Consider the following 57,671-nt stretch of genomic DNA (forward strand, 5'->3'; position numbering starts at 1 on the left):
TTTATTCTTCGTCAAACGCTTCGAACTCGATACCCATCTCTGTCATCAGCTTTTTCACTTCAGCAGGAATATCGTCTGGGCGGTCTTTACGAAGGTCTTCATCCGTTGGTAGTGGTTGGCCTGTGTACGCATGTAGAAAGGCTTCGCACAGTAGCTCACTGTTTGTTGCATGGCGTAGGTTATTAATCTGGCGGCGAGTACGCTCGTCAGTAAGAACCTTTAACACTTTTAGAGGGATAGAAACTGTAATTTTCTTTACTTGTTCGCTTTTCTTTCCATGCTCAGCATATGGGCTTATGTATTCACCATTCCAGTCGGCCATTGCGTACCTTCATCACTTTAGTTGTTAGAATAAATTAATAGTGGTGATTTTAGCGGGATTTACTGCCATAAGCAAAGACATATAGACGTCTAGAAGTGTTGACGTCTCACGTTTATGAAAGTAAAGTGAATAACATATATCTAACACAGCCGCAAAATGCCGACAAGCCGCTGTGATTCTCAGACGCAAAACTTGTAAGGAAGCACCTATGAGCAGCCGGAAGCCAGCAACAATCGCAGTACGTACTGGTATCGAGTCAGACACGCAACACCATGCCGTTGTCCCACCCATTTATCTTTCGACTAACTATGGGTTTCCCGCTTTTGGTGAAGTGCCAAAGTACGATTACACCCGTTCTGGTAACCCAAACCGCGGTTTATTAGAGACGGCACTGTTTGAGCTTGAATCAGGCAAAGGCGCGGTTGTGACTAACTGTGGTACTTCGGCGCTTAACTTATGGGTTTCGGCTTTCTTAGGCGGCGATGATCTTATTATTGCACCGCACGATTGCTACGGCGGTACTTACCGTCTGTTTAACACTCGCTCGCTAAAAGGTGACTTCAAAGTTCTGTTCGTTGATCAATCGGATCAAGCAGCGCTGGATGCGGCGCTCGCGCTTAAGCCAAAGTTGATCTTAATTGAAACCCCATCGAATCCACTGGTTCGCGTGGTTGATATTGCAGAAACTTGCCGTAAAGCGAAAGAGGTTGGTGCTCTGGTTGCTGTCGACAACACGTTTTTGACACCTGTGTTCCAAAAGCCTTTAGAGCTGGGTGCTGATTTTGTTATCCACTCAACCACTAAGTACATCAATGGACACTCAGATGTTATTGGTGGCGTTGTGGTCACTAAGACAGAAGAACACGCTGAAGAGTTAGCATGGTGGGGCAACTGTATTGGTGCGACCGGCACACCATTTGATAGCTACATGACTTTACGTGGTATTCGTACGCTAGGTGCGCGTATGCGAGTTCACGAAGAAAGCTCACGTGAAATTCTAGCGTCTCTGCAGCAACAAGATCTTGTTGGCACTATTTACCACCCAAGCCTTCCTGAACATCCGGGTCATGATATCGCGAAGAAACAGCAATCGGGCTTTGGTTCCATGCTCAGTTTTGAGTTTGCGGGCTCATTCGAGGCGCTTAAATACTTTGTTGATAAGTTAGAGCTGTTTTCTTTGGCAGAATCATTGGGCGGTGTTGAAAGCCTGATTTGTCACCCTGCGTCGATGACTCACCGCGCGATGGGTGAAGAAGCCTTAGCAGAAGCGGGTGTTTCTCAGCAACTACTGCGTCTATCTGTTGGCCTTGAAGATGCAGAAGACCTAATCGATGACCTCAAGCAAGCGTTTGAAAGAACACAGCGCTTTATCGCTGAAGGGGAGGGTTAATAATGGCAACCTTTCGCCAGCTACATAAATTTGGTGGCAGCAGTTTAGCGAATCCTGAATGTTACCAACGCGTGGTCAACATTCTTAGAGAATACTCATCAGCATCTGATTTGGTGGTGGTATCGGCAGCAGGCAAAACAACCAACCGTTTGATTGAATTTGTTGAAGCGCTCGACAAAGATGGTCGTATTGCCCATGAATGCCTACAAGCACTTCGTCAGTTCCAACTCGATCTGATTGAAGCACTGCTTGAGGGTGAATCAGCCGCACAACTTACTTCAACCATTCAACAAGAATTTACCGCTTTGGGTGAGCTAACGGCTCCCTTGAGCGAAGCACAAAAAGCAAAAGTGCTTGGACACGGTGAGGTTTGGTCTTCACGTATACTCGCGGCTTTGTTGTGCCAGCATGATTTACAAGCCGTTGCTCAAGATGCGCGTGCTTTTTTACGTGCAGAAGTGGGCGCTCAGCCTGAAGTCGACCGCGCACGTTCTTACCCTCTGATCAAAGAAGCCTTGGCGCAGCATGCACATTGCCGCGTGGTGATTACGGGCTTTATGGCTCAGAACTGCGAGGGTGAAACGGTATTGCTTGGCCGTAACGGTTCGGATTACTCAGCAACCGTGATTGGTGCTTTGGCTGAAGTTGAACGCGTGACGATTTGGAGTGATGTGGCAGGCGTTTACAGCGCTGACCCTCGTCTGGTTTCAGATGCGTGTCTATTGCCTCTACTTCGCCTTGATGAAGCCAGCGAATTGGCTCGTCTTGCCGCTCCAGTGCTTCACAGCCGAACGCTACAGCCTGTGGCTCAAAGTGCTATGGATCTCAGCTTACGCTGCAGCTATCAGCCGGAGGCGGGCTCTACACAGATCGAGCGTGTACTGGCATCGGGTCGTGGCGCAAAAATCATTACCTCTTTGGATGAAGTGCTTATCGTGCAACTGACCTTTGGTCACGGCCATGATTTCGACCGTCTAGAGAGTGAAGTGCTTGAAGGGCTTAAGCGTGCTCAACTTGAGCCGCTTGCTTATGAGCTTGAACCGGATCAACACTGTTTGCGTCTTGCCTACACAGAAGAGATCGCTGGTGGTGCATTAGAATATCTCCAAGACCATGCGATTGAAGCTGAGATTAAGCTAAAAGAAGGTTTCTCTCTGATTGCTGCAGTGGGTGCGGGTGTGACTAAGAACCCTAATCATTGCTACGGTTTCTACCAGCAGCTTAAGAGCTCGCCGGTTGAGTTCATCTCAGAAGCGAACTCAGGCTTAAGCTTGGTGGCTGTGATTCGTAAGAGTGAAACATCAAGTCTAGTGAAAGGCATTCATTCTCAACTGTTCCAAGCGCAGAAGCGTGTTGCGATTGCCTTGTGTGGTAAGGGCAATATTGGTTCAAGCTGGTTAAGCCTGTTTGCTGAGCAAAAAGCGGAACTTGAAAAGCGCCGTGGAATGAACTTTGAATTGGTTGCCGTGGTTGATAGCCAAACCTATTGGTTCGACGATCAAGGCATTGATGCGACTTCGGTAGGTAAGCGCTTTGACGACGAAGCTATTGCTAACAATGGTAACGACTGGTTAGAGCGTTTGGGCTCTATTCAAGGTTATGACGAAGCAGTGGTTCTGGATGTGACTGCGAGCCCAGTGCTTGCAGCAAAGTATCTGCAAATCGCACAACAAGGTATTCACCTAATCTCGGCGAACAAGGTGGCAGGTTCTGCATCGAGCGAGTATTACCATCAAGTACAAGATGCTTTCGCTAAGATCAGCCGTCATTGGTTGTACAACGCGACAGTGGGTGCTGGATTGCCGATTAACCACACGGTACGTGACCTACGTGAAAGTGGCGATGACATCATTGCGTTGTCTGGCATTTTCTCGGGCACGTTGTCTTGGTTGTTCCAACAGTTTGATGGCACCGTGCCGTTCAGCGAGTTGGTTGACTTAGCATGGCAACAAGGCCTTACGGAACCTGACCCTCGTGCTGACCTAGATGGCTCAGACGTGATGCGTAAGCTGGTGATTCTGGCGCGTGAATCTGGTTTGGATATCGAACCTGAAAACGTAAAAGTGGAATCGCTCGTACCTGCAGAGCTGCAAGATCTATCTGTGGATGACTTCTTCGACAAAGCTTCTGTACTGAGCGAAGAGCTGGCTGAGCGTTTAGAGAAAGCGCACTCTCAACAGAAAGTTCTGCGTTACGTAGCGCGTTTGGAGAAGAACGGTAAGGCAACCGTAGGCGTTGAAGCACTGTCTAAAGAACATGCTCTGGCGAACTTGTTGCCTTGCGACAACATCTTTGCGATTGAGAGCAAATGGTACAAAGATAATCCATTGGTTATTCGTGGCCCAGGTGCCGGTCGTGAAGTAACGGCAGGTGCAATTCAATCTGATTTAAACAGAATGTCTAGCCTGTTCTGATACTCAGATCGGTTGGTTTAGTGTCTAAATGGCATACTATTCACTAAGATAAATAAGGCTGAAAGCACGATGTGTTTTTCAGCCTTTTTTCTACATTATTTCTGCTTTGCGACCCATCTAACGACTTGAGTTTTACTCACGATCTACTTGAGAAAAATTCATAATGGATCTGTTGACATTAAATCGTATTCAATACATTCTACAGACATATAGACGTCTAAACGTCGTTTAAGGATTTGAGTTTTTAGTGGTTGCTTTTGCCACAGGGAGAGTAAGATGGGATACACACACGCTAGTCATATCGACGCTTTAAATCAGAATATCGCTGAGCTTTCTGACAACATCAATGTGTCATTTGAGTTTTTTCCACCGAGCAGTGAGAAGATGGAAGAGACCCTGTGGAACTCTGTTCACCGCCTTAAAACACTTCAACCAAAATTTGTATCGGTAACTTACGGTGCAAACTCGGGTGAACGTGACCGTACCCACTCAATCATTAAAGAAATTAAAAACCAAACCGGCCTAGTGGCTGCACCGCACCTAACGTGTATTGATGCAAGCCGTGAAGAGCTGATTCAAATTGCCGACGATTACTGGGCAAATGGTATCGAGAGTATTGTTGCGCTACGTGGTGATATTCCAGCAGGCGGCGGCGCGCCAGAGATGTACGCATGTGATTTGGTTGAGCTACTTAAATCTCGCCACGATTTTGATATCTCAGTAGCGGCATTCCCTGAGGTTCACCCTGAAGCAAAAAGCGCTCAATCTGATCTTATTAACCTAAAGCGTAAAGTGGATGCGGGTGCCAACCGTGCCATCACTCAGTTCTTCTTTGATGTAGAGAGCTACCTACGCTTTCGTGACCGCTGTGTAGCGGCTGGCGTTGATGTTGAGATTGTACCGGGCATTCTGCCGGTTTCTAACTTCAAGCAAGCATCTCGCTTTGCTGCGATGAACAACGTAAAAGTACCGGGCTGGATGGCGAAGCAGTTTGAAGGTTTGGATGATGATCCAACGACTCGTCAGCTTGTTGGTGCTAGCCAAGCAATTGATATGGTTCGTACACTGAGCCGTGAAGGTGTGAAAGATTTCCACTTCTACACGCTAAACCGTGCAGAAATGACTTATGCACTTTGCCATACGCTAGGTGTTCGTCCGCAAGTCGCTGCGCTGTAAGAAAAGTCTAAGAAGTAAAGCCTAAGCACTTGTAAAAAGCCTCTGGCAGTAACATTTCAAATCCTATAGATACAAAAAAGGCTTGGACTCATAGAGTTCAAGCCTTTTGCTTTTCTAGCTTAACTTAAGCTAGAGCGCCAAGTTCAAGCAGTACTTCTTCAGCCCATACAATCCATGCTTCACGGATAAGTAGGTTACGACGAAGTGTTAGACGCTCAAGGCGTGCTTGCTTGTCTAGTGTCGATGGCGTTGCGTAGTAAGCTGCTTCGATTTCACGGTAGTGAGAAACCAGTTTGCGAGACTCTTCTACTAGCTCAGCAAGTTGTACACGGTAAGCGTCAGAAGGTTGTACAGCACAAGCCATTAGCTTAGCTGAGAACTCGTCACGAACGGTTGGGTGTGCAGTTGGTTGTTCAAACCATTCACCTAGCGCGCCACGGCCAGCATCAGTGATAGAGTAAACTTTACGATCAGGTTTGCCTTCTTGAGGCTCAAGCACGCAAGTTACCTGGTCGTTCTGAGCCATTTTATTTAGCTCGCGGTAAACTTGTTGATGGCTAGCTTTCCAGAAGTAACCAATGCTTGCGGAGAATTCTTTTGTGATATCGTAACCAGTAGCATCGCGTGTACTTAAAACGGTTAGAATTACGTGTGGTAATGACATGTCTGAAATCCAAATGGTAAACAGTAAACAAATACTTAAACAACAAGTGTGCTTCTAATGGCACGTTATATTGGTTATGTCTAAGTAGCACCAACTCATCGGTTGGTTATGTCACCTTACAAAGCCGTTTATCACCTAGGTGTTGACCAGTTTATTGGTCAAGATGCTGCAGATTATTTTTTGGAGTGTTTCCGCAGCGGAGCAGTAGTATATCTAAATAATAAGCATAAAGTAGAATACATGGACAAAATAACCCAAAAAACTGACAAAAAACTCACTATTGCTTATTTTGTGAAATAAAAAGGTCGCACTAGGCGACCTTTTGTCTGTTGAATGGTAGGAATCACTAATTAACCAGTGTTTCGCATGCCTGCTGCAATGCCTGCAATCGTCACCATTAGCGCTTCTTCAAGCTCTGCTGGTGGTGTTTCACACTTACGAGTACGGTAAAGCAGTTCAGCTTGAAGCATGTTTAGTGGCTCAACGTAGATGTTACGTAGGCGGATTGACTCAAGTCCCCAAGGGTCGCTCTGCATTAGGTTCTCGTTGTTCTCAACATTTAGCACGGCTTTGATGTCTTTTTGCAGCTGTTCACGCAGTAACTCACCTAATGGTAATAGCTCTTCGTCAACAAGGCGTTGGTCGTAGTACTTAGCGATTTCCATGTTGCACTTCGAGTACACCATTTCCAACATACCGAGACGGGTAGAGAAGAACGGCCACTCGCGACACATCTCTTCGAGCAGGGCTTGATGGCCTTGATCTACAGAGTACTGAATCGCTTCACCAGCGCCTAACCATGCAGGCAGTACCAAACGGTTTTGGCTCCAAGAGAAGATCCATGGAATCGCACGTAGGCTTTCTACGCCGCCGTTCGGGTTACGTTTCGCAGGGCGAGAGCCAAGAGGCAGTTTACCTAGCTCCAGTTCAGGTGTCGCTTGACGGAAGTAAGGTACGAATTTCTCTTCGCCACGAACCACGTTGCGGTAAGCCTCACAAGATACTTGAGATAGCACTTCCATTAGGTCGCGCCACTCTTGTTTTGGCTCAGGTGGCGGCAGAAGGTTCGCCTCTAGAATCGCGCTTGCGTAAAGGTTGAAGCTGTTTACAGCAACGTCTGGTAAGCCAAGTTTAAAGCGGATCATTTCGCCTTGCTCTGTTACACGTAAACCGCCTTTCAAGCTCTTAGGTGGCTGAGAAAGAAGAGCAGCGTGCGCCGGAGCACCACCACGACCAACCGTACCGCCACGACCGTGGAATAGAGTCAGTTCAATGCCTTCTTCATCACAAACCTTAACCAGTTTGTCCATTGCATCATATTGAGCCCAACCTGCAGACATTACGCCCGCATCTTTCGCTGAGTCAGAGTATCCGATCATCACCATTTGGTGGTTCTGGATAAAGCCACGGTACAAGTCGATGCTCATTAGCTGTTTCATTACTGCTTCTGAGTTGTTCAAGTCGTCTAGCGTTTCGAACAGCGGACATACGTCCATGCGGTATGGGCAGCCACATTCTTGCAGTAGTAAGTGAACAGCCAGTACATCTGATGCAGTACGAGCCATAGAAATTACGTAAGCACCGAAGGCTTCACGAGGTTGAGCAGCAATAACCTTGCAGGTGTCTAAAACCTCTTTAACCTGTTCAGATGGCTCCCAATCGCGAGGAAGAAGCGGACGCTTAGAGCTTAATTCATTGGTTAAGAAAGCAATCTTGTCTTGCTCGTTCCATTGGTCGTAGTCGCCAATGCCTAGGTAGCGAGTCAGTTCAGACAGTACATCTGAGTGACGAGTACTTTCTTGACGAACATCGAGACGAACTAGGTGTACACCGAACGCTTTTAGGCGGCGCAGAGTATCAAGCAGAGAACCGTCTGCGATTACGCCCATGCCACATTCGTGCAGCGATTGGTAACATGCGTAAAGCGGTGTCCAAAGTTGCTCGATGTTCTGTAGTGTTTCTTTCTTCGGAACCTCTGTGTCATGCAATTTTGCATCCAGCACTTCTAGCGTGTTGTTCAGTAGAGTGCGTAGGTTCTTCAGGATTGCACGGTAAGCTTCGTGTTCATCACCTGCTAGCTCACGAACGGCATCATTACACTTAGTCATCGACAGTTCGGTAATCAGCTCGTTTACGTCGCCTAAGTAAAGATCGGCAGCTTTCCAACGAGATAGGCGCAGAACTTCCTTAGTGATGGTGTGCGTTACGAATGGGTTGCCATCGCGGTCACCGCCCATCCAAGATGAGAAGTGTACTGGGCGTGCATCGATCGGCAGGCCTTCATCAAGATAACCTTTTAGTCGGCCATCCATTTCACGTAGGAAGTCAGGAACGGCTTCCCATAGAGAGTTTTCTACAACCGCAAAGCCCCACTTAGCTTCATCAAGTGGCGTTGGGCGTTGTTGACGAATCACATCTGAGTGCCAACCTTGAGCGATCAGTTGCTCTAGGCGGCGTTCGGTTTTCACGCGCTCTTTGTGTGATAGGTCGCTTAATTCTAATTTAGACAGACACTCGTTGATCTTAACTAGCTTGTTGATCATGGTGCGACGAGTGATTTCTGTTGGGTGTGCAGTCAGAACGAGTTCAATGTTCAGGTCGCGAACGGCTTGAGCCGCGTCTAGCTTGCTGATGTCATTCTGGTTTAATTTGGAAAATAGAGATTGCAGCACGTCTGGTTCACAAACATGCTCCTCACAGTGGCGAGAGATGGTGTGGTACTGCTCTGCCATGTTGGTGAGGTTGAGAAATTGGTTAAATGCACGAGCAACAGGAGTGAGTTGTTCGTTCGGCAGGTTTTTGATTTCTTCAACTAGGCTGTCACGGTCAGCTTTGTTGCCTGCGCGGGCGGATTTGGAAAGTTTACGGATAGTCTCCACTTTCTCTAAGATAACGTCACCATGTGCATCTTGGATTGTGTTACCTAGCAAGCGTCCCAGCATGCTTACGTTACTCTTGAGAGCGGCGTATTTCTCGTTCATTGTCATCCTGCCTCGTAAAAAAATTACATCCATTGTTCCTTGTTAAGTACACAATCTAGCGAAAAGTGCTGTATCTAGTCAAATAAAGCATTCTAAGTTTGCAATTATTAGTTTTCGAAATGCGGGAGAAGTAAATTTTCCAAGACTTCGGAATAAAGTGAAATTTAATTACAAGATCAGGCTTTGGCTGGGATAACAGAATAAAAGCCACCTTTTAGGGCAGCTTTTATAAAAAAGTATCGCAAGGGTAGCAATAGCTAGAAACAATATTTACGAATAGATTTACTCAGAACATCAATCGTTGGATCGATAAAATCGAAGCTTAGGAACTCATCTGGTTGGTGAGCTTGGTCGATAGAGCCCGGCCCCAGCACTAAGGTTGGGCAAAGTTCTTGAAGGAAAGGTGCTTCTGTACAGTAGTTCACGGTTTGTGATTCAGTTTCGCAAACTGATTCCATGCCACCAATAAATGGATGGTCGTGTTGGCACTCATAACCTGGGATAGGTTCGTGCAGTGGCGTAATCTCGATTCTGCCCGGCCATTTTGCTTCCACTTCTTTAAGTGCGCTGCGCAGCATGTTATCCAAGCCATCTAGGCTGATACCTGGCAAAGGACGCACATCATAGTGCAGCTCACAGCAACCACAGATACGGTTGGCACTGTCGCCACCGTGGATATGGCCAAGGTTTAGAGTGGGGCTTGGAATTGCGAAACCCGGGTGGTGATACTCTTTGACTAGCTTGTCACGCAGTTGCATTAAAGCGAACAACACTTCATGCATGATCTCGATGGCGTTGACACCTAATGCAGGATCAGAAGAGTGACCTGATTTACCCGTTACTCGCACAGCGTTAGCAACATGGCCTTTATGGCCACGAATCGGCACAAGGCTGGTTGGCTCACCAATAATGCAGTAATCCGGTTTAAACGGTGCATTTTCAGTGAAATGACGCGCACCCAGCATGGTGGTCTCTTCGTCACAGGTTGCCAATACATATAGCGGCTTGGTCTGTTTGCTCCAATCCATCTTCTTTGCCGCTTCATAAACGAAAGCGAAAAAGCCTTTCATATCGGCTGTGCCTAATCCATAGAAGCGATTGTTGTGTTCTGTTAGTGCGTGAGGGTCAAAGTTCCAACGTCCTTCATCAAATGGCACTGTGTCGCTGTGTCCTGCGAGTAGCAAGCCACCTTCGCCCGATCCCATCTTAGCGACCATATTATGCTTGCCGGGTTCGACTTCCACGACTTCAACGCTAAAGCCTACGTCTTTAAACCATTGAGCCATTTTTTCGATCACTTTCTCGTTGCCATGATCCCAGCTTGGATCGGTCGAGCTAATAGAGTCTGTGGAAATTAGGCCTTTGTAGACCTCAAGAAAACTCGGTAATTGCATAATAACTTCACTTCTACTATTGACAGGAAAACCATAAGTCGGTAAAACACATATTAAATCATATTTAATGCATAAGAAATCAAATAAAGCTAAAAATTAAGTATGAATAGTCAAATTTGAAATGTAACTTACCTCAAAAATGGATGTGTTGAGATGTTGAAAACCACGATCATTGGCGCAAGCGGCTACACAGGAGCAGAACTGGCTCTAATGATAAACAGACACCCTGAGCTCACGCTATCAGGTTTATATGTCTCAGCCAATAGTGTAGACGCAGGTAAACCTATTGCGGCACTGCACGGTAAGTTAGCTGGCTTGATTGATATGCCAGTACAACCTTTAACAAATCCGGAAGAAGTAGCTAAACAATCTGATGTGATTTTCTTAGCAACGGCACACGAGGTTAGTCACGACCTAGCGCCAATTTTTCTAGAGAACGATTGCCAAGTCTTCGACCTATCGGGTGCATTCAGAGTTAAAGGCGAAAACTTCTATCAAGAGTTTTACGGTTTTGAACATCAACACGAACAATGGCTAGACAAAGCGGCTTACGGTTTAGCTGAGTGGAACGAACAAGAAATTAAAGAAGCTCAGCTTGTCGCTGTCGCGGGTTGTTACCCAACCGCATCACAACTGGCGATTAAGCCTTTGGTTGAAGCCAAGTTACTGGATGAAAACCAATGGCCAGTGATTAACGCAACCAGCGGTGTGACTGGTGCAGGCCGCAAGGCGACGATGGTCAACAGCTTCTGCGAAGTGAGCTTGCAAGCTTATGGTGTATTCAATCACCGTCATCAACCTGAAATGGCTGCACATTTAGGATGTGATGTGATTTTTACCCCGCACCTCGGCAACTTTAAGCGTGGCATTTTGGCAACCATTACCATGAAATTGGCTGAAGGCGTGACAGAACAACAGATACAAGATGCCTTCGAGCAAGCTTACCAAGGTAAACCTGCGGTGAGATTACTCGAAGAGACATTGCCAAGAATTCAAGATGTAGAGCAGACGCCTTTCTGCGACTTAGGTTGGAAGGTTCAAGGTCATCACATCATCGTTGTTTCAGCGATTGATAACTTATTAAAGGGTGCATCTAGCCAAGCGATGCAGTGTTTGAATTTACGTTATGGTTTTGCGCCATTAACTGCGTTAGTGTAAGGAAATCTAGATATGAGCCTTAATAATCAACCATTAATCATAAAGTTAGGTGGCGCTGCGCTATCTTGTGGTGAAACACTTAGCAAGTTATTTGGTGCTATCTCTGCTTACCAACAACAGGCACAACGACCAATCGTGATTGTTCACGGCGGCGGTTACCTTGTTGATGATTTGATGAATAAGTTGAACCTCGAAACCGTTAAGAAAGAAGGGCTACGTGTTACTCCTTATGATCAGATCCCAGTGATCGCTGGTGCATTAGCGGGCACGGCGAATAAATTACTTCAAGGTCAGGCGATTAAAGACGGTATCAATGCCGTTGGTTTAAGCCTAGCAGACGGTGGTTTATGCAAAGTGAGCGAACTGAACCCTGAACTGGGGGCGGTAGGAAAAGCGGAGCCGGGCGACTCAACCGTTCTGCAAGCGATTCTTAATGCGGGCGCACTGCCTATCATTAGCTCGATTGGTCTGACTGAGCAAGGCCAACTGATGAACGTCAATGCCGACCAAGCTGCGGTTGCCGTTGCAGGCGCACTTGATGCTGAACTGGTACTGCTTTCTGATGTAAGTGGTGTGTTGGATGGCAAAGGTCACCTCATTCCAAGCCTTAATCAACAACAAGCTGATGACCTTATTACAGGCAAAGTGATTACCGACGGCATGATCGTTAAGGTTCAAGCCGCACTAGAAGCCGCTAACGACCTTGGACGACCAATCGAAGTTGCCACTTGGCGATACCCAGAAAAGCTAACACAACTGTTTTCAGGTAAAAGCATAGGAACACAGTTTTTACCTCAGTAGGTTTCACAACGAGTCACTACTTAAAGAATTTAGACAAATTAAATAAACATATAATTATGAAGTCATTTCCAACGCTGACCGCCATGTGCAGTATGGAAACTAGGAGAAAGAAAATGAGCAAAGTTAACGTAAAGAAAGTTGTAGTAGCCTACTCTGGCGGTCTAGACACATCAGTAATCATTCCATGGTTGAAAGAGAACTATGACTGTGAAGTGGTTGCGTTTGTTGCGGATGTTGGTCAAGGCGACGAAGAGTTGATTGGTATCGAAGAGAAAGCAAAAGCTTCTGGTGCATCTGAGTGTTACATCGCAGACCTTAAAGAAGAGATGGTTGCTGACTACATCTACCCAACGCTGAAAACGGGCGCTTACTACGAAGGTAAATACCTACTAGGTACGTCGATGGCGCGTCCAATCATCGCGAAAGCACAGGTTGAAGTCGCACGTAAAGTAGGTGCAGACGCACTGTGTCACGGCTGTACTGGTAAAGGTAATGACCAAGTTCGTTTTGAAGGCGCATTTGCTGCACTAGCACCTGATCTACACGTAATTGCACCATGGCGTGAATGGGATCTAGTGAGTCGTGAAGAGTGTCTAGATTACCTGGCTGAGCGTAACATCCCTTGTACGGCTTCTCTTACTAAGATTTACTCGCGTGATGCAAACGCCTGGCACATCTCAACAGAAGGCGGCGTTCTAGAAAACACATGGAATGCACCTAACGAAGATTGCTGGGCTTGGACTGTAGACCCTGAGCAAGCGCCAAACGAATCTGAAACAGTGACGCTTAAAGTTGAAAAAGGCGAAGTGGTTGCGGTTGATGGCGAAACAATGACGCCATACAACGCACTGGTTTACCTAAACGAGAAAGGTGCTAAGCACGGTGTTGGTCGTATCGATATCGTAGAGAACCGTCTTGTTGGCATGAAGTCTCGTGGTTGTTACGAAACTCCGGGTGGCACAATCATGATGGAAGCACTGCGTGCAGTAGAGCAACTGGTTCTTGATAAAGCGGCATTCGAATTCCGTGAAGAGCTCGGTGTTAAGGCTTCTCACCTTGTATACGATGGTCGTTGGTTCACTCCACTATGTAAGTCAATCCTTGCCGCGACAGAAGAGCTAGCACAAGACGTGAATGGTGAAGTGGTTATCAAGCTTTACAAAGGCCATGCAACGGTGACTCAGAAGCGTTCTGACAACAGCCTGTACTCAGAAGAGTTTGCAACCTTTGGTGAAGATGAAGTTTACGACCAGAGCCATGCTGAAGGCTTCATCCGCCTTTACTCGCTATCAAGCCGTATCCGTGCTTTGAATAGCCAAAAGTAATCCTAACAATGAGTTAGTGAGCTAGCCTTTGATGAAAGATTGAAGGTTAGTAAACAGACATTATTATGCAAAGCCCATTCACTATTGATTAGTGAGTGGGCTTTTTACTTTCTATTTGCCTAATAAATCAGCTTCGGTTTTTCCTATCGGATGGCATATAATTCGCGCTCCACGCTAAAAATAATCAATGGATTGAACTGTTGGTGAATAAATATGTGAAAATAATGAATTAATACTTTATTTTCATTTTGAATTGCCGTAAGTTTAAACCATCAGAAAAATACTGAATCTTAATCAGAATTATCATTTGCAAAAACAGTGAGCACTGTGCAATTAGGAGATACACAATGGCATTATGGGGCGGTAGATTTACCCAAGCAGCAGACACCCGGTTCAAAGATTTTAACGATTCTCTTCGTTTTGATTACCGATTGGCTGAGCAAGACATTGTGGGCTCAATTGCCTGGTCTAAAGCTCTACTGTCGGTCAACGTATTAACAGAAGAAGAGCAACAGAAGCTTGAGTTAGCGCTGAATGAGCTAAAACTTGAGGTGATGGAAGATCCTGAACAGATTCTACGTTCTGATGCAGAAGATATTCACAGCTGGGTTGAGCAGCAACTTATCGGCAAAGTCGGTGACTTGGGCAAAAAACTTCACACTGGCCGTTCTCGTAACGACCAAGTGGCGACCGACCTGAAACTATGGTGTCGTCAGCAAGGTAACCAACTGCTACTGGCATTGGATCGCCTACAAAGCCAAATGGTGAACGTTGCTTCTCAGCATCAAGAAACCGTGCTTCCTGGCTACACTCACTTACAACGTGCTCAGCCGGTAACTTTTGCTCACTGGTGCTTGGCTTACGTTGAAATGCTTGAGCGTGATTATTCACGTTTGAATGATGCGATTAAGCGTCTAGACACATGTCCGCTGGGTTCTGGTGCCCTTGCTGGAACAGCTTACCCGATGGACCGTGAAGAGTTAGCTCACAACTTAGGTTTCCGTCGTGCAACGCGCAACTCTCTAGATTCAGTTTCTGACCGCGACCATGTGATGGAGCTAATGTCGATTGCTTCTATCTCTATGCTTCACCTTTCGCGTCTTGCAGAAGATATGATTTTCTACAACTCAGGTGAATCAAACTTCATCGAGTTAGCGGATACCGTGACGTCAGGTTCATCTCTGATGCCACAAAAGAAAAACCCAGATGCGCTAGAGCTTATCCGTGGCAAAACTGGCCGTGTTTACGGTTCATTAGCGGCAATGATGATGACAGTAAAAGCTCTGCCTTTGGCGTACAACAAAGACATGCAAGAAGATAAAGAAGGTCTGTTCGACGCTTTAGATACTTGGAATGATTGTATGGAAATGGCAGCACTCTGTTTTGACGGCATTAAAGTGAACGGCGAACGTACACTTGAAGCCGCGAAACAAGGCTACGCGAACTCAACTGAATTGGCTGATTACCTAGTAGCGAAAGGGATTCCTTTCCGTGAAGCTCACCATATTGTTGGTGTGACGGTAGTGGCGGCGATTGCTAAAGGCTGTGCATTAGAAGAATTAACCATCGCAGAGATGAAAGAGTTCTCTGAGGTGATTGAGGAAGATGTGTATGACATCCTGACCATTGAATCGTGTCTTGAAAAACGTAGCGCGCTAGGCGGTGTATCTCCACAGCAAGTGGCTTACGCGGTTGACCAAGCTGAGAAACGTTTATCACAGCGTGATACGTCCATCGTCAAGGTTCGTCCTGCTCGTCTGACCGATATTGAAGCGTTGGAAGGTATGGTCGCTTACTGGGCGAACATGGGTGAAAACCTACCTCGTTCTCGTAATGAACTGGTGCGTGATATTGGCTCGTTTGCGGTCGCAGAGCATCATGGTGAGGTGACAGGTTGTGCATCACTCTATGTGTATGACTCTGGCCTAGCGGAAATCCGTTCACTGGGTGTCGAAGCTGGCTGGCAAGGTCAAGGGCAGGGTACCGCAATTGTGCAGCACTTGGTTGAGAAAGCGCGACAAATGGCCATCAAGAAGGTGTTTGTGCTGACTCGTACTCCAGAGTTCTTTATGAAGCATGATTTCTTACCAACATCGAAATCTCTGCTGCCTGAGAAGGTACTGAAAGATTGTGACCAGTGTCCTCGTCAACATGCGTGTGATGAAGTGGCATTGGAAGTGAACTTGGTAGAGCAGATAATTGCTAAGGTTAATGTTGCATAAGGCATTGATTTTATAGCTCCTAAAAAAAAAATCAAAAATCTGATCTTTTTTGGGAACAAACTAAGAAAAGCCCGGTCTATTAAAGTACCACTGCTTTTTCTTAGAATTTTCTAAGAAAGCCCTAGAATCGATTGGTTCTGGGGTTTTTTTCTATCTGCTGTTCGGGAAATGACAATAGCTCGAAAATTATGATGAATTATCGGATTGTTTAGCCCTGTCTCTAATCACTACTCTTTATCCAATAAAGACTTCCAGCTAACGTTTTTTGCCCTTTAACGGTAGCACCACAAACTTCATGACCCAATGCAACGACAGCAAGCCACTGAACGCGAAAGCGGCCATCATCAACGCGATGGCATTGATGGTTTTTGGGTCTTCTCTGAAAAACAGCCACCATACTCCCCAACTCAAAATCGACAACACCATCAGCTGATTCATGCAACGCTGGCAGCGACCGAGTTTGTTACGGATTTTTTCACTTTTATTGCAATGAATGCATGTCATCTTGGGTTTGATTCGCGTTATGCTTGTTGCCCTGATAATAACACGTCACAAGATATTGGATCACGGTGACACAGAGAGAGAAAGTCGATGATTGAGCGCCAAGAAACCAAGCAACGTATGAGCCGTATTGTTAAACACAACGGTACTATCTACCTATGTGGCCAAGTTTGTGCTGATGCAACTAAAGACATCACTGAACAAACTCAAACCATGTTAGATAAAGTAGAAGCGCTACTTGAGCAAGCAGGCAGCGACAAAGAGCACATGCTGTCAGCAACGATTTACTTGAAAGACATGAAAGACTTCCAAGAAATGAACGCAGTTTGGGATGCATGGGTTCCAGAAGGCCACGCTCCAGCTCGCGCATGTGTGACAGGCGACATGGCTCGCGAAGCGCTACTTGTTGAGATCTCTGTGATTGCTGCTGAGAAGTAATTGCTTAAAGCTTTTAGTGACGCAATGGCTTCAAGAGATTCCAGATACCTCGTCCCTCGGTTCTGGAATGACGAGTTTAGTTTTGGTTTAGCTGATGCGTCACTTTGATTTGCTTCAGTTTAGACGCGTTTTGAAAAGCACCGTTATTCTGGTTAGCTTCGCCTAGACGTGTATAAAAATTGCTGTCATTCCCGAGAGCGACGAAGGAGCGTAATCGGGAATCTATAGTTTACTCGTTGCCAAAAACAAAAAGGAAAGCCAATGGCTTTCCTTTTTAGTATCTAACGTTTGTTAACTGCTAATTGACTGGCGCTAGTCTGAGATTAACAGCCCGGGCCACAATCCAGACAGTGTTTCACCATCTCTGGACCTAGGTGCAGTTTCGCATTCAGGTCACGTAGCGCTGTTCGTACACCTTCTTCGATTACTGGGTGGTAGAACGGCATGTCTAGCATCTCAGAAACCGTCATCTTGTTCTGGTGTGCCCATGCTAACAAGTGAGCCAAGTGTTCTGCGTTTGGTCCCATCATCTCAGCACCAAGGAAGCGGCCTGTACCTTGCTCGCCGTAAACGTGCAGAATACCTTTGTTGCGTAGCATCACTCGTGAACGACCTTGGTTCTCGAAAGACACTTCACCCGTTGCGAAACAGCCACATGTGCCTAAGCGGGTAGTGATCTCTTTGTACGTTTCACCAACCATCGCGATTTGTGGGTCAGAGAATACCGCTGAGATTTTAGAGCGGCGTAGGCCTGCACGAATCTCAGGGAAGCGACCAGCGTTGTCACCTGCAATGCGTGCTTGGTCAGCTGCTTCATGTAGTAGAGGCAGTTGGTTGCTTGCATCACCCGCAATGAATACTGATGGAAGCGATGTTTGAAGCGTGTAGTGGTCAGCGATTGGCACACCACGCTCATCAAGTTCTAGAGAGGTATTCTCTAAGCCAAGCTTGTCAGTGTTAGGGCGACGACCTGTTGCTGCTAGTACGTATTCAACGACGTTAGTTTCTAATTCACCTTGTTTATTGATGAACTGGATTTCGACACGTGGCTCACCCGATTCAGTGGTAATGCGCTTCATGCTTTCGATTTTCACGTCGGCATCGAGATAGAACTCTTCATTGAAAGCTTTATCTGCATAAGCCATGATCTCTGGATCAGTTACTGGGCCAACTTGACCACCCAAACCGAACAGTTTGGTCTTCACACCTAAGCGGTGCAGTGACTGACCAAGCTCAAGACCAATAACACCAGGGCCAAATACCGCAACCGATTCTGGTAAATCATCCCAGCTGAACACGTCGTCGTTAATGATCAGGCGATCGCCAAGTTCATTCCAAACGGCAGGGTATGCAGGGCGAGAACCGGTCGCGATAACAATACGCTTAGCGGTGACAACCGTGTGGTCATCAATTTGTAGCGTGTTATCGTCTAAGAATTTTGCGTAACCAGAGATCTTGTCTTGCTCTGGGATTTCATCAACGCCTTCTAAAACAAAACCAACAAAACGGTCACGCTCAAACTTCACTCGCTCCATCACTTCACGACCGTTAATCACGATATCACCTTGTGGGTGAACGCCAAAAGCCGGAGCTTTCTCGATTTGGTGTACGCTTTCTGCAGCTGCAATAAGCAGTTTAGATGGCATACAACCAACGCGAGCACAGGTAGTACCGTAAGGGCCGCCTTCAATCATCACGACACTGTCAGTGTGTGCTTTTGCAGCGCGGTAAGAACCTAGACCTGCCGTACCGCCCCCGATAACTGCTACATCTACATTGACTTGTTTCATAATAATTTTCTCGCAATGGCTGAATTTAGTTTGAACGAACCCCTCCAACTCTGGTGATTTTTTTGAGAGTCAGGATAACGGGTCAGTTTTGTGATTCTGTTTTATTAGGTTTAGCTTGTGACTCTGCTTTTATTGCTAACTATAGGTTAGTAAAAGACAGGCGAGTCACCAGCTATATTCTTTTTCCCAAAACTCAGATAAGAGTGTTTGGAATAGCTAACCCACAAGAGGGTGGGTTAGCTGATACTTCTAAGCCTATATCGGCGATGAAGCGATTAGCCTAGGAAAGTTTCTAGTTCTTCACTACCACCGATGTGTTTGCCACCGATGAATACTTGAGGAACGGTAGTGCGACCAGAGATTGCACGTAGGCTTACTGTTGTTGCATCTTTACCTAGAACCACTTCTTCGTAGTTCAGACCTTTGTCGATTAGGTTCTGTTTTGCTTTCATACAGAAAGGACAGCCTGGCTTAGTGAATACTGTGATTGACTCTTGCTCTTTGTGCTCAGGAGCAAGGTAGTTAAGCATAGTATCTGCATCAGAAACCTTGAACGGGTCGCCTGGTACGTCTTCTTCGATGAACATTTTTTCTACCACGCCGTTTTTAACCAGCATGCTGTAACGCCATGAACGTTTGCCGAAGCCGATGTCGTTTTTCTCAACTAGCATACCCATGCCGTCTGTGAAATCACCGTTACCATCTGGGATGAATGTGATGTTTTCCGCTTCTTGGTCTGCTTTCCAAGCGTTCATTACGAATGTGTCGTTTACTGAAACACACAGAATGTCATCAACACCGTTTTCTTTGAATACAGAGTGTAGCTCGTTGTAACGAGGTAGGTGGCTTGACGAACATGTTGGCGTAAACGCACCTGGTAGGCTGAATACGATAACTGTCTTGTCTTTGAATAGCTCTTCAGTAGTTACGTTAACCCATGCATCACCTTGGCGAGTTGGGAATGTTACTTGAGGGATTGATTGACCTTCTTTAGATGCAAACATATTGATTTCCTTAAATAGTATTTTTAATTTTGTTCTATCAGAGCTTAACGTTTTTCTTCGCTCTGTTTCGTTTCGTTGAGCCCATTATTAGATAAATCCTTTGATAGCTCTAATCGTTTGATGTTATGGTTTTGATAGGTAAATTCTATCAAGAGCATTTTTCTTTTAAATGTTTCTATTAGAACCCTTGTTCTTATTAAAACCTGAGGTAAGAGACTGAGCATGAACATTCGTGACTTTGAATACTTGGTGGCGCTCGCAGAGCATAAACACTTCCGAAAAGCGGCAGAAGCGTGCTTTGTCAGTCAGCCGACACTAAGCGGTCAAATACGCAAACTCGAAGATGAAATTGGACTTCAGTTAACCGAGCGTAGTCCAAGGAAGGTGATATTTACAGAATCAGGGTTACAACTTGTTGAACAAGCCAAGCGTATTCTCAATGAAGTGAAAACTTTTAAAGATATGGCGAGTGGACACGGTGAAGCGATGACGGGGCCAATGCACATTGGTTTTATTCCAACCGTGGGTCCTTACATCTTGCCTAAGATTGTTCCTCATCTAAAAGAGAGCTTCCCAGATCTTGAGCTTTACCTGCATGAAGCTCAGACCCATCAGTTAGTGAGCCAACTTGAAGATGGCAAGCTTGATTGCTTAGTACTGGCTGCGGTTGATGAAACGGCGGTGTTCAAAGAGATCGATGTGTATGACGAGCCGTTAAGTGTTGCCGTTCCATGTGACCACGAGTGGGCTCAGCAAGACACTGTCGATATGCTGCAGCTAAATGGACAAACCGTACTGGCGCTAGGTGACGGTCACTGTTTAAGAGACCAAGCCTTGGGTTTCTGTTTTGCTGCGGGCGCCAAAGATGATGAGCGCTTTAAGGCGACTAGCTTAGAAACGCTGCGTAACATGGTTGCGGCGGGGGCGGGTATTACCTTGCTTCCTCAGTTATCGGTGCCGAAAGAGAAGCAGAAAGACGGTGTGTGTTACGTACCTGCGGTGAATCCAACGCCTTCACGTAGAATTGTCGTGGCTTACCGTCCGGGTTCTCCATTGAAGGGACGTTTCGAGCAATTGGCTGAGACTATCCGAACTCAACTGGAGAAGACGGCTTAGCGCTTGAATTTAGAGCCTAGTCTGGTCAGATATAGATATAAAAAAGGGTTGATATGAATGCATATCAACCCTTTTTGTTGGTTCATGTTACTAGGTTCTACAAACCTTAGTTAGAACAGTTCTTCTACTGCTTCACCTGATGAGGTTGAGTAGATGTCATCATTGAAACGTTCAGTGATGTACTCGGTTGGCTCTGTGCCTTTCTCGAAGTACTCGAACATTGATGAGCTATCGAACTTGTTGGTCAGTAAGCCAGTTTCACGGTCGATTCGAACACGGACGATGTTCTCCGGAATTTCTTTACGCTCAGCAGGAACACCCGCTAACGCCGTACCCATAAAATCAACCCATGCAGGTTCTGCTGTTTTCGCGCCAGCTTCTGCACCAGTAATCTGATTTTTACCAAGGTTCGAGTTCGCTTTAGTACGGCCTAGGTTTCGGTTGTGGTTATCAAAACCAACCCATACCGTAGCCACCATGCCAGGGCCGTAGCCGCTGTACCAAGTATCTTTAGAATCGTTGGTGGTACCCGTTTTTCCGCCAATGTCACGACGCTTCAACGGTTGTGCACGCCAACCAGTACCGTTCCAACCAGTGCCAGCGCTCCAATCACCGCCACCCCAGATGTTGCTGTACATCATTTCACGAACAAGGAATGCGTTCTGTTCAGAGATAACTTGAGGTGCGTATTGTACTTTGGCATCCACATCTTGCTCTGCAAACTCATCAGCCATTGGGTCTGAGGTCATTTTCTGTTGGCAATCGTCTTTACAAACCACTTTTGGTGTCGCTTCAAATTCAGTCTCACCAAATGGTGTCTCAATGCGACTGATGTAGAAAGGTTCAACGTAGTAGCCGCCATTAGCGAATACTGAGTAACCTTGAGCTACTTTCATTGGCGTTAAGCTACCCGCACCCAGAGCAATGGTCTCTGAACGAGGCACTTCGTCAATATCAAAACCAAATCGAGTTAGGTAGTTACGAGTATCATCTAGGCCTACTTCGCGCAGTACACGTACCGCCATTACGTTTTTAGACTGAGCTAAGCCAATACGTAAACGAGTTGGACCCACGTAAGTCGGTGGCGAGTTCTTTGGTCGCCATGCGGTACCTTGGCTCTTATCCCATTGGTTAATCGGTGCATCGTTGATCAGTGAGGCTAGCGTTAAGCCTTTCTCAATCGCTGCTGAGTAGATAAAGGGTTTGATACCAGAACCCACCTGACGAATAGATTGCGTTGCACGGTTGAACTTGTTGTGGACAAAGTTAAAGCCACCGACCATCGACAATACCGCGCCGTTGTTCGGGTTCATTGCAACAAATGCTGTGTTCGCATTCGGTACTTGGCTTAGTCGCCATACAATCGGTGTTTCTGATTCTGCAGTCGCTGACTCTTCTGTCGGCTCTTCAGAGACTTCATCGCCGGTAACGGCTTCATGGCGAACCCAGATTTGTTCACCAACCGCCAGAATTTCTTTCGCTTGAGAAGGCGCTGGTCCTTGGCGGTTATCCGTTAGGAATTTACGCGCCCAGTTCATGCCTTGCCATTCGATAGTGCCTTCACCTTGGTTCTTAACCCAAATTTGAGCACTTTTCGAATCAACCGCGGTAACAACAGCAGGGACTAGGTCACCATAGGTTGGTTGAGACTTAAGGTGTTTAACGATTTGTTCTTGATCCCACGCTGATTGCGCAGTCTGCCACAATACTTTTTCAGCACCACGGTAGCCGTGACGCTCATCGTAGCCAAGTAGGTTCTTAATTGCGGCTTGGTTCGCTGCTTTTTGCAGTTTCGAATCAACGGTCGTGTAGACCTTCATGCCTGATGTATAAGCTTCTTCACCATAGCGTTCCACCATCCAAGCACGTGCAACTTCAGCAACATATGGCGCGCTCAGTTCGATCTCTGCACCGTGGTATTTCGAGATAAGCTCTTCGCTACGAGCGTCATCGAACTCTGCTTGAGTGATGTATTTCTCGTCTAACATACGACGCAATACAACGTTACGACGGTTAGTCGCGCGCTCAACAGAGTAAATAGGGTTCATTGTCGAAGGTGCTTTTGGCATACCCGCAAGGGTCGCAATTTCACTCAGCGTGAGATCAGGAAGATCTTTACCGAAGTAAACACGTGCTGCCGCGCCAAAACCATACGAACGGTGACCAAGGAAGATCTTGTTGACGTAAAGCTCCATGATCTCTTCTTTACTAAGAAGTTGCTCAATGTGGATCGCAATGAAGATCTCTTTGATCTTACGCATAATCTTTTTCTCATTAGATAAGAAGAAGTTACGCGCAAGCTGCTGAGTAATGGTACTAGCACCTTGTTTGGCTGAACCCGACATTGCAACCACGAGTGCTGCACGTGTGATACCGATTGGGTCAATACCTGGGTGTTCATAGAAACGGCTATCTTCGGTGGCAATCAGAGCCTCAACTAAGTGGCGAGGAATCTCGTCATAAGTGACTGGATTACGACGCTTTTCACCAAATTGAGAGATCAGCTTACCGTCTTGACTGAAGACTTGCATCGGCGTTTGGAGTTCTACGTCGCGCAAAGTGGCAACATCAGGCAACTCTGGTTTTACGTAAAAATAAAACCCGAAAATTGTACTGACTCCAAGAATCATGCAAATCAATGTAAATATGAATAATCGCTTTATGAACTTCACCGGATAATCCCTGATTAGTTAAGGCTGATAAGCAGCAAACCCTTGTACTCTAGGCTAAAAACTTAGCTTTCGTTTATTAACGCTTATTTAACTAATAATCACAACCCCTAGATAATCAACGAAATGCTTGGCACTTCAGGAGCTAGGTCACATGGGTTCATCATTAATTACAGGTATAGATATAAATCATCACAGCATCAAAGCCGTGGTACTAAAACCCGTGGGGGAGTTGTATGCCCTAGTGGGATACAAAGAGCTGCCGATTTCGGACGACATTTTTACAGCTAACCATACTTTGGAGTATCAGAAAACTGTTAAGAAACTTAAAGAACTTAGGAAAGGACTGCCTTTTGGCTGTCGCAACGTCGCCATTTCGGTACCTGATAACACGGTGATCAGCAAAGTACTGCAAATAGAGAGTGAGTTAGAAGACAGAGAAAAAGAGTTTTCTATCTATCAAACCTTCGCCCATCAATCTCCCTTTCCTATCGAGGAGCTGAGTTTAGATTTTGTAAAGCTGGAAGACAAACGATTTGGTAAAGGTTCGACAAGCAGTTATCAGGTATACGCCACTCGTAAAGAAGTTGTGGATAGCCGAGCGGATGCATTAACCAAGGCTGGCTTCAAACCTGTGGTGGTGGATACACAGGCGCATGGGCTACTTAATATCTGGCAATTGGCCTCGCGCCTGTATCCCGATAAGAAAAACTGGTTGCTAGTGGATGTTGGAATCGACCAAACCTCGCTAGGGGTTATCCCGCAGAATTCGGCGCCTTTCTATAAAGACATCGCCTTTGGCACTCAAGATCTTCGCAGCTCAGATGACCCGAGTGATATCGAGAGCGTGTTCGGTACTATGGAAGAGACACATCAATTCATTGTTAACCTGATTGAGAAGCTCAAGCGTCAATTGCAGCTCTATTCATCGGGAAATGCGCAGCAACCTATCTCAGGGATTTGGTTGATGGGCGAGGGCGCCAGCATCCCTATGGTAACCGAAGAGCTAGAACGCCATTTTCAGTTGAGCTGCGAGTCATTGAATCCTTTGTCTTTATTTGAGAATAAGGTCGCCAAGAGACGCCGACTGCCGATTGACTGGCAACACTTTGGTATCGCGGCGGGTATGGCGATGAGTGGGCTCAAGTGGCAGGGAGAGAAGCATGTTGCATCAAATTAACCTGCTGCCGTGGCGTGATGAGATTCGTGCTCAGCACAAGAAGCGTTTTATCCATCTGGTCATTCTTGGCGTCATCATTGCGCTTATAGGGCAATGGGCGGTTGGTCACTATTTTCACGATCAACAAGCCAAGCAGCAAGCTCGCCTCAATTACCTCAATCAGTACATTGCTGAGCTCGACCGACAAATTCAGTCGTTAAAAGTCGCAGAGCAAGAACACAAAGCCATTCTGACTCGACTTGATGTGGTTGAGTCGCTGCAGCTTGGCCGTAATAAGACCACCGACTTCATGAACTTGATGCCGGAGCTGATTCCAGAGGGTGTCTATGTCGACAAGATAAAGATGAATGGTCAGGAGATTGAAATGTCGGGCATCAGCGACAGCACTGCTCGTCTCGCCACCATGTTGGACAACCTCGAACGTTCAGATTCTTTGAAAGGGGTCGAGATGCACTCTATCGTTCATAACCGCAAGCGCTTCAATAAAGAGTTTCAGACCTTCAAGGTCTCTTTTGTGTTTAGCCCTGTGTCTTTAGAAAACACAACCGCGAGCAGAAAAGATAAGGGGGCGCATCATGGCTAACCTTCAAAATAGGATTAGTAGGCAAAACAGGATGAGCTTGCAAGATCTCGATGTTGATGAGATCACCGAATGGCCATTGTTGCCTCAGCTTCTCGTGATTCTGGTGTTGATGGTGTTAATCCAAGGTGTTGGCACTTGGCTGTATCTGCTGCCGCTCGACGAGGAACTGAAACAGATGAAGCAACAGGAGCAGACCTTAAAAACGACCTTGAGGATAAAGGCGAATAAGGTTGCAGCCTTGCCTAAGTTGCAGAGCCAGTTGGATGAGCTAACTAGTCGCTACGATTATCTATTAGAGCAGCTGCCCGTTCAAAAGGAGTTAGCGAGCATGTTGGCCTCCGTGAATGAGCTCGGCTTGGATAACTCGCTGACCTTCACACGAATCGATTGGGGGCAAAAGCAGAATAAGGAGTTTCTCTATCGATTGCCTCTCAATATAGAGCTGACAGGTGACTATCACGAGATTGGTGACTTCTCTGCTGCCATCGCCAAGCTGCCGCGTATTATTAGCTTTGATGATGTGAATTGGCAGCGAGTCAGTCAAGAAAGTAGCACGCTGCACTTTAGGGTTCGAGCTTATACCTACCAGTTTAAATCGGAGGTTAATGATGAAACCCAATAGCGCGTTTTACTCAATCGTATTGATGCTTGCGTTGTCAGGCTGCAAAGCTAATCAAGACTCACTGCAAGATTTTGTGGCGCAGGTTGAAGCCAAGGCGAGAAAAGATGTCGAGCAACTTGTCCCAGCAACTGAATTCACGGCGGCGACTTATCAGCGCCGATCTTTGCGTCCTCCCTTTGAACTGCCTAAAGAAGCCATTGTGCAAAACCAACCCTTGGTTAAGAAAGACTGTTGGCAACCCAGCGCCCGTTCTCGTAATGGCAAGTTAGAGAAGTACCCGCTGAGTAAGCTTCGTTTAAGAGGCGTGATGGGCAGTGGCTCAAGCGTGTTTGGCTTAGTGCAAACACCCAAAGGCAACGTGGTAAACGTCAAGAAAGGCCAGTTTATCGGCTTAAACAATGGCCGAGTTACTAAGGTGACGAGCCAATACGTTCAGATTAATGAAACTCTTCCAGATGGCTTAGGTTGTTGGCATAAGCGCAACGTTAGGCTGGCTCTGAAGTAAACCAATGTCACATGATGTGGATATGAGATGTAAATATGATTAAAGGAATAAGTGGATTAGTGAGCAAGGCTCTACAAGGTTTTGCTGTGTCTGTGATGTTGGTTGTTAGCGTGCTCAGCCATGCCGAGAGCTTACCGAACAAATTGGAGAATATTGATTTTAGGGTCAATAAGGATAAAGACGCCGTCATCATTATTGAGCTGGCGACCAGCACAGCAGTGGTGGATGTTCAACGAGCTCAGGAAGGGTTAAGTATCGAGCTAATCAATACTCAAGTTGATGATGACAAGCTCTACCTGCTGGATGTGAAGGATTTCGCTACCTTGGTTGAAGGCATTGAAGTCTATAAAGAGACACCAAGCACTCGGCTTCTAGCGACGATTAGCAATGACTATCAGTATGAATACAACCTAAAGGGGCGCTTTATTGAGGTCGTGATCAGCAAACCGGTGCTCGATGAAGCGACCAAAGAAAAAAGCGTTCTAGAGAAAGAGGGCAAGCTGATATCGATTAACTTCCAGGATATCCCGGTACGAAATGTCCTGCAACTGATTGCCGATTACAACGACTTCAATCTCGTGGTGTCTGATTCGGTAGCCGGAAACCTGACGTTACGCTTAGATGGCGTACCTTGGCAGCAAGTTCTCGACATTATCTTGCAAGTTAAAGGCTTGGATAAGCGTGTTGATGGCAATGTTATCTTGGTCGCGCCGAAAGCGGAGCTCGACCTTCGAGAGCAACAAGCGTTAGAGAAATCGCGCTTAGAAGAGGAGTTAGGGGAGCTTAAATCGGAAATCATCAAGATTAACTTTGCTAAAGCCACCGACATCGCTGACATGATTGGAGGTGAAGGTGCGGTCAGCATGTTGTCCGATCGTGGTTCGATTACCATTGATGAGCGCACCAACTCACTGCTCATTCGTGAATTGGAAGAAAACATTGCCGTGATCCGAGGCATCATTGAATCGTTAGACATTCCCGTGAAGCAGGTACAGATAGAGGCGCGTATTGTCACGGTTACTGAGGGTAATCTTGATGAGCTTGGCGTGCGCTGGGGCGTTTCCTCAACCAACGGAAGCTTCACCGTTGGTGGCTCAATCGAAGGTAACCACCCATCAGCGATTACGCCGTATGACGACGATAGCGGCAGCAGCGTGATTGATGACTATCTCAACGTCAATTTAGGGGCAACATCGCCGAACGCCTCGAGTATTGCGTTTCAGGTGGCCAAACTGGGTTCAGATACCTTACTCGATCTTGAACTGTCGGCACTGCAACAAGAGTCAAAAGCTGAAATCATTTCTAGTCCACGCTTAATCACCACCAATAAAAAGCCGGCTTATATTGAGCAAGGTACTGAAATTCCTTACTTAGAGTCATCTTCAAGTGGCGCTACGTCGGTTGCATTTAAGAAAGCCGTGTTGAGTCTTAAGGTGACACCGCAGATCACACCCGACAATCGTTTGGTATTGGATTTGAGCGTGACTCAAGATAGGCCAGGGCAAGTGGTAAAAACTGGAACCGGTGAAGCGGTCGCCATTGATACGCAAAGAATAGGTACGCAAGTGCTTGTTAATAATGGTGAAACTGTCGTGCTTGGCGGGATATTTCAGCACAGCGTGAGCAGTACAGTGGATAAAGTTCCTCTGTTGGGGGACCTGCCAGTTTTGGGCGCATTGTTCCGTCGCAGCTATGAAAATGTGGGTAAAAGTGAACTACTTATTTTTGTCACACCCAAAGTTGTGATTCAGTAATGAACAATTAGATTAAAAATAAAGTTGCATTAGTGGCACCTAACCTTGATAATTTCGGGTCTTATCACGAATTATCTGTGAGGAATCGGTGCCACGGGCCTTTTAATTTCAGTACTTGTACTGACCTACCTTGTGGCGATGTCATTGAATTAACGTTGTAAATTACTGCTAAAAACATGGCTGAGAAACGCAATATTTTTCTTGTTGGCCCAATGGGCGCCGGCAAAAGTACAATTGGTAGACACCTAGCTTCCCAACTTCATATGGAGTTTCTAGACTCTGACACTGTGATCGAAGAGCGCACTGGCGCAGACATCGCATGGGTTTTTGATGTTGAGGGCGAAGAAGGTTTCCGTAAGCGCGAAGAATCTGTAATCAATGATCTGACAGAAGAACAAGGTATTGTTCTTGCGACAGGTGGTGGTTCAGTGTTGAGCAAAGAAAACCGTAACCGTCTATCTGCACGAGGCATTGTTGTATACCTAGAGACAACAATTGAAAAGCAACTTGCTCGCACTAACCGCGACAAGAAACGCCCTCTACTTCAAACAGACAACCCGCGTGATGTGCTAGAAGATCTAGCTGTATCTCGCAACGCACTATACGAAGAAGTGGCGGACTACACAGTTCGTACTGACGACCAAAGTGCAAAAGTGGTAGCCAACCAGATCGTAAAAATGCTAGAAGAACGTTAAGTTCATTTTTTCGGAGAGCAAACCCATGGAACGGATTACGGTCAATCTAGCTGAGCGTAGCTACCCTATCTCTATTGGCGCCGGGTTATTTGAAGACCCGGCGTACCTTTCTTTTTTATCAGGTAAGCAGAAAGTTGTTGTTATCAGTAATGTGACAGTAGCGCCTCTTTATGCTGATAAAATTTTATCGCTATTGGATCAAGTCGGCTGTCAGACATCTCTTCTCGAGCTGCCAGACGGTGAACAGTACAAAACCCTTGAAACGTTCAATTCAGTGATGAGCTACATGCTTGAAGGAAATTACAGCCGCGATGTGGTGGTGATTGCTTTAGGAGGTGGTGTTATCGGTGACTTGGTCGGTTTTGCTGCCTCTTGTTACCAGCGCGGTATTGATTTCATTCAAATCCCGACGACCCTTCTTTCTCAAGTGGACTCTTCTGTTGGTGGTAAAACCGCAGTAAACCATCCTCTTGGTAAGAATATGATCGGCGCTTTTTACCAACCGAAATCTGTGATCATCGATACCAACTGTTTATCAACGCTTCCAGAGCGTGAGTTTGCAGCGGGCATTGCTGAGGTGATCAAATACGGCATCATTTACGATGAAGCCTTCTTTGATTGGTTGGAGCAGAATCTAGAGAAACTTTATCAACTTGATGAAGAAGCACTGATTACCGCGATTGCTCGTTGTTGTGCAATTAAGGCTGAAGTGGTGGCTCTAGATGAAAAAGAGTCAGGAATCAGAGCGTTATTGAACCTAGGTCATACATTTGGTCATGCGATTGAAGCAGAACTAGGCTATGGTAATTGGCTACATGGTGAAGCTGTGTCGTCAGGCACTGTAATGGCAGCTAAAACAGCTCAATTACAGGGACTGATCTCTCAGCAGCAACTTGAGCGAATTATTTCTATACTCAAGAATGCGAAACTACCAATCCATACGCCAGAAAGCATGTCTTTTGAAGACTTTATGAAGCACATGATGCGCGATAAAAAAGTGCTGTCTGGTCAGTTGCGTTTGGTATTACCAACAAGTATTGGTACTGCTGAAGTGGTTGCTGATGTGCCTCAAGACATCATTAAACAAGCGATCGATTTCTGCCGTACTCTTTAAATTTGGTTGTGAGGTTGCCTAGCTAAACTCTAGGCAACTGAAGCGTTTTACTGATCGATCTTATCAGTAGGGATCCCCAATGAGTTTGGCTCATGAATTAAGAGTATTAGAGTTAGAATCTCAAGTTGAGCTGCTAGAGCGCTTACAGCTTTTGACTAACTTTGGTTCAAACCTTGTGACGGTGGCGGGCAAAGCTGGCTCTGGCCGATCTTGGTTGGCTCAGCGTTATCTTGAAGCATGGTCGACAGAAAAAAATCAGTGTTTACTGCTTTGTCATCCAAGCCAAGACGATCAACAACGCCGTGCGCTCATTCTTAGCCAAATTGTTTCTGATCCCCTGTTTAATCAACATGATTCTTTATCGGATAGCCTAACAAGGTTACTGGATGGAGAACCGTGTAATGTGGTTATCGTCGTTGATGATGCCCAACGACTTTCTGAGCTATTGGTATCCGAATTATGGATGTTGGTACTGGAAGCTCAATCAAACCCTCAATGGACGATCAATATCGTTCTCTTCTCGGAACCTGGCCACTTAGATACGTTATTAACGCGTTTGAGCTACGGTCAACAACACAAACCTATCGATCTTGAGATCGATGACCTTTCGCAACCAGAAGCTGAACATTTCTTTGAATCACTGGTGATTCGATATGTTGATGATGAGTCTGAAACTTGCGTGCGACGTGCGTTTAATAAAGCGCAACCTCTGCCCGGTGAGTTAATGGCTTTAGGAGAATTGAAAGTGGAAAAAAGGATTATTATTCGCTCAATTATTGGCTCACCCATCAATATCGCGATTGTGGTGGCCTTGCTGTTGATTTTAATTGGTGGTGGTTATTGGTGGATGTTCAGTCAACCAACCCCTGACGATAAAGCGCAATCTCTTATCGCTCCGATTGAACAGACAGCTATCCCAACTTTTGAAGTGGAAAGTGGTACCGAGCAAGCTGGAATCGACGGAATGGACGATTCTGAAGCCGAAGCTGACATGAGTTATCAAGGTGCTGATGACGACAGCTCATCTTTGCCACCGACTGTCGTTGAAGATACCGCGAGTGTTGGAGAAGTCGAACAAGATCAGCAGCGTGTCGTAATCACCTCTGATGTGGTTGATGCCTTGCTTGATGATAAACCTGAAAGTGCCGATACCAGTGCGATTGATGCTGCTGTTGAAGAAAACACAGGTGCCGCGGTGAGTTCGCAATCAGATGCAGACAAAGTGGAGTCACAGCCTTCAGCCGATGAAGCAACAGACCTAACACAGTCCACGCCACCGACTAAGAAAATTACATTCTCATTTTCTCGCGAAGAGTTACAAGCTATCTCTCCGCGAGCTTATACTTTGCAGTTGAGTGCGATGACCTCATTGGACGACGTACAGTCTTTCATTGAAGAGTATGACCTTGAGAACAAGGTTCGTATTTACCCAACACTTCGCAACGACACCAAGTGGTTTATTATCACTTATCAAGATTACCCAACGATTCAAGTGGCGAGAGACGCGGTAAGTGCGTTATCAAAACCCCTTCAACAGTTGGAACCTTGGGCAAAATCGATGAATCAAGTGCATCGAGAGATAGAACGTGCGAAATAACCCTGAGCTTAGCCTCAAAATATGTTACATTCCGCAGCCTTATTTTTGAGTTGATAGATAGAGCAGTAAATGAAAAAGCAGCGTGCCTTTCTAAAATGGGCTGGTGGTAAATATGGCCTAGTTGAAGACATCCAACGTCACCTGCCACCTGCTCGTAAATTGGTAGAACCGTTTGTCGGTGCCGGCTCAGTATTTCTGAATACTGACTTTGAACAGTACCTGCTTGCAGATATCAATCCCGATCTTATCAACCTGTACAACCTGCTTAAAACCGATCCTGAAACTTATATCACGGAAGCGAAGCGCTGGTTCTGTCCTGAGAACAACCGTAAAGAAGCCTTCTTAGATATTCGCGCTGAGTTCAATGGTACAGATAACGTCATGTATCGTTCATTGGCTTTCTTGTATATGAACCGATTTGGCTTCAATGGCCTATGTCGTTACAACAAGAAGGGCGGTTTTAACGTTCCATTTGGTTCTTATAAAAAACCTTACTTCCCAGAAGCTGAGCTGGAATTTTTTGCCGAGAAAGCGAAAAAAGCCACTTTCGTCTGTGAGGGATACCATGAAACCTTTAGCCGCGCGCGCAAAGGCTGTGTGGTTTACTGCGATCCTCCATACGCACCACTGTCGAACACGGCAAACTTTACCTCTTACGCAGGTAATGGCTTTAGCTTAGATGACCAAGCTGCACTGGCGGATGTTGCTGAAAAAGCAGCGATGGAACGAGGCATCCCTGTCTTGATCTCAAACCATGACACCACCTTAACGCGCCGTTTATACCATGGTGCAGAACTGAACGTGGTCAAGGTTAAGCGCACCATTAGCCGTAATGGCGCAGGGCGCAATAAAGTCGATGAGTTACTGGCACTTTTTCATAAAGAGAAAAACCAGCAACACGCTTCAGAAGAATTGTAGCGGCCAACATAACCCTCGAACTCATTAAATTGAGTGACCAACGGGTACTTTCATAAACTAATCTTTCGAACTGCTAGGATCTGCTTAGTTGCTTAGGTAGAATTGCACACCAAATAGTCTTGGAATTGAGTCTTGTATTTGTATATGAGATGTCACAAGGCGGTGATATTCGCAATTTACTCACTCTTAAGAGGTTTGGTATGAAAGATTTTCTAATCGCTCCATCGATTTTGTCTGCAGATTTTGCTCGTCTTGGTGAAGACGTAGAAAAAGTACTCGCAGCTGGTGCTGATGTTGTGCACTTCGATGTGATGGACAACCACTACGTACCTAACCTGACTTTTGGCGCGCCTATCTGTAAAGCGCTGCGCGACTACGGTATTACGGCTCCTATCGATGTTCACCTTATGGTTAAGCCAGTAGACAGCATCGTGCCTGAGTTTGCTAAAGCCGGCGCATCAATGATTACCTTCCACGTTGAAGCTTCAGAGCACATCGATCGCACTCTACAGCTAATCAAAGAGCACGGCTGTAAAGCGGGTGTGGTTCTTAACCCTGCAACGCCGCTTTCTTGCTTAGATTACATCCTAGACAAAGTAGACATGATTCTACTGATGTCTGTGAACCCAGGCTTCGGCGGTCAATCTTTCATTCCGCACACGCTAGATAAACTACGTGCTGTTCGTAAGCTGATTGATGAGTCAGGCCGTGACATTCGCCTTGAGATTGATGGCGGCGTGAAGGTTGATAACATCCGTGAAATCGCAGAAGCGGGCGCAGATATGTTCGTTGCGGGTTCAGCTATCTTCAATCAACCAGATTACAAAGAAGTGATTGATGAGATGCGTGCAGAGCTTGCAAAAGTAAACGCATAATCGTAAAACTACAGATAGATTGAATATTAAGGGGCTCATTGGCCCCTTTTTTACGTCTTATAGCTCAACTCATAAGACGAACATAATAAATAGGAAAGTAAGATGTCATTAAGCTCAATAAAACTGATCGCCTTTGATTTGGATGGAACCTTGTTAGACAGCGTGCCTGATTTGGCCGTTGCTGCTGACCAAGCTTGTCAGGAGTTGGGCTTCCCTTCAGTGAGCGAAGAACAAGTTCGCGACTACGTAGGTAATGGTGCTGATGTTCTTATCGGACGTTCACTCAGCCGCAACCTGACGGTTGACCCAAGCCTTGAGCCAGAGCTCCTGAAAAAAGCGCGCATCCTGTTTGATGATTTCTATGAGCAGGGCGGTCACAAGCTAAGTCACCTTTACCCATCGGTTAAAGAGACGCTGGCTGAGCTGGATAAAGCCGGCTTCACTATGGCGCTGGTTACCAACAAGCCATCGAAGTTTGTACCAGACGTACTGGCGCAACACGGTATTGATAAGTACTTTGTTGATGTGTTGGGTGGCGACTCTTTCCCAGAGAAAAAACCGAACCCAGTCGCTCTGAACTGGTTGCTAGAAAAGCACAATGTAAAAGCGGAAGAGATGTTGATGGTTGGCGATTCAAGCAACGACATTAAAGCGGCTAAGAATGCAGGTTGTCACTCGTTTGGTCTGACTTACGGTTATAACCACGGCGAGCCGATTTCAGCATCAAACCCTGACTATGTCGCGGATAACGTCGCGCAATTACTAGATGTCGTTCTAGTTTCAGCATAAAGCGGACAAAAGTTAGCTAACCTACTAGCAAAATACTTATCAATGAGTACACTGGATGAGCCGTACAGAAGAGCTGTGCGGCTTTTCTATATTTAAGTTAAGAAGCTAAGCGTTCAATAAACTTAGCGAATAAGCAAAGGAATTAAAACCATGAGCAAGCCCATCGTATTGAGTGGTGTTCAACCATCTGGTGAACTAAGTATCGGTAACTACTTGGGTGCTCTACGTCAATGGCAACAGATGCAAGATGATTACGATTGCCAATACTGTGTTGTAGACCTTCACGCAATTACGGTTCGCCAAGACCCGAAAGCACTGCATGAAGCGACTCTAGACGCACTAGCAATCTGTCTTGCTGTCGGTGTTGATCCAAAGAAGAGCACGCTATTTGTTCAGTCACACGTACCAGAGCATGCTCAACTTGGTTGGCTTCTTAACTGTTACACACAAATGGGTGAACTGAGCCGTATGACTCAGTTTAAAGATAAGTCTGCACGTCACTCAAACGACGTAAACGTAGGCCTATACGACTACCCAGTGTTGATGGCCGCAGACATCCTGCTTTACGGTGCTCATCAAGTGCCTGTAGGTAGCGACCAGAAACAACACTTAGAGTTAGCGCGTGATATCGCAACTCGCTTCAACAACATCTACGGTCCTGAAACGCCAATCTTCCAAGTACCAGAACCTTACATTCCAACAGTGAATGCACGTGTAATGAGCCTGCAAGATGCGACGAAGAAGATGTCTAAGTCAGACGACAACCGTAAGAACGTGATTACTTTGCTAGAAGAACCTAAGTCGATCATCAAGAAGATCAACAAAGCGCAAACCGATGCAGAAACACCACCACGCATTGCTCACGATTGGGAAAACAAAGCGGGTATCTCTAACCTAATGGGTCTGTACTCTGCAGCGACAGGTAAAACGTTCGAAGAGATCGAAGCGCAGTACCAAGGCGTTGAAATGTACGGTCCGTTCAAGAAAGACGTAGGCGCAGCATTGGTTGAGATGCTTGAGCCGATTCAAGCTGAATATCACCGTATCCGTGCTGACCGTGCCTACATGGACGCAGTAATGAAAGCCGGTGCTGAAAAAGCCTCTGAACGTGCTGCAGTGACACTGAAAAAAGCATACGAAGCAGTAGGTTTTGTTACTCGCCCATAGGGTGAACTAACACAACTCGCTTGAGAATTTGAGCCCAAAGTAGCTGTTGTTTACTTTGGGCTTTTTCATGCCCATTCCATTTGCCTTCCTCGAAACCCCCTTGTTTGAATTGATAATTTACCCAGTATTTAGCTAGCATATCCATAGCTGTAATGCTGTGCAGATGATCTTATTTGGTACCCTCAAGCTTTATAAAATCACACTCGTTTCTATATATGTTGGAAATATATAACGTGCCAAACAATTGATGATTCCAAAGTGATAAGTTCCTCATTTTCTTGCCAACTGACTTATTCCTTTCATAAATAAACCTGATAGTTACCACAAAATACATGACTGCCCATAGATGGCAGTGACTATAACTCGATGAACTCAGGTGAAACGGATGGCTCTTTTACACAAACCTTCATTGCTAGCAGTGGCAATTGGTAGCTTGTTAACTACAAGCGCACACGCTGATTTGTTTATTTCACAATATGTGGAAGGCGGCAGCTATAACAAAGCGGTTGAGATTGCCAATAGTGGCGATAGCAGCATTAGTTTAGATGGTTACTCATTGGCGAAATCTGCCAATGGCAACGGATCATGGGGTGCCACTTTACCTTTAGATGGACACGTTTTAGCACCCGGTGAAGTACTCGTGGTCGCACATTCTAGTGCGAGTGATGAGATTAAAGCTCAAGCTGACATCATTAATGCCTCTATCGCCAATCATAATGGTGACGACCCGCTGGCTATCTTGAATTCAGACGGCTCGGTACATGATGTTGTTGGTTTGATGGGCGATGTGGACTGGGGCAAAGATGTTACTTTGGTTCGTGCGACACAAACACCTTCTGCGACGTTTGATGCTTCACAATGGGTATCGCTACCAAAAGACAGCATTGAAGGCCTAGGTTCACTAGACAGCGTTGAACTGCCAGAAGCGTTCACTTGTACACAAGATGGCTCTGACCCAGTATTCACCACCATTCAAGAAATCCAAGGTGAGGGCGCTACATCGCCATTCATCGATGGCTACCCGTACATCACCGACGATGAATATTTCGTAAAAGGTGTGGTAAGTGCGGTAACAACAGGCCTAACTAAAGGCTTCTACCTGCAAGCACTTGAGGATGATTTCAACTCAAGCACTTCTGAGGGTCTATTTATTCATACCAACCAGTCGAGCTCAGAGCTAGTAGCCGGTGATGTAGTGTGTGTGAAAGGCAAGGTTCAAGAATACTACAGCCACACTCAGCTGAAAGTAGAAAACAACCAATGGCTAAAACAGGGCGAGCAGCAGGCACCTGAAGCTACGGCGATTGAAGTGCTAGACAGTGACGAGAACTTCGCTGCAACGCTTGAACGCTACGAAGGCATGTTGGTGAAAACAACCGAAGCACTTGATATGCGTGTGACGCGTGCCTTTGGTTATGACTACGCAGGTCGTCGTAACAACATGGTACTGGCGCATGAGCGTATTAACATGCAGCCGAACCAGCTTTTCGCCGCGGGATCTGACGAAGCGAAGCAGCAAACTGAAGACAACGCAGACCGCCGTCTTTTCGTTGAAACCGATCAAAAAGCGGCTGATGGACAAGTCCCTTTCTACCCAGATTTTGGCCGCACTGATATCGACCAAGATGGTTCAACAGAAGATTACATCCGCATTGATGACACCATTGTTGGCCTAGAAGGCGTGCTGACTTACAGCTACGGTGAGTACCGTTTAATTGCGACTAACCAGATCTCGGCTGAAAACTATGTGCGTAACGATCCGCGTACCGACAAACCAGACATGGATGAAGGCGACCTACGTATTGCGACCTTCAACGTATTGAACTACTTCAACTCTCCATTTGGTGGCGACGCGAATCAGCACGGCAATAACCGTGGCGCGAACACCATCACTGAGTTTGAGATGCAGCAAGAGAAGATTGTGAACGCGATTCTTCGCTTAGATGCAGACATCATTGGCTTGATGGAAATTGAGAACAATGGCTTTGGTGAAGGCTCTGCCATTCAGCAACTTGTAAACCAACTGAATGATCGCATTGAGCGTAAGAAAGACCGTTATACCTTTGTGGCTGTCGACTCGAACGAAGACGGCGTAACCGACGAGATGGACTCGATTGGTACCGATGTAATCACAACCGGTGTTATCTACCGTAAGAAGGTGGTTAAGCTTAAAGACAGCCGTGTTATCGCGATGCCAAGCCAACAAGCACCAGAGGTGTTAGACGATTCAGGCAAGGTGATTGAAGACGGTAAGAACTACCAACGTGACTCATTGGCGCCAACCTTTAAAGTTAAAGGCACCAAAGAGAAACTCACCGTAGCGATCAACCACTTTAAATCGAAAGGCTCTAAGTGTTGGGAAGATGCTGCTCCGATTGAGCAGGGCGGCCAAGGCGGCGTTGATGCCGATAAGCAAGGTTCATGTGAGAACTTCCGTGTTGCTGCGGCGGTTGCATTAGGTGAAGCGCTCGATGGCATCAAAGGTCACAAAGTGATCCTGGGTGATATGAACTCGTACGGCATGGAAGATCCAATGCTGGTGCTAACCGATTACTCGGAAGAGAAATACGGCAAGCAGATCAAAGCAGCTCGTAATACCTACATTGATGGTGTTGAGCAGTTTGGTGATAGCGGTGCGGTGATTACGAAGAACTACGGTTATATCAATGTTGTGGCTCAAAAGCACCCAGACAGCTGGAGCTACTCATACAATGATGAAGTTGGCGCTCTAGACCACCTGCTGATCAGCGAAAGCCTGAAAGATAGGGTTGTCGATGCTACCGATTGGCACATCAATGGTGGTGAGTCGACGTTGTTTGACTACAACGAAGAGTACAAAGGTGACCTACCTAAGTACCAAGATCACTTCCGTTCATCGGATCATGATCCTGCCGTTCTTGAGCTAAGAGTAGGCGGTTCATTTGGCTTCGGTGCTCTTATGTCACTATTTGGCTTAGCAATGTGGCGTCGTCGTAAGTAGCTCAATCACAAATAGATTGGCTTGCCATACAAGTAAGCCAATTCAGATAACTTAACGCTATCTGTAAACAATTAAGGTCAACTTAGGTTGGCCTTAATTATTGGCGAAATGCAGTTTCCACTTGCCTTTCGCTATGGGTATTGCACAATACCGCCCCTATATCTCCCAATCCTTTAGTATTTAGCAAACGATTTCGACCCATGTTACTTATCATCGATAACTACGACTCTTTTACCTATAACTTGTATCAGTATTTCTGTGAGTTAGGGGTAACTGTAAAAGTTGTACGCAACGATGAGATTGATATTGCGGGCATCGAAGCACTGAATCCTAGTCACCTTGTTATCTCGCCGGGTCCTTGTACACCGGATGATGCGGGAATCTCTCTGCAAGTTATAGAACACTTCGTTGGCAAGTTGCCGATCTTAGGTGTGTGTCTTGGTCATCAAGCCATTGCTCAAGTGTTTGGTGGTGAAGTGGTGAGAGCCAGACAAGTGATGCACGGTAAAACCTCGCCAATATGCCACAATGGCAAGAGTGTTTTTCAAGGTCTCAATAACCCTCTGACTGTGACACGTTACCACTCACTCGTGGTGAAAAATGGCACGCTACCAGACTGCTTTGAGCTGACGTCTTGGACGGAGTTTGAAGATGGCAGCATGGATGAGATCATGGGTTATCAACACAAAACCTTGCCGATTGATGCGGTGCAATTTCACCCTGAATCGATTAAAACAGAGCAAGGACACCAGCTTCTCGCTAACTTCCTAGCACGCTGAGTGTTTAAATTTGACTCTTTCTCCGTCTAAATAAGCCAGTTTAACGTATTCCATTACCCGTTAAGCGTTTAAATTCGGGCGCTACGCGTCTTCATCCCTCTGACGCCGATCACTTTTTATAACATTTCTCCCTCGTCAGGCTAAGTTTTTAGCCTATGCAAAATTATTCGCGTTATTTCGTCTCGAACCCAATATACCGCAATGCCAGTAAGGCTTTGCTGTTGCTGGTTATACGTTTAGGTAAAAAAAGCTTCATAAAACAGATTAATTGATGCATAAATAGTCATAGGTAGTGACGTTTAGCTGGTTGTAAGGGATGGCTAAAGAATAATCTACTATTGAAAAGGTTAATTAAATGTAAATATAATGCTGCAGCGGGATTATGGCGAGACAAAATATCTTTGTCTCACTTATGAACCATTACGCTTATTTGCGAAGCTTGCGGTATCGAGAAGGAATGTACGATGACAGTGGAAAATAAAGTAGAACGTAGTCTGTTTAATGAGGTGATGGTGCCTTGTTATAACCCAATGGAAATGATCCCAGTAAAAGGGGAAGGCGCACGCGTTTGGGACCAACAAGGCCGAGAGTATATCGACTTTGCTGGTGGTATCGCTGTGAGCTGTTTGGGTCACTGTCACCCAGCAATGGTTAATGCTGTTACCGAGCAAGCAAACAAGATTTGGCACCTAAGTAATGTAATGACTAACGAACCTGCACTGCGTCTAGCGAAGAAGCTAACTGACGTATGTTTTGCAGAAAAAGTATTCTTTGCGAACTCTGGTGCAGAAGCGAACGAAGCAGCTCTAAAGTTAGCTCGTCGTTGGGCGGCGGATGTTCACGGTCCTGAGAAATCTGAAATCATTGCATTCAAACAAGGTTTCCACGGTCGTACTTTCTTTACTGTAACGGTGGGTGGTCAAGAAGCTTACTCTGATGGCTTCGGTCCTAAACCGGGCGATGTGACTCACTTGCCTTACAATGATATTGCAGCGCTAGAAGCGCACATCTCTGATCGCACTTGTGCCATCATGATGGAACCTCTGCAAGGCGAGGGCGGTATCATTTCTCCAACGTCTGAATTTGTGAACACCGTTCGTGAACTGTGTGACAAACACAATGCACTGCTTATCTTTGATGAAGTGCAAACAGGTAATGGCCGTACTGGTAATTTCTATGCTTACCAAGGTCTAGGTGTAACACCAGACATCTTGAGCACAGCAAAATCTCTAGGTGGTGGTTTCCCTATCGGCGCAATGCTAACAACTTCTGAACTTGCGACACACCTAAAAGTTGGCACGCACGGTTCTACTTACGGTGGTAACCCACTGGCGTGTGCAGTAGCAGAAGCCGTTGTTGATGTAGTTAGCCAACCTGAAACTCTGGCTGGCGTGAAAGAGCGTGAAGCTCTGTTCCGCGATGGCCTAGCTAAGATTAACGACAAGTATCAAATTTTCAGTGAAGTTCGTGGTAAAGGCCTACTACTAGGTGCTGCGCTTAACGAAGAGTGGCAAGGACGTGCACGTGACGTATTAGTAGCAGCAGGCGAACAAGGCTTGATGGTACTGGTTGCGGGTGCAAACGTGGTTCGTTTTACTCCATCACTGGTTATCACTACACAAGAAATTGAAGAAGGCTTATCAAAACTAGACAAAGCAATCGCTACGCTAGTTTAGCCTGAGCGGCGTCATAGGAATGATCGCCACTAGAGCGATCCCATGACGTTCTGCTAAAGGCCCAAGCTTCTGGTTTTGGGCCTATTTTGCATCTGGAGGGAATATTGATGCTAGTTGTTCGCCCAATAAAACTATCTGATTACGATGCGCTGCATACCTGCGCCGTTGAGTCAGGACACGGATTCACATCTCTTCCGGTTAACGAAGAACTGTTAACTAACCGAATTACCCATTCTGAATACAGCTTTGCGAAAGCAGACGTGACCGAACCCGGTGATGAAGGCTATCTAATGGTGGGTTTCGACGCTGAAACTGGCGAAGTTGCTGGTACAACGGGTATCGAAGCTTCCATTGGCTGGGATGTGCCTTTTTACTCGTACCACATCAGTAAAGTGGTTCACTCTTCACAGCGCCTTAAAGTGAATAACGTGGTTAAGCTGTTGACGTTTGGTAATAACTACACAGGCTGCAGCGAAATTTGTACGCTGTTCTTACGTCCTGATTACCGCAAAGGCTTAAACGGTCGACTGATGTCTAAGTGTCGTTTCCTACTGATGGCTGAGCACCCAGAGCGTTTCTCAAAAACGATCTTTGCTGAGATGCGTGGTGTATCAGATGCGGAAGGCAATTCTCCTTTCTGGCAATGGCTGCAAGAACATTTCTTCTCGATTGACTTCACGCTTGCCGATTACCTAACCGGTATTGGTAAGAAAGGCTTCATTGCTGACCTAATGCCTAAGCTACCTATCTACGTGAACCTACTGAGCAAAGAAGCTCAAGCGGTGATCGGAGAGGTACATGACAATACGCGCCCTGCACTTAAGTTGCTGGAACGTGAAGGTTTCACCAACCGTGGTTATGTCGACATCTTTGATGCAGGCCCAACGGTTGAGTGTGATCTAAGAAACATCGAATCTGTGCGTCACTCAATTCGAGCACAGGTTCAAATTGCAGAGCACTCTAGCTCTAAAGACTTCCTAATTGGTAATACCTCGTTTGAGAACTTCCGCGCAGTAGCCGCGAAAGGTGCGTATGACCAAGCAAGCGACACAGTGATTTTATCATCTGAAGTAGCAAGCGCTCTTGAAGTAAAAGAAGGCGAATTCGTTCGCATGTTGGCTCAATAAGAGCGGCGATTATCTGTCGAAGATTTTAAGGATAGAAGTATGACTCAGTGGATAGCAGGACAGTGGGTGGCAGGTCAAGGTGACGCCATGACATCAGTAAGCCCATACAACAATGAAGTAGTGTGGCAGGGTGATAGCGCAACACCAGCACAGGTTGAATCTGCAGTAGCATCAGCTCGTGAAGCCTTCTTGGTTTGGAAAAAACTGAGCTTTGCAGAGCGTGAAGCGATCGTGTTGAACTTTGCTGAAAAAGTTAAAGAGAACAGCGAAGAAATCGCACAAATCATCGCTAAAGAGACGGGTAAACCGATTTGGGAAACTCGCACTGAAGCGGGCGCAATGGCGGGCAAGATTGCTATTTCCATTCGTGCTTACCATGAGCGTACCGGGGAAGCTTCACGTGAAGCGGCAGGCAACCAGATTGTACTTCGTCACCGTCCATTAGGCGTGATGGCAGTATTTGGCCCTTATAACTTCCCTGGTCACCTACCAAACGGTCATATTGTTCCTGCACTGCTATCGGGTAATACCGTGGTATTTAAGCCTTCAGAGCAGACACCTTGGACGGGTGAGTTTACGATGAAACTATGGCAAGAAGCGGGCCTTCCAGCTGGCGTAATCAACCTAGTACAAGGCGCTAAAGAGACAGGTATCGCACTAGCCGATGCTAAAGGTCTTGATGGCGTGCTGTTCACAGGTAGTGCCAATACCGGTCATATCCTGCATCGTCAATTCGCGGGCCAACCGGGCAAGATGCTGGCACTAGAAATGGGCGGCAACAACCCTATGGTGATCAGCGACCAATACGGTGATGCAGACGCAACGGTATACACTATCATCCAATCAGCTTTCATCAGTGCGGGTCAACGTTGTACATGTGCTCGTCGTTTGTACGTGCCTGTTGGCGAGAAGGGCGATCTGCTACTCGATAAACTGGTCGCAGCTACGCAAAAGATTCGTGTCGATCAGCCTTTCGCGGAACCAGCTCCTTTCATGGGCCCTCAGATCTCTGAAGCTGCCGCTAAATTTATTCTAGACGCGCAAGCTAATCTGCAATCGTTAGGTGGTGTCAGCCTAGTAGAAGCAAAAGCGGGTCAGGCGGCGTTTGTTTCTCCTGGTATTATCGACGCAACCAACATTGCTGAACTGCCGGATGAAGAGTACTTCGGTCCACTGCTACAAGTGGTTCGTTACCAATCGCTAAAGCAAGCGGTTGAGCTAGCTAACGACACTCGTTTTGGTTTGTCTGCGGGTCTTGTATCAACAGATGATTCTGAATGGGAATACTTCGTTGACCATATCCGTGCGGGTATTGTTAACCGTAACCGTCAGCTAACAGGCGCAAGTGGTGATGCACCATTTGGTGGTCCGGGTGCTTCAGGCAACCTACGCCCAAGTGCTTACTATGCGGCGGACTACTGTGCTTATCCTATGGCTTCAATGGAAGGCGGTGAAACTCAACTTCCAGCAACGTTTAGCCCGGGTATTGAGCTTTAATTTAGGCTAATGAGTCTTAGGCTCATGCGTTAAGCTTGAAATAGGGAAGTGGTGTTATCGCTTTCCTTTTCCATCACGTCCGACACCTAGATTGGGCGGTAGATAATAATAGAAAAAGTATGTCACAGGCTGATGGCTGCTGACTCTGTGTCTCAGCCTCTCCCTCTCTTATCCAAATTACTAGCTTGCTAGAACCTTTGACAAGGAGTCACCATGACGCCCGATCTACTCTTTAAATCACTTTGGGACGATTACATTCACAGGCTTTGTCCATCGGCTGAGAAAGTGCATCACTTGCTGAAAGAAGACGAAGCGCTGATTAATGATCACATTGCATTGCGTACTTTCAATGTTGCTCCTTTGGGTATTGAAACATTAGCGAAGCCTTTCCTAGAGTTAGGCTATAAGGCGTGTGGCGACTACTTGTTTGAGAGCAAGAAGTTGGTGGCTAAGCATTACGAGCACCCAAATCCAAAACAACCAAAAGTGTTCATTAGTGAGTTGAAGGTAGAAGAGTGTTCAAGTGACTTGCAACAGATCGTTGCTAAGTTGGTTGAGCAAGTGGACTCAAGTAAGCTTCAAGGTCATGAGTTCTTGTTTGGTGGTCGTCTTTGGGATTTGAGCTTCGCTGACTTCCAAGTACTAGCGAAAGAGAGCGAATACGCGTCTTGGCTCGCGGCTCATGGATATGGTGCAAACCACTTTACGGTGAGTGTGAACCAGCTAAATGAATTTGATGAAGTGCAGGCGGTGAATGACTACCTGAGCGAGTCAGGCTTCACAATCAATGCATCTGGCGGTCAGGTTAAAGGCTCTCCAGAGGTCTTATTAGAGCAATCATCAACAATGGCAGACAAAGTCCCAGTTTCATTTGTTGAAGGCAATGAGATGATTCCTGGCGGCTTCTATGAGTTCGCTAAGCGTTATGCGATGGTCAACGGTGAGCTTTACACAGGTTTTGTTGCAGCATCAGCTGACAAAATCTTTGAGAGCACCAACGGTTAACAAAAGGTACGAGCACGGACTTTGTCCTAGAGATTCGAGTACGCTTCGCTTCGAGGAAGTTTACAAATAGGATTCTGTGAGTTTTTATCGTATCTCGCATCTGCTCTCTGGGTCTTCAGAAAACAAAAAAGCCACCAAATTCGCATTTGGTGGCTTTCAAATTTTTGGCTCAGTTAATCGAGATTAACGAGTGCCGTATACCACGATAGTTTTACCGTGTGCAGAAATTAGGTTCTGCTCTTCTAGCATCTTCAAGATACGACCAACGGTCTCACGAGAACAACCAACGATCTGGCCAATCTCTTGACGAGTGATCTTGATTTGCATGCCGTCAGGGTGAGTCATTGCATCTGGCTGTTTCGCTAGGTTTAGTAGCGTTTGAGCGATACGACCTGTTACATCAAGGAACGCTAAGTCACCAACCTTTTGGCTAGTTACTTGTAGACGGTTTGCCATTTGCGCTGAAAGGCGCATTAGGATATCTGGGTTCACTTGGATAAGTTGACGGAATTTCTTGAAAGAAATTTCAGCTACTTCACAAGGAGATTTAGCACGAACCCAAGCTGTACGCTCTTGGTCTTCTTCGAACAAGCCAAGCTCACCGATGAAGTCGCCTTGGTTTAGGTAAGAAAGAATCATTTCCTTACCTTCTTCGTCTTTGATAAGAACTGCCACAGAACCTTTAACGATGTAGTACAAGGTTTCTGCCTTTTCACCAGCATGAATCAAAGTACTTTTTGAAGGGTACTTATGAATATGACAGTGTGAAAGGAACCACTCTAATGTTGGATCGGTTTGAGGTTTACCTAGAACCATAATATCTCACTTCCTCTGCAGGGTATGCTTGCCGCTTTCCGTATTTTAGCTAAGCCTGGATTGACTTGTAGGATAAGAGCACTCGTTGAGTGCTGCAAGCTATCTTGTGTTTCGTTTAAGAATAGTATCCTTTTTCAGGTACTATTTCTTGATTTTAATCGTGACCAAGCTACGATTTTTTACGCAAAATTGTGCACATGATCACGGTATGAAAAGTAATCAACCAGAATGTCGTTTTGTTAACCTATTTTTCCGGTTTCGATGAGTTGTTGCAGGATTGGCCTCACAATGAGCTCCATAGCAAAACTCATCTTGCCGCCTGGCACTACTAGCGTGTTATGACGAGACATAAACGAGCCATCAATCATAGCCAGAAGGTAGGGGAAATCGACGTTTTTGATGCCACGCAAACGTATAACTACGAAGCTTTCGTCTAAACTTGGAATCCCTTTGGCGTTGAGAGGGTTAGATGTATCTACGGTTGGAACACGCTGAAAGTTGATGTGAGTGCGCGAAAATTGTGGGGTAATGTAGTTAAGGTAATCATCCATCGAACGAACAATGGAATCCATTACGGCTTCGCGTGAGTGGCCACGATCGCGGGTGTCACGAACGAATTTTTGAATCCACTCTAGGTTTACGATAGGTACCATGCCAATCAGCAAATCGACGTGTTGAGAAACGTTAATGTCGCCATCAACCACACCGCCGTGCAGGCCTTCGTAAAACATCACATCGGAGTTTTCAGGGATCTCCTGCCATGGCGTAAAGGTGCCTGGCATTTGATTGTAAGGCACGGCTTCATCGAAGGTGTGCAGGTAGCTTCGTACTTTACCTGTGCCTTCGTTACCGTATTTACGGAAGAACTCTTCTAGCGCACCAAAATCGTTGGCTTGTGGACCAAAGTAGCTGATGTGCTTACCTTGCTCGCGCGCTTTACGGATCTCGACATCCATCTCTGGGCGAGTGAAGCGATGGAAACTATCTCCTTCAACCCAAGCTGCCTTCACGTCCATCATATTGAACATTTTACGGAAGGCTTCTGAGGTGGTGGTGGTGCCGGCTCCAGATGAACCCGTCACCGCAATAATTGGATGTTTAGCGGACATGACAACCCTTGTCTTTTGAGTAACTTACTTGTTAGCAATCGTTTACCACTATAACACGGCTCCTTTATGAGCGCAGCTTAGAAGCGTTTTGTGACTTGAATATCAACGGTTTCATGGAGCTCAGAAAACACAATTCTGACTTCTCCTGAAGCTAATTGATGTTTCACTTGATCAATCTTGTTTTGCAGTGAAACCTCTACGTCGCCGTAGTCTGTGCCTTCACGCAGCACGAACTCTTTGATGAGGTTTTCCAGTGTCTCTGGCGCAATGTCTTGCCATGGGATGATCATAAATACTTCTCTCTTTTATGTTCATAAATAGGTTTATTGATGTAGAAATGCGTGTGCTTAGTATTGTTTTACTTCTATTTACTAAGGCTCGGTCATTATGCCGAATCTTGGATACTTTCATAGTAGGCAGGCAAGGCTTCTTCTAACCAAAACCTTGGCTTGAGTGTACTGCCAGTAATAAACCCAACATGGCCGCCTTTTTGAAACAGTCGATAATCGATGTTATCGGGCAGAACAAATTTTGGGATCACATCATCGGTCATGAAAGGGTCGTCTTTGGCATGAATGATCTGAGTCGGTAGTTTGATCTTATTGAGCTTAGGCAGAGCAGAACATTGCGCATAATAATCTTGGGCATTTTTGAAGCCGTGCAGAGGCGCAGTGATTCGTTCATCAAACTCATACAGTTTGGTGATGTTCTTGATGGCTTCAGCGGTGATGCCAAGTTTTTCCTGCAGCAGGTTAACCTTTTTTAGCGCATTCGATTTTAGAGAGTTGAGCAGGTACTTCTTATAGAGCTTGGAGAAACCACGCTCAATACGACTAGAGCAACACGCTAAGTCAAAAGGAGCAGATACGATGGTCGCCGCCGACAGCAATGGGTCGTCTGCGTACTCAGCCAAATAGTTCGCCAGCATGTTTCCACCTAAAGATATGCCAACCGCAACCTTAGGGTTATTCGGAAACTGGGCGTGCAGGTGTCTTAGAAAAAAGCGCGCATCTTCGACTTCACCTGAATGGTAAGCGCGAGCCAGGCGATTGGGTTTTCCGCTGCAGCCTCTGAAGTGCATCATCACGGACAACCAACCATCTTTAGCAAACGCATTCATTAATCCATTGGCATAAGGGCTCTCAAAGCTACCTTCTAAACCGTGGAATAGAACGAATATCGGCTTGCTACTGCGATCATTTTTATTTGAGGTGTCACCGTCTGGTGATTCGCTCCAAGCAAGATCAAGAAAGTCACCATCGGGTGTTTCTAAGGTTTGCCAGTGAGGATGAAACAGCGCCTGCTTCCTAATAAACCGTGGCACTAAGGTTTGTAAGTGCGGATTAGAGAGACCAGCAGCTGCGGTAAATATTGTCATAAAAACGATCCATGCTTCTTTATACGGGTTTTGATAACGTGTTGAGTTTGTAACGAAACGCCCACGTTTTTATTTGAGCTTGGTTGATTCTCGGCATAAGCGCAAGGCTTCACTTATACGAGATACAAAAACAGACTATGGGTAACCGTTTGAATAATATCAAGGTTAAGCTTGGATCTTGATTGAATAAAAGGGAAAGAGAACGAGCTAGGGCTGTGGTGCTGGTTCAGAAAAAGCGTCGCAGAGGTTTTCAGCCCCTAATAAACGACAGTACTGAAAAGTGAGCGGTGATTGCTGGTTAGCGTACAGTTGTAGGGAGTTTATACAGTCGACCAGATCGGACTGTTGTTGCTTTTCAAGCTGTAACTCAAACTTTAGCGCTTCACGGTATAGAGAGTCGACAACGTGTGCTTTGAGATGTTTACGTAGCTCTCGATAGCTATGAAGCAGGGTTTCAGAGCGGCTTAAACACTGTTGAACTTTATGCCACTCTTCTTCAGCAAAAGACAATTGCTGCTCATCAAGCCATTTGAGAAGCAGCAGTAGATTGACGTTGCCGTGGAACTGGTTTTGCAAAGCTAAGCACGCATCCTTTACACCGCGCACACTGTAATACTGAAGGCTAAATTGCCATAGTCGTTCCAGTGTTAGTGATATTGGGGCGTGCTCTGGGCTCATAAGCTATCCATATCCTGTTCCATCTGCTCAAGCTCTTCTTGAGTGGACATCCAATCCATTTCAACTTCTTCTAGCTGTGACTTACTGCTCGCTTGGAGAGCGAGTACTTTATTCAGTTTAGCCTTATTTTCAGCTTCATACAGTGATGTGTCGGATAATTCTTGCTCAGCTTCTTCAAGAGCCTGCGTTAATTTATCCATCTGCTTTTCAAATTGAGTGAGCTTTTTACGAAGTGGTGCCGTCAGTTTACGGAACTCGGCTTCTTTACGTTTCTGCTCTTTTTTCGCTGCTGCACTGTTGGCGCCGTCTTTGGCTGGTGCCAATGCTTGTGCTTCTTTGCGCTCAACTTTCTGTTGCTCGGTTAGCCACTTGTAGTAATCGCTTAAGTCACCATCAAACGGTGCGACTTGGCGGTCGTGTACAAGGTATAAATCATCGGTAGTTGCACGCAGTAGGTAACGGTCGTGCGATACGATAACCATTGCGCCTTCAAACGTCTGCAGGGCAAAAGTCAGCGCTTGACGCATGTCGAGATCCAAGTGGTTGGTTGGTTCATCGAGTAGCAACAGGTTTGGTTTTTGCCATACCAGTAGCGCTAATACTAAACGCGCTTTTTCACCACCTGAGAAGGGTGCTACTTTATCAAGTGCTTTTTCACCTTGGAAACCGAAGCTACCTAGGTAATCACGCAATTGTTGCTCGGTGTGTTTAGGGGCAATCTGCATCATGTGCTGCAGCGGTGTTTCTTCTGGGTGCAACGTTTCTAACTGGTGCTGTGCAAAGTAACCAATCTTAACGCCTTGCGAATAACTCAGTTCACCGCCTTGCTGTTTCAGTTCGCCAGAAAGCAGTTTAATCAGTGTTGATTTACCAGCGCCATTTCGGCCAAGCAAACCAATACGACTGCCCGGTACTAGGTTCAAGCGAATCTTTTCTAGAATCAGATTGTCATCATAGCCCGCTGATACTTCATCCATCATCATGATTGGGTTTGGTAGTGCGTCTGGTTCTCTAAATTCAAAGCTGAATGGATTATCAAACTGAGCAGGCAGCACTTGTTCCATTTTCTCTAGCGCTTTAATACGGCTTTGCGCTTGGCGAGCCTTTGAAGCTTTGTAACGGAAACGGTCAATGTAGCTCTGCATGTGAGACATCTGTTTCTGCTGCTTTTGGTACATCGCTTGTTGCAGAATCAGTTTTTGCGCTCGTTGGGTTTCGAACGATGAGTAGTTACCCGTGTACTCATTGAGCTGTTGGTTTTCAACGTGCACGATGCGGTTGACGATAGGGTCTAAGAAGTCTCTATCGTGCGAGATAAGCACTAGCGTGCCAGGGTAGCTTTGTAACCAACGCTCGAGCCACATTACTGCGTCTAAATCCAAGTGGTTGGTAGGCTCATCGAGTAGCAGTAGGTCACTGCGACACAGTAGGGCTTGCGCTAGGTTCAAACGCATACGCCAACCACCTGAGAATTGAGTCAGGTTCCATGTCATTTGTTCTTGGCTAAAGCCTAGGCCATCCAGTAACTCGGCAGCACGTGCCTTTATGCTGTAACCACCAATGGTTTCAATCTTGCCGTGGATCTCTGCTACCAATGTGCCATTGTCGGCTTGTTCAGCTTTCTCTAGTTGATCTTCAAGGCCGCGGTATTCACGGTCGCCATCAATCACGTATTCAATTGCTGTTCTTTCTAATGCAGGTGTTTCTTGAGCAACCCAAGCCATTTCCCAATGGGCTGGTTTACTGAATGAACCCGCATCAATAGACAGTTCGTCCTTAATTAAGGCGAATAGCGTAGATTTACCACAGCCGTTTTTACCAACCAAACCGATCTTGTCGCCAGGGTGAAAAGTCGCAGATGCTTGGTCGAGGAGTGGCTTACCGCCGCGTAGCAATTGAATATCAGAGAAAGTAATCATAATTGAAATAGCATAGAAATTAGAGGTGAACAGACGCCTGCATAGTAGGCTGAAACCAGATAAAAGTCGATCACAATGCAATTTGCGTTATGATGCCAATAACATATTAATAACTTTTGCTTAAATTCTTGTGGCCTTGCCACCGTTTAGCCCTCAAAGGAATGTTTCAAAGGAATGAGTAATACTCCCTCGACAGACAAAGTCGTGCCAAAGGTGTTGATCATCTACGCGCACCCAGAGCCGCAAACCTCTATTGCTAATCAGATGATGGTTAAGAAGGTAGAGTCGCTCGGTCATGTCAAAGTTCATGATCTCTACGCCATCTACCCAGACTTCTTTATCGATGTGCCTTATGAGCATGAATTGCTCCTTCAATACGATGTGATCGTGTTTCAGCATCCTCTGTTTATGTATTCCTGCCCTTCATTGTTAAAAGAGTGGTTTGATCGCGTGTTAGGCAAGGGTTTTGCGTTTGGTGAGCAGAGCGCACTTAAAGGCAAACACTGGCGCAGTGTGATTACTACCGGTGGTAAAGAAGAGGCGTTTGGTGCCGCAGGCTATAATAAATATCCATTACAAGAGATCTTGCAACCATTCGAGCTTACCGCTGCTTTGTGTCAGATGAATTGGATATCCCCTTTGGTTTTACACTGGGCACGAAATGTCTCCGATATGACGCGTTACCAACACGCCGAAGCGTATCGAAATTGGTTGCGAGACCCGCTACAAGATATAGGAGCAGATGATGGCTCTGACTAATGATTTTCTACAAAGTAGCGTTATATTTTTAGCGGCTGCTGTGGTTGCGGTTCCTATCGCACAGCGCGCCGGTTTGGGTTCAGTACTTGGTTACTTATTAGCGGGCGTGGCAATTGGCCCATGGGGGCTTGGCTTAATCAGTGATGTCGAAGCGATTCTACACTTCTCCGAATTCGGGGTGGTACTGCTGCTCTTCTTGATTGGTCTCGAACTTAATCCGAAAAAACTGTGGCAGATGCGAGCGCCGATTCTAGGACTCGGTGGCGCACAAGTGCTGATCACCACTCTGATTATTACCGCCATCGCCTGTCTATTTGGATTAACTTGGCAAACCAGCCTGGTAATAGGTATGGGTTTAGCGTTGTCTTCGACAGCCATTGCTTTACGCGTTATTGAAGAGCGAGAACTTGGTGGTAAAGAAGCCGGGCAGTCAGGCTTTGCAGTACTGCTTTTCCAAGATATAGCTGTTATCCCTATGTTGGCGATGCTGCCTTTGCTCGCTGGCAATACGGGCGGCAGTTGGGCTGACATGCTGTGGATGCTAGGCGGTGTGATTGGTCTGCTGGTCGGTGGTCACTTCTTGTTGAGGCCACTGTTCCGATACGTAGTGATGAGCGGTGTCCGTGAGCTTTTCACGGTTGCAGCGTTGTTATTGGTGATTGGTATTGCTGTGATCATGCAACGGATTGGCTTGTCGATGGCATTAGGTACCTTCCTAGCGGGCGTACTTCTGGCTGAAAGTGAATATCGACACGAGCTTGAGATCGCGATTGATCCATTCAAAGGTTTACTGCTTGGTCTGTTCTTTATCTCTGTGGGTATGGCGGTAAACCTAGGTCTACTGGCAGAAAGCCCATTCGCAATACTTATTGCAGTGTCGTCGCTAGTCGTATTGAAAGGTTTGGTGCTGTATGCGCTGGCTCGTATCTTCGGCACTCAAGCTAAAGCACGTAGCCGAATGGCGATGATTCTTAGCCAAGGTGGTGAGTTTGCTTTCGTTATTTTTACCGCGGCGAGTGCGCAGGGCATCTTAAGTGGCGAACAGGTGTCGTTCTTACTGGTAGTAGTGAGCCTGTCTATGGTGACCACGCCACTAATGCTTAAGCTGCAAGATAAGTTCTTTGCTCGTCAACTGAACCAAATCAGCGAAAGTGCGATGTCTTCGGATGTGGTTGATCGCAGCCCTCGAGTGATCATTGCTGGCTTTGGTCGCTTCGGTCAGATCATCGGTCGCTTGATGTACGCTAATAAGATTCGTATTACCGTTCTTGAGAGTGATGCCAGCCAAATCCATATCCTTAGAAAGTTTGGCTACAAAGTCTTTTACGGAGACTCGACTCACCTAGAGCTATTACGCGCAGCCGGTGCTGATAAAGCAGAGGCGATTGTGTTGTGTACTGACTCCCCTGATGAAATCATGAAAACCGTCGATTTATGTAAGCAGCACTTCCCACGCTTAAAGATCTTGGCGCGTGCACGAAGCCGTGTTGAAGCGTATCAACTACTTAACCACGGTGTGAGTAACTATTCGCGTGAAACCTTCCTTGGAGCATTGGATTTAGGTCGTCAAACATTGACTGAACTTGGCATGCATCCATATAAAGCGAAGCGAGCAGAAGCACACTTTAGAAAGTTGGATAATGGTATGCTGAAAGAGTTGCTGCCTCAGCATAACGAAGATGCCGAGTTAGCCCAAAGAGCGAAAGAGGCTCGTAAAGAACTTGAAGAGATCTTTGGACACGAGATGGAAAACGATCACCAATCTCGAAACTATTGGCAGTAGCTTGAAGTGATAACTCATGCTTGAGCTTAGAAATAGAGCTTGGGCATAGAAATAACAGACTATAGAACTAACCTAATAATAAACGCGGTCTCTGCTTAACTTATCAATAAAGTGAGTGGGAAGAACCGCGAATCCAGAGCAGTAAAGGATATGAACGTGAAACAGAAAAAACGCTTTATCGCAGGGGCAAGCTGCCCAAGTTGCAACACTCAAGACACACTCCGTTGGTGGATTGAAAATAATATCGAGCTGGTGGAATGTGTCGATTGTGACTTCACAGAACAGCGTAAACCGAAAACTGTAGAGAAATCTGAACACGCGAATCAAGAAATGATCGGTATTTTTAAGCCAGAATGATTGAGTTTCGTTAATTGATCCCCATAATATCCCGGTACAGAATTTTTCTTAAGCTCAACTGTTCGAGCTTAGTCCAAACCTCCTTGGAGCTCTCATGAAAATTGAAAAGAACGTAGTAGTTAGTGTTGCATATCAAGTGAAACTTGAAGATGGCGTAGTAGTTGACCAATCAACTGCAGAAGCTCCACTAGATTACCTTCACGGTCACAACAACCTAATTACAGGTCTTGAAAAAGAGCTTGAAGGCAAAGTAGCTGGCGACAAGTTCTCTGCAACTGTTACTCCAGAAGACGCATACGGCGAACACAACGACGCACTAGTTCAACGTGTTCCTGCTGACGTATTCCAAGGTGTTGAGCAAATCGAAGTTGGCATGCGTTTCCTAGCGGATACTGACCAAGGTCCAATCCCAGTTGAAGTTACTGAAGTAGATGGCGACGAAGTTGTTGTTGATGGTAACCACATGCTAGCTGGCCAAACTCTAACGTTTGACGTTGAAGTTGTAGCGGTTCGTGAAGCGACTGAAGAAGAAGTTCAACACGGTCACGTACACCAAGAAGGCGGCTGTGGCGGTCACGACCACGATCATGACCACGAAGGCGGTTGCTGTGGTGGCGAAGGCCATGACCACGGTGAAGAGAAAAAAGACGGCTGCTGCGGCGGCGGTAGCTGTGGTTCTCACTAATACCGAATTAACGGTTTAGTTTAAGAATCTTGAAAGCCTCCCTTGTGGAGGCTTTTTGCGTTTAGGAGTCTCGCTTTTTGACCTCGCTTTTCTCTACCAAACTAAGTGTCCGCAAATCTAAGCATTCGTAAAAGTTTGGTTTTCGTTATCAGACATCGAACCATGGATGTGGTATTGATAGCACAACATTATAAGACGACGTCAGTGGAGAGTTTGTATGTCACAGCCTTTTTCAATTGCCATTCATGGTGGTGCAGGAACCATCTTGCGCGAGCAAATGAGCTATGAATTAAAAGCGGGTATTACCGAGGCTTTGGAAAAATCGGTTTTGGCTGGTTATCAAATATTGCAATCGGGTGGTGATGCTCTGGATGCGGTAGTGGCATCGGTTAAGGTGATGGAAGACAGCCCGCACTTTAATGCCGGTAGGGGCTCTGTTTTAACGCATGATGAATTTGTTGAGATGGACGCTTCTGTGATGCATGGCCGCGAAATGGATGCAGGTGCTATTGCAGGCGTTCGCCATATCAAAAACCCAATTGAGCTTGCACGTGATGTGATGCGGAAAAGCGACCATGTGTTGCTGATTGGTGAAGGTGCCGAGAAGTTTGCGTTTGAGCATGACTACACCTTTACCGAGCAAGACTACTTCTTTACTGAGCGCCGCTATGACCAACTTCAGTCGATGAAAGAGAAAGGCATCTTTGCTCTGTCTGAAGCGAAATATGATCAGCAGCAAGCTGAGAAATACCCTGACGATAAAAAGTACGGCACGGTTGGTGCGGTCGCATTAGACCAAGCGGGTAACTTAGCGGCAGCAACCAGTACCGGTGGCGTGACCAATAAGAAATACGGTCGTGTGGGTGACTCTCCGATCATTGGTGCAGGAACCATCGCTGAAAATGGCAATGTTGCCGTCTCAACAACCGGGATGGGTGAGTTCTTCCTACGTAAAATGGTCGCCAGTGATGTCGCAGCACGAATGCGTTATCTGAAAGAAGATGTGCACACCGCTTGTGAAACGATCATTCAAGGTGAATTGAAAACCATGGGTGGAGAAGGTGGCTTGATCGCTATCGATGGCCAAGGCGATATACATTTTGGTATGAACAGCTCAGGAATGTATCGTGCAAGCGTTGATACTCAAGGTCGTGTTGAAGTGAAGATTTATGCCGACGACTAAGTTGGTATCGGCTTAATTGGCTTTAGCTTATTCACTGAGATGAAATAAACAAAAGGGCGACAGATAAGTATCTGTCGCCCTCTTAGTTTTCTATGTCCCGTCCTGAAATGTGTTTACACATTGAGGACGAGAAACTAACGATATGCGTCGTTAGATTTAATTGGTTATTTTGAACCGCACTTAATAGTGTGGAGGTGGCGTCTCTTCTGATGCGTCAGCTAGATTAGAGCCATCCATATTTTTTACTTTGCCAACCACGAACTTCATCTGATCTTGCATTCTCGTGATTAACATTTGTTGTTGGCTAAGCGCTTCATTGAGTTCTTCAATGGTCTGTTCTTGGAAAGCTAGCTGACACTCTAGGTCATTTACGCGGCTTTCTAGTTGTTCAACTCGCTTTTCTGTCATCGTTCTTAATCCACATTCCAAGCTTGGGCAATGCCCGCAGAGGTGCCCGATATCACACGGTTCTTATCATCAAAGGCTGCATCATACACTACCGCACGAGGAGGGCGAGCATCTTTTAATGGCTCAGCATCGTGGCGAGAAATTCGCTTGCCATCCTGAGTATTCCACACACTCACTTGGCTGGATGGTGTGCCCGTCACCAACATACTGCCGTCATCAGAAAAACGCGCACTCGAGAAAATCAACTGTCGAGACCAGCTTTGCAATTGCGCTTGAGGTTCGCCCGTTTCAAGATCCCAAATCATCGCTTGATTGCCGCCATCAGAGGTAAAAGCCAGTTCACCATCGCGTTGTAGCGCGACTCGTACTACTCTTTGTTCATGCTCAAAGGTGCGCAACACCAAGCCCGACTCGGTATCCCAAAGGTAAGCTTTGTAGTCGTTGCCGCCTGATAATGCGTAGCGGCCATTAGAAGAGAGGGAGACTGAATTCACTTTTTCTCGGTGAGCAAGGAACTCCAGACGGCGTCCGGTGACTAAGTCCACATAGATGGCTTTTCCATTAGAAAGGCCAAGCAGTACTTTTTCACCATTGCTAGAGATATCGACATCGCGAATCAAGCCGTCGGAGATAGACCAGAGCCCTTGTGCTTGAGTCCAAGATAAGTCCCAAACGGCGAAGTTCATCTGGCTAGCGGTAATGGCAAAACGGCCATTGTCCGAGATACGGATACGCGATACTTGGTTTTCTAACTGGTCTTGTGGACCAAGCTGAGCCAACTCTTGGTCTTCGGCGAGGTCCCAAAGGAGCAGTTGCTTTTGCTGAGAGTAGAGCAGGGCGAAGCGTCCATCTCTGCTGAGTGCAAAGCTGGTGGCACCATTGGGCTCAATTTCCCAACGCTGCTCATCATCTTGGAAGAAAAAGCAACCATTTAACAAGGTGATGACAATTGTACATAGCAATGAGTGGAAAAATATTCGCATCACATCTAATAATCCGGTTTGTGTCGAAAGACATATGACTAGTATATTGTTATAACTAACGTATTCACACCAATCTAATCATTAGATTTGTGCACAATAACCAATGGCTTGGCCATTAATTGGAGAATTCAATGAAATCAGTTTTAAAAGTATCACTGCTTGCCGCAACGGTTATGCTAGCAGTTGGTTGTCAGAAAGAAGAACCAAAGGCAGAAGCTCCACAGGTAGAAGAAGTTAAAGTTGAAGCAGTAAACTTTAAAACAGAAGATGACAAAGCGGCTTACGCAATCGGTGTATCTTTCGCTAACTACCTAAGCACAAGCATTGATAAGCCAAGCGAGCTAGGTATCAACCTAGACAAAGATATGGTTCTTCAAGGTATCGAAGACGTATTCGCAGAGAAAACAGCACTTAACGAAGAAGAAACTCGCGCAGCTCTTGAAGCTCTAGACAAGCGTGTTGCTGAAACGATGCAAGCACAAGCGGCAGAAAAATCTGCAGAAGTGAAGAAAGCCGGTGATGACTTCCGCGCTGAGTTCGCTAAAACTGAAGGCGTTAAGCAAACTGAATCTGGTCTACTTTACCAAGTAATGACTGCTGGTGAAGGCGCTTCTCCAAAAGACACTGATACCGTTCAAGTACACTACAAAGGTACGCTAACAGACGGTACTCAGTTCGACAGCTCTTACGATCGTGGCGAACCAGCAACATTCCCACTAAACCGCGTAATCCCAGGCTGGACTGAAGGCGTACAACTGATGCAAGTTGGTTCTAAGTACAAGTTCGTTATCCCGCCAGAGCTAGCATACGGTGAGCAAGACACACCGACTATCCCTGCTAACTCAACGCTAGTATTCGAAGTAGAACTACTAAACATCGATAACGCTGAAGCAGCTCCTGCACAGTAATATCGGTTAAAAGCCTCGTACTAAAATACGTTGATTGAATAAAAAGCCTAACTTTGAGTTAGGCTTTTTTTATGATTTGAAGATGAGTATTTGATTTTTAAACTTGTTCTAAATCACTAGTTGCAATGTTAGCTAGGTGTGCAATTAAAATTTTCTGATAAACTTACATAAATTTGTTGATTTTTCACACGAAGGTAAGGAATAAGTGACTACTACAGAAACAGTCAATGCAGATGTGTTACTTGAAATGGAATCAGTCCACGTTATGCCATTCAGTGAACACGATAAAATCATTCTAAGATCTTATGAGGCCGTTGTTGACGGTATTGCGAGCCTTATTGGTCCGTTTTGTGAAATCGTTTTGCACTCTTTAGAAGACCTCAATACTTCTGCGATTAAAATTGCCAACGGCGAAAATACAGGTCGTCAGGTTGGCTCGCCGATTACCGATCTTGCATTGAAGATGCTAAAAGATAT

The 57,671-nt window shown here is 46.0% G+C and carries 52 protein-coding genes (1 of these 52 only partly in view); 35 read left to right on the top strand and 17 right to left on the bottom strand.

What is annotated here, in order from left to right; all coding sequences use genetic code 11:
• Window position 1: 1 nt before the first annotated feature.
• Complete coding sequence (metJ, locus tag LMH68_RS09230; RefSeq protein WP_004415993.1) at window positions 2-322, bottom strand: met regulon transcriptional regulator MetJ; 321 nt, start codon at window positions 320-322, stop codon at window positions 2-4.
• 208 nt (window positions 323-530) lie between these two features.
• Between metJ and LMH68_RS09235 the strand changes: the two genes are divergently transcribed.
• The 3 genes from LMH68_RS09235 to metF all read left to right on the top strand — a co-directional run bounded on the left by LMH68_RS09235 (window position 531) and on the right by metF (window position 5,302).
• Entirely contained in the window at window positions 531-1,712 is a 1,182-nt protein-coding gene (locus LMH68_RS09235; RefSeq protein WP_017063681.1) for an O-succinylhomoserine (thiol)-lyase, read from the top strand.
• A 2-nt stretch (window positions 1,713-1,714) separates the two neighbouring features.
• Entirely contained in the window at window positions 1,715-4,126 is a 2,412-nt protein-coding gene (locus LMH68_RS09240) for a bifunctional aspartate kinase/homoserine dehydrogenase II (protein WP_137001065.1), read from the top strand.
• Between the two features lie 276 nt (window positions 4,127-4,402).
• Window positions 4,403-5,302, top strand: a complete 900-nt coding sequence (gene metF, locus LMH68_RS09245) for a methylenetetrahydrofolate reductase (protein ID WP_229647419.1) — start codon at window positions 4,403-4,405, stop codon at window positions 5,300-5,302.
• 124 nt (window positions 5,303-5,426) lie between these two features.
• Here metF and LMH68_RS09250 read toward each other — a convergent pair whose 3' ends face one another.
• Window positions 5,427-5,966, bottom strand: a complete 540-nt coding sequence (locus tag LMH68_RS09250) for a PadR family transcriptional regulator (RefSeq protein ID WP_017061141.1) — start codon at window positions 5,964-5,966, stop codon at window positions 5,427-5,429.
• A 108-nt stretch (window positions 5,967-6,074) separates the two neighbouring features.
• Here LMH68_RS09250 and LMH68_RS09255 point away from each other — a divergent pair, with 108 nt between their 5' ends.
• Window positions 6,075-6,266, top strand: coding sequence for a hypothetical protein (locus tag LMH68_RS09255; RefSeq protein WP_229647420.1), 192 nt, complete (start codon window positions 6,075-6,077; stop codon window positions 6,264-6,266).
• A 50-nt stretch (window positions 6,267-6,316) separates the two neighbouring features.
• On the opposite strand, the gene ppc is transcribed toward LMH68_RS09255, so the two are convergent.
• Both ppc and argE read right to left on the bottom strand, forming a co-directional pair.
• Entirely contained in the window at window positions 6,317-8,953 is a 2,637-nt protein-coding gene (gene ppc / locus LMH68_RS09260) for a phosphoenolpyruvate carboxylase (protein WP_229647421.1), read from the bottom strand.
• Between the two features lie 251 nt (window positions 8,954-9,204).
• Window positions 9,205-10,341, bottom strand: coding sequence for an acetylornithine deacetylase (gene argE / locus LMH68_RS09265; RefSeq protein WP_009848891.1), 1,137 nt, complete (start codon window positions 10,339-10,341; stop codon window positions 9,205-9,207).
• A gap of 153 nt (window positions 10,342-10,494) precedes the next feature.
• Between argE and argC the strand changes: the two genes are divergently transcribed.
• From argC to argH, 4 genes are all read left to right on the top strand, one after another.
• Window positions 10,495-11,499: an N-acetyl-gamma-glutamyl-phosphate reductase gene (argC, locus tag LMH68_RS09270; RefSeq protein ID WP_017061139.1), complete on the top strand. Its 1,005-nt coding sequence runs from the start codon at window positions 10,495-10,497 to the stop codon at window positions 11,497-11,499.
• 12 nt (window positions 11,500-11,511) lie between these two features.
• Window positions 11,512-12,300: an acetylglutamate kinase gene (gene argB / locus LMH68_RS09275; protein WP_017061138.1), complete on the top strand. Its 789-nt coding sequence runs from the start codon at window positions 11,512-11,514 to the stop codon at window positions 12,298-12,300.
• Between the two features lie 113 nt (window positions 12,301-12,413).
• A complete protein-coding gene (locus tag LMH68_RS09280; protein WP_017061137.1) occupies window positions 12,414-13,625 on the top strand; it encodes an argininosuccinate synthase in 1,212 nt (403 codons plus the stop codon).
• 347 nt (window positions 13,626-13,972) lie between these two features.
• Window positions 13,973-15,847, top strand: a complete 1,875-nt coding sequence (argH, locus tag LMH68_RS09285) for an argininosuccinate lyase (protein ID WP_017061136.1) — start codon at window positions 13,973-13,975, stop codon at window positions 15,845-15,847.
• A gap of 255 nt (window positions 15,848-16,102) precedes the next feature.
• Here argH and LMH68_RS09290 read toward each other — a convergent pair whose 3' ends face one another.
• A complete protein-coding gene (locus LMH68_RS09290; RefSeq protein ID WP_029235423.1) occupies window positions 16,103-16,351 on the bottom strand; it encodes a DUF3624 domain-containing protein in 249 nt (82 codons plus the stop codon).
• Window positions 16,352-16,438: 87 nt separating this feature from the next.
• Here LMH68_RS09290 and LMH68_RS09295 point away from each other — a divergent pair, with 87 nt between their 5' ends.
• A complete protein-coding gene (locus tag LMH68_RS09295; protein ID WP_004729674.1) occupies window positions 16,439-16,786 on the top strand; it encodes a RidA family protein in 348 nt (115 codons plus the stop codon).
• Between the two features lie 323 nt (window positions 16,787-17,109).
• Here LMH68_RS09295 and LMH68_RS09300 read toward each other — a convergent pair whose 3' ends face one another.
• The 3 genes from LMH68_RS09300 to LMH68_RS09310 all read right to left on the bottom strand — a co-directional run bounded on the left by LMH68_RS09300 (window position 17,110) and on the right by LMH68_RS09310 (window position 19,804).
• Window positions 17,110-18,576, bottom strand: a complete 1,467-nt coding sequence (locus tag LMH68_RS09300; protein ID WP_229647422.1) for a dihydrolipoyl dehydrogenase — start codon at window positions 18,574-18,576, stop codon at window positions 17,110-17,112.
• A 275-nt stretch (window positions 18,577-18,851) separates the two neighbouring features.
• Complete coding sequence (locus LMH68_RS09305) at window positions 18,852-19,580, bottom strand: glutathione peroxidase (RefSeq protein WP_017061133.1); 729 nt, start codon at window positions 19,578-19,580, stop codon at window positions 18,852-18,854.
• Window positions 19,581-19,624: 44 nt separating this feature from the next.
• Window positions 19,625-19,804: a hypothetical protein gene (locus LMH68_RS09310; RefSeq protein WP_229647423.1), complete on the bottom strand. Its 180-nt coding sequence runs from the start codon at window positions 19,802-19,804 to the stop codon at window positions 19,625-19,627.
• Here LMH68_RS09310 and oxyR point away from each other — a divergent pair.
• On the top strand, window positions 19,803-20,696 hold the full coding sequence (gene oxyR, locus LMH68_RS09315; protein ID WP_017061132.1) for a DNA-binding transcriptional regulator OxyR: 894 nt from the start codon (window positions 19,803-19,805) through the stop codon (window positions 20,694-20,696). The genes LMH68_RS09310 and oxyR overlap by 2 nt on opposite strands.
• 110 nt (window positions 20,697-20,806) lie before the next feature.
• On the opposite strand, the gene LMH68_RS09320 is transcribed toward oxyR, so the two are convergent.
• Window positions 20,807-23,368, bottom strand: coding sequence for a penicillin-binding protein 1A (locus LMH68_RS09320; RefSeq protein WP_229647424.1), 2,562 nt, complete (start codon window positions 23,366-23,368; stop codon window positions 20,807-20,809).
• A gap of 151 nt (window positions 23,369-23,519) precedes the next feature.
• On the opposite strand from LMH68_RS09320, the gene pilM reads away from it, so the two are divergent.
• From pilM to LMH68_RS09410, 18 genes are all read left to right on the top strand, one after another.
• A complete protein-coding gene (gene pilM, locus LMH68_RS09325; protein ID WP_017061130.1) occupies window positions 23,520-24,545 on the top strand; it encodes a type IV pilus assembly protein PilM in 1,026 nt (341 codons plus the stop codon).
• The gene (locus tag LMH68_RS09330; protein ID WP_017061129.1) at window positions 24,529-25,128 is read left to right on the top strand and encodes a PilN domain-containing protein; all 600 of its coding nucleotides are present in this window, start codon (window positions 24,529-24,531) and stop codon (window positions 25,126-25,128) included. Before pilM ends, LMH68_RS09330 begins: the two co-directional genes overlap by 17 nt.
• Window positions 25,121-25,750, top strand: coding sequence for a type 4a pilus biogenesis protein PilO (locus LMH68_RS09335; protein ID WP_017061128.1), 630 nt, complete (start codon window positions 25,121-25,123; stop codon window positions 25,748-25,750). Before LMH68_RS09330 ends, LMH68_RS09335 begins: the two co-directional genes overlap by 8 nt.
• Window positions 25,737-26,255, top strand: a complete 519-nt coding sequence (locus LMH68_RS09340) for a pilus assembly protein PilP (RefSeq protein ID WP_017063694.1) — start codon at window positions 25,737-25,739, stop codon at window positions 26,253-26,255. The genes LMH68_RS09335 and LMH68_RS09340 overlap by 14 nt, the downstream gene beginning before the upstream one ends.
• A 35-nt stretch (window positions 26,256-26,290) precedes the next feature.
• On the top strand, window positions 26,291-28,009 hold the full coding sequence (locus LMH68_RS09345; RefSeq protein WP_032545762.1) for a type IV pilus secretin PilQ: 1,719 nt from the start codon (window positions 26,291-26,293) through the stop codon (window positions 28,007-28,009).
• A 176-nt stretch (window positions 28,010-28,185) separates the two neighbouring features.
• On the top strand, window positions 28,186-28,704 hold the full coding sequence (gene aroK, locus LMH68_RS09350; RefSeq protein WP_017061125.1) for a shikimate kinase AroK: 519 nt from the start codon (window positions 28,186-28,188) through the stop codon (window positions 28,702-28,704).
• Window positions 28,705-28,729: 25 nt separating this feature from the next.
• Entirely contained in the window at window positions 28,730-29,818 is a 1,089-nt protein-coding gene (gene aroB / locus LMH68_RS09355; protein ID WP_017061124.1) for a 3-dehydroquinate synthase, read from the top strand.
• Between the two features lie 79 nt (window positions 29,819-29,897).
• Window positions 29,898-31,415, top strand: a complete 1,518-nt coding sequence (locus LMH68_RS09360; RefSeq protein ID WP_017068836.1) for an AAA family ATPase — start codon at window positions 29,898-29,900, stop codon at window positions 31,413-31,415.
• Window positions 31,416-31,484: 69 nt separating this feature from the next.
• On the top strand, window positions 31,485-32,333 hold the full coding sequence (locus LMH68_RS09365) for a Dam family site-specific DNA-(adenine-N6)-methyltransferase (protein WP_017061122.1): 849 nt from the start codon (window positions 31,485-31,487) through the stop codon (window positions 32,331-32,333).
• Between the two features lie 200 nt (window positions 32,334-32,533).
• Entirely contained in the window at window positions 32,534-33,208 is a 675-nt protein-coding gene (gene rpe, locus LMH68_RS09370) for a ribulose-phosphate 3-epimerase (protein WP_010435263.1), read from the top strand.
• Between the two features lie 102 nt (window positions 33,209-33,310).
• Window positions 33,311-33,997, top strand: a complete 687-nt coding sequence (locus tag LMH68_RS09375; RefSeq protein WP_017061120.1) for a phosphoglycolate phosphatase — start codon at window positions 33,311-33,313, stop codon at window positions 33,995-33,997.
• Between the two features lie 150 nt (window positions 33,998-34,147).
• On the top strand, window positions 34,148-35,164 hold the full coding sequence (trpS, locus tag LMH68_RS09380; RefSeq protein ID WP_016796005.1) for a tryptophan--tRNA ligase: 1,017 nt from the start codon (window positions 34,148-34,150) through the stop codon (window positions 35,162-35,164).
• 385 nt (window positions 35,165-35,549) lie between these two features.
• Complete coding sequence (locus LMH68_RS09385) at window positions 35,550-38,144, top strand: ExeM/NucH family extracellular endonuclease (RefSeq protein WP_229647425.1); 2,595 nt, start codon at window positions 35,550-35,552, stop codon at window positions 38,142-38,144.
• Between the two features lie 200 nt (window positions 38,145-38,344).
• Window positions 38,345-38,923, top strand: a complete 579-nt coding sequence (locus LMH68_RS09390; RefSeq protein WP_229647426.1) for an aminodeoxychorismate/anthranilate synthase component II — start codon at window positions 38,345-38,347, stop codon at window positions 38,921-38,923.
• 464 nt (window positions 38,924-39,387) lie between these two features.
• On the top strand, window positions 39,388-40,599 hold the full coding sequence (locus LMH68_RS09395) for an aspartate aminotransferase family protein (RefSeq protein WP_048605374.1): 1,212 nt from the start codon (window positions 39,388-39,390) through the stop codon (window positions 40,597-40,599).
• A gap of 107 nt (window positions 40,600-40,706) precedes the next feature.
• The gene (astA, locus tag LMH68_RS09400) at window positions 40,707-41,726 is read left to right on the top strand and encodes an arginine N-succinyltransferase (protein WP_017061116.1); all 1,020 of its coding nucleotides are present in this window, start codon (window positions 40,707-40,709) and stop codon (window positions 41,724-41,726) included.
• Window positions 41,727-41,765: 39 nt separating this feature from the next.
• Window positions 41,766-43,223 (top strand): succinylglutamate-semialdehyde dehydrogenase, encoded by a 1,458-nt coding sequence (gene astD, locus LMH68_RS09405; RefSeq protein WP_229647427.1) that lies wholly within the window; start codon window positions 41,766-41,768, stop codon window positions 43,221-43,223.
• Between the two features lie 213 nt (window positions 43,224-43,436).
• The gene (locus LMH68_RS09410) at window positions 43,437-44,228 is read left to right on the top strand and encodes a DUF1338 domain-containing protein (RefSeq protein ID WP_413755009.1); all 792 of its coding nucleotides are present in this window, start codon (window positions 43,437-43,439) and stop codon (window positions 44,226-44,228) included.
• A 183-nt stretch (window positions 44,229-44,411) separates the two neighbouring features.
• Here LMH68_RS09410 and crp read toward each other — a convergent pair whose 3' ends face one another.
• From crp to LMH68_RS09440, 6 genes are all read right to left on the bottom strand, one after another.
• Window positions 44,412-45,044 (bottom strand): cAMP-activated global transcriptional regulator CRP, encoded by a 633-nt coding sequence (gene crp / locus LMH68_RS09415; RefSeq protein WP_004729651.1) that lies wholly within the window; start codon window positions 45,042-45,044, stop codon window positions 44,412-44,414.
• Between the two features lie 239 nt (window positions 45,045-45,283).
• Window positions 45,284-46,153 (bottom strand): phosphoribulokinase, encoded by an 870-nt coding sequence (locus LMH68_RS09420; protein WP_010435210.1) that lies wholly within the window; start codon window positions 46,151-46,153, stop codon window positions 45,284-45,286.
• Between the two features lie 77 nt (window positions 46,154-46,230).
• Window positions 46,231-46,443 (bottom strand): YheU family protein, encoded by a 213-nt coding sequence (locus LMH68_RS09425; RefSeq protein WP_229647428.1) that lies wholly within the window; start codon window positions 46,441-46,443, stop codon window positions 46,231-46,233.
• A gap of 95 nt (window positions 46,444-46,538) precedes the next feature.
• The gene (locus LMH68_RS09430; RefSeq protein WP_019825349.1) at window positions 46,539-47,531 is read right to left on the bottom strand and encodes a hydrolase; all 993 of its coding nucleotides are present in this window, start codon (window positions 47,529-47,531) and stop codon (window positions 46,539-46,541) included.
• Between the two features lie 207 nt (window positions 47,532-47,738).
• On the bottom strand, window positions 47,739-48,209 hold the full coding sequence (locus LMH68_RS09435; RefSeq protein WP_017066206.1) for a TIGR02444 family protein: 471 nt from the start codon (window positions 48,207-48,209) through the stop codon (window positions 47,739-47,741).
• Window positions 48,206-50,128, bottom strand: coding sequence for an ABC transporter ATP-binding protein (locus LMH68_RS09440; RefSeq protein ID WP_017061112.1), 1,923 nt, complete (start codon window positions 50,126-50,128; stop codon window positions 48,206-48,208). The genes LMH68_RS09435 and LMH68_RS09440 overlap by 4 nt, the downstream gene beginning before the upstream one ends.
• A 174-nt stretch (window positions 50,129-50,302) precedes the next feature.
• Between LMH68_RS09440 and kefG the strand changes: the two genes are divergently transcribed.
• The 5 genes from kefG to LMH68_RS09465 all read left to right on the top strand — a co-directional run bounded on the left by kefG (window position 50,303) and on the right by LMH68_RS09465 (window position 54,895).
• The gene (gene kefG, locus LMH68_RS09445) at window positions 50,303-50,887 is read left to right on the top strand and encodes a glutathione-regulated potassium-efflux system ancillary protein KefG (RefSeq protein ID WP_050711690.1); all 585 of its coding nucleotides are present in this window, start codon (window positions 50,303-50,305) and stop codon (window positions 50,885-50,887) included.
• Entirely contained in the window at window positions 50,874-52,670 is a 1,797-nt protein-coding gene (kefB, locus tag LMH68_RS09450; RefSeq protein ID WP_065584304.1) for a glutathione-regulated potassium-efflux system protein KefB, read from the top strand. Before kefG ends, kefB begins: the two co-directional genes overlap by 14 nt.
• 156 nt (window positions 52,671-52,826) lie before the next feature.
• A complete protein-coding gene (locus tag LMH68_RS09455) occupies window positions 52,827-53,027 on the top strand; it encodes a YheV family putative zinc ribbon protein (RefSeq protein WP_029235422.1) in 201 nt (66 codons plus the stop codon).
• Window positions 53,028-53,121: 94 nt separating this feature from the next.
• The gene (gene slyD, locus LMH68_RS09460) at window positions 53,122-53,712 is read left to right on the top strand and encodes a peptidylprolyl isomerase (RefSeq protein ID WP_017061108.1); all 591 of its coding nucleotides are present in this window, start codon (window positions 53,122-53,124) and stop codon (window positions 53,710-53,712) included.
• A gap of 217 nt (window positions 53,713-53,929) precedes the next feature.
• Window positions 53,930-54,895, top strand: a complete 966-nt coding sequence (locus LMH68_RS09465) for an isoaspartyl peptidase/L-asparaginase family protein (RefSeq protein ID WP_017066209.1) — start codon at window positions 53,930-53,932, stop codon at window positions 54,893-54,895.
• Between the two features lie 180 nt (window positions 54,896-55,075).
• Here the strand turns inward: LMH68_RS09465 and LMH68_RS09470 are convergent, their stop codons facing one another.
• Both LMH68_RS09470 and LMH68_RS09475 read right to left on the bottom strand, forming a co-directional pair.
• Entirely contained in the window at window positions 55,076-55,303 is a 228-nt protein-coding gene (locus tag LMH68_RS09470) for a SlyX family protein (RefSeq protein WP_009848930.1), read from the bottom strand.
• Window positions 55,304-55,308: 5 nt separating this feature from the next.
• Entirely contained in the window at window positions 55,309-56,286 is a 978-nt protein-coding gene (locus LMH68_RS09475) for a WD40 repeat domain-containing protein (protein ID WP_017063707.1), read from the bottom strand.
• A gap of 131 nt (window positions 56,287-56,417) precedes the next feature.
• Here LMH68_RS09475 and fkpA point away from each other — a divergent pair, with 131 nt between their 5' ends.
• Both fkpA and LMH68_RS09485 read left to right on the top strand, forming a co-directional pair.
• Entirely contained in the window at window positions 56,418-57,194 is a 777-nt protein-coding gene (gene fkpA, locus LMH68_RS09480; RefSeq protein WP_017061105.1) for an FKBP-type peptidyl-prolyl cis-trans isomerase, read from the top strand.
• A 205-nt stretch (window positions 57,195-57,399) separates the two neighbouring features.
• Window positions 57,400-57,671, top strand: partial view of a transcriptional regulator gene (locus LMH68_RS09485; protein WP_004729851.1) — the 5' end (the start) only. The gene runs 454 nt beyond the window's last position; the window shows 272 of its 726 coding nt (coding positions 1-272); it begins with the start codon at window positions 57,400-57,402; its stop codon lies beyond the right edge, outside the window.

Origin of the sequence: Vibrio sp. F13, from assembly GCF_020806305.2 — a bacterium.
Classification (GTDB): Bacteria; Pseudomonadota; Gammaproteobacteria; order Enterobacterales; family Vibrionaceae; genus Vibrio; species Vibrio crassostreae_C.

Coding starts and splice junctions, on each gene's coding strand:
- LMH68_RS09255 (WP_229647420.1), top strand. CDS start 6,075: ATGTCACCTTACAAAGCCGTTTATCACCTAGGTGTTGACCAGTTTATT.
- LMH68_RS09475 (WP_017063707.1), bottom strand. CDS start 56,286: ATGCGAATATTTTTCCACTCATTGCTATGTACAATTGTCATCACCTTG.
- LMH68_RS09330 (WP_017061129.1), top strand. CDS start 24,529: ATGTTGCATCAAATTAACCTGCTGCCGTGGCGTGATGAGATTCGTGCT.
- argE (WP_009848891.1), bottom strand. CDS start 10,341: ATGCAATTACCGAGTTTTCTTGAGGTCTACAAAGGCCTAATTTCCACA.
- LMH68_RS09410 (WP_413755009.1), top strand. CDS start 43,437: ATGACGCCCGATCTACTCTTTAAATCACTTTGGGACGATTACATTCAC.
- LMH68_RS09440 (WP_017061112.1), bottom strand. CDS start 50,128: ATGATTACTTTCTCTGATATTCAATTGCTACGCGGCGGTAAGCCACTC.
- LMH68_RS09335 (WP_017061128.1), top strand. CDS start 25,121: ATGGCTAACCTTCAAAATAGGATTAGTAGGCAAAACAGGATGAGCTTG.
- LMH68_RS09465 (WP_017066209.1), top strand. CDS start 53,930: ATGTCACAGCCTTTTTCAATTGCCATTCATGGTGGTGCAGGAACCATC.
- LMH68_RS09295 (WP_004729674.1), top strand. CDS start 16,439: ATGATTGAGCGCCAAGAAACCAAGCAACGTATGAGCCGTATTGTTAAA.
- argH (WP_017061136.1), top strand. CDS start 13,973: ATGGCATTATGGGGCGGTAGATTTACCCAAGCAGCAGACACCCGGTTC.
- trpS (WP_016796005.1), top strand. CDS start 34,148: ATGAGCAAGCCCATCGTATTGAGTGGTGTTCAACCATCTGGTGAACTA.
- fkpA (WP_017061105.1), top strand. CDS start 56,418: ATGAAATCAGTTTTAAAAGTATCACTGCTTGCCGCAACGGTTATGCTA.
- LMH68_RS09390 (WP_229647426.1), top strand. CDS start 38,345: ATGTTACTTATCATCGATAACTACGACTCTTTTACCTATAACTTGTAT.
- argC (WP_017061139.1), top strand. CDS start 10,495: ATGTTGAAAACCACGATCATTGGCGCAAGCGGCTACACAGGAGCAGAA.
- crp (WP_004729651.1), bottom strand. CDS start 45,044: ATGGTTCTAGGTAAACCTCAAACCGATCCAACATTAGAGTGGTTCCTT.
- LMH68_RS09300 (WP_229647422.1), bottom strand. CDS start 18,576: ATGAAACAAGTCAATGTAGATGTAGCAGTTATCGGGGGCGGTACGGCA.
- LMH68_RS09385 (WP_229647425.1), top strand. CDS start 35,550: ATGGCTCTTTTACACAAACCTTCATTGCTAGCAGTGGCAATTGGTAGC.
- LMH68_RS09420 (WP_010435210.1), bottom strand. CDS start 46,153: ATGTCCGCTAAACATCCAATTATTGCGGTGACGGGTTCATCTGGAGCC.
- oxyR (WP_017061132.1), top strand. CDS start 19,803: ATGAACATTCGTGACTTTGAATACTTGGTGGCGCTCGCAGAGCATAAA.
- LMH68_RS09235 (WP_017063681.1), top strand. CDS start 531: ATGAGCAGCCGGAAGCCAGCAACAATCGCAGTACGTACTGGTATCGAG.
- LMH68_RS09365 (WP_017061122.1), top strand. CDS start 31,485: ATGAAAAAGCAGCGTGCCTTTCTAAAATGGGCTGGTGGTAAATATGGC.
- LMH68_RS09375 (WP_017061120.1), top strand. CDS start 33,311: ATGTCATTAAGCTCAATAAAACTGATCGCCTTTGATTTGGATGGAACC.
- LMH68_RS09305 (WP_017061133.1), bottom strand. CDS start 19,580: ATGTTTGCATCTAAAGAAGGTCAATCAATCCCTCAAGTAACATTCCCA.
- LMH68_RS09345 (WP_032545762.1), top strand. CDS start 26,291: ATGATTAAAGGAATAAGTGGATTAGTGAGCAAGGCTCTACAAGGTTTT.
- astA (WP_017061116.1), top strand. CDS start 40,707: ATGCTAGTTGTTCGCCCAATAAAACTATCTGATTACGATGCGCTGCAT.
- pilM (WP_017061130.1), top strand. CDS start 23,520: ATGGGTTCATCATTAATTACAGGTATAGATATAAATCATCACAGCATC.
- LMH68_RS09280 (WP_017061137.1), top strand. CDS start 12,414: ATGAGCAAAGTTAACGTAAAGAAAGTTGTAGTAGCCTACTCTGGCGGT.
- LMH68_RS09435 (WP_017066206.1), bottom strand. CDS start 48,209: ATGAGCCCAGAGCACGCCCCAATATCACTAACACTGGAACGACTATGG.
- LMH68_RS09240 (WP_137001065.1), top strand. CDS start 1,715: ATGGCAACCTTTCGCCAGCTACATAAATTTGGTGGCAGCAGTTTAGCG.
- LMH68_RS09395 (WP_048605374.1), top strand. CDS start 39,388: ATGACAGTGGAAAATAAAGTAGAACGTAGTCTGTTTAATGAGGTGATG.
- LMH68_RS09250 (WP_017061141.1), bottom strand. CDS start 5,966: ATGTCATTACCACACGTAATTCTAACCGTTTTAAGTACACGCGATGCT.
- LMH68_RS09470 (WP_009848930.1), bottom strand. CDS start 55,303: ATGACAGAAAAGCGAGTTGAACAACTAGAAAGCCGCGTAAATGACCTA.
- kefG (WP_050711690.1), top strand. CDS start 50,303: ATGAGTAATACTCCCTCGACAGACAAAGTCGTGCCAAAGGTGTTGATC.
- LMH68_RS09290 (WP_029235423.1), bottom strand. CDS start 16,351: ATGACATGCATTCATTGCAATAAAAGTGAAAAAATCCGTAACAAACTC.
- slyD (WP_017061108.1), top strand. CDS start 53,122: ATGAAAATTGAAAAGAACGTAGTAGTTAGTGTTGCATATCAAGTGAAA.
- argB (WP_017061138.1), top strand. CDS start 11,512: ATGAGCCTTAATAATCAACCATTAATCATAAAGTTAGGTGGCGCTGCG.
- metJ (WP_004415993.1), bottom strand. CDS start 322: ATGGCCGACTGGAATGGTGAATACATAAGCCCATATGCTGAGCATGGA.
- rpe (WP_010435263.1), top strand. CDS start 32,534: ATGAAAGATTTTCTAATCGCTCCATCGATTTTGTCTGCAGATTTTGCT.
- metF (WP_229647419.1), top strand. CDS start 4,403: ATGGGATACACACACGCTAGTCATATCGACGCTTTAAATCAGAATATC.
- kefB (WP_065584304.1), top strand. CDS start 50,874: ATGGCTCTGACTAATGATTTTCTACAAAGTAGCGTTATATTTTTAGCG.
- LMH68_RS09360 (WP_017068836.1), top strand. CDS start 29,898: ATGAGTTTGGCTCATGAATTAAGAGTATTAGAGTTAGAATCTCAAGTT.
- LMH68_RS09310 (WP_229647423.1), bottom strand. CDS start 19,804: ATGCTCAGTCTCTTACCTCAGGTTTTAATAAGAACAAGGGTTCTAATA.
- LMH68_RS09425 (WP_229647428.1), bottom strand. CDS start 46,443: ATGATCATCCCATGGCAAGACATTGCGCCAGAGACACTGGAAAACCTC.
- astD (WP_229647427.1), top strand. CDS start 41,766: ATGACTCAGTGGATAGCAGGACAGTGGGTGGCAGGTCAAGGTGACGCC.
- LMH68_RS09430 (WP_019825349.1), bottom strand. CDS start 47,531: ATGACAATATTTACCGCAGCTGCTGGTCTCTCTAATCCGCACTTACAA.
- aroB (WP_017061124.1), top strand. CDS start 28,730: ATGGAACGGATTACGGTCAATCTAGCTGAGCGTAGCTACCCTATCTCT.
- LMH68_RS09340 (WP_017063694.1), top strand. CDS start 25,737: ATGAAACCCAATAGCGCGTTTTACTCAATCGTATTGATGCTTGCGTTG.
- ppc (WP_229647421.1), bottom strand. CDS start 8,953: ATGACAATGAACGAGAAATACGCCGCTCTCAAGAGTAACGTAAGCATG.
- aroK (WP_017061125.1), top strand. CDS start 28,186: ATGGCTGAGAAACGCAATATTTTTCTTGTTGGCCCAATGGGCGCCGGC.